Raw genomic sequence first — 57,671 nt, forward strand, 5'->3', positions numbered from 1 at the left:
TATAAAAGCAGGGAGGTTAAAATTAACAATATTTTTATCAGTGCCAATCCTCTCATTTAGAACCTTTCTCTATTTCTAGACTATTTATAATGCAATATTGATCACATTTTTGGTATTTAGTTAGATTATCTCTATGTCATCCAAAAAGAAAAATAGAATAAAAAAAACGCAGAAATTTTTTTTCTTCATTATTTTTTTATTAAATTTTTTTTTCAATTTCTGAATGATTTATACAGTTTTTCGGCATTGGAAAGCGTTTTTCAAGCTAGATACATAAAATAATCTAATCATTATTCATACCGAATATCTTTAGACAATTTGTTTACCTATACTGTTATTCTACATAAAGTAAAAAAATAGACGCTATATTCTAAGCACTTACGGTTTGACGAATTATCTTTTTTTAGATAAACTCTCTGGTGTTGTTTAGGTTTAAAAAATGACACATCTGTTAAATATTTCTTACTTAATGATGAGATATTACAAATATTTCAAAATATTGCAGTATATTTTAAAATATTTGATTTTTTTGATTTAAGACATATTATTATTTCTTTATTCAGGTAGATTAACCGTGACTGTAAAGTTATTTGCTTGTTATCGTTCAGTACTACTGAAAGTGATCATATCTATTTTGTCTGCGCTTCAAATAGGTAATACGATTGCTGGGGATAAGCAGTAAACAATAAGTCGCGTGAATAATGAAATTAATATTAAATCTATTATTATTAGATAATTAGATTACTGGTAATTCGGTATGGTACACTAATTATTGTTTTCATTTATCCGCCATTGTTTTCTGTTTTTCCCTCTCTTTTCAAATCCTTCGCAATAGTTCTTATTTTTTTCATTAATAGCTCAATAACTCAAATATTTCTCTATATGTTCGCTATACTCAAGGCAGTTATAAACTATTAGATATTTCTAGTTTAAAGACTACTAAATAATCAATTAGATGGTTTTTAGTAAAAATAAAAATAAAAGAGTGTCAAGGAGCTACTATGAAAAAAGCAATTATCATTTCTGTATCATTAGCTACGTTATTTCTTGCTGGTTGTACTGCTGATGGAAAAATTAACACTTCAAAATTAACGCCAGTTAACTGTGTGGGTGTCTTTGATAAAACGAATGAGCAACTGTCATTTACAGCTAAAGACGTTAACGACCGCTTTTATAGCCCAAGCAAGCCAATAGATAGTGTTGATGGTTGGATTGAAGCAAAAGATATCAGAGGACTATTGTGTCAGGATGTTATAACGGCTAATGAAGATTAATGACTAAGTAGCATTGGAAGTTAGATTGAGTGATTGTTTGAAGTGTTTTTTTAGCTATATCGAATAAATAATGAATGTACAAAAAAACCGATGGTCAAATGCCATCGGTTTTTTGTTTCTGTAATTTGCGAGCTTAAGCTAATTACATTCTATCGACCGTTTCAATCCCTAAAGTATCTAAACCTTGTTTTAAGGTTCTCGCGGTCAAACGCGCCAGTTTTAGACGGCTTTGGCGAGTGTTTTCATCTTCAGCAGATAAGATAGGGCAGTTTTCATAAAAACCAGAGAAGGTTTGTGCCAGATCGTAGAGATAAGCACACATCACATGAGGAGTTCCTTCACGAGCAACTTGCATGATGGTCTCATCAAATTGCACTAAACGTAATGCAAGTTGTTTTTCATGAGATTGTACTAATGTGATCGGCTGAGTTAATGTGTTTTCATCAATTTCAGCACGTTTAAAGATTGAAGCAACGCGAGTATAAGCATATTGCATATAAGGTGCGGTATTACCTTCAAAACTTAACATCAGATCCCAATCGAAGATGTAATCTGTTGTGCGGTTTTTAGATAAGTCAGCGTATTTCACAGCACCAATACCGACAACGCGAGCAACATTATTTAATTCGTCTTTATCCATATCTGGATTTTTTTCAGCAATTAATGTACGGGCTCTTTCTTGCGCTTCATCGAGTAAATCCGTTAAACGGATAGTACCGCCAGAACGTGTTTTAAATGGACGACCGTCTTTACCTAACATCATGCCGAACATATGGTGTTCAAGTGACATTGAATCAGGGATATAACCTGCTTTACGGACAATTGTCCATGCTTGCATTAAATGCTGATGTTGGCGAGAGTCGATATAATAGAGAACACGATCAGCATGTAGATTTTCGTGACGATATTTAGCACAAGCAATATCGGTTGTTGTATAAAGGTAGCCACCGTCTTTTTTCTGAACGATAACACCCATAGGTTCGCCTTCCTTGTTTTTATATTCATCAAGGAAAACAACCGTTGCACCTTCACTTTCTACAGCAAGGCCTTTTGCTTTTAGGTCAGCAACAATACCAGGTAACATTGGGTTATAAAGGCTTTCACCCATAATGTCATCTTCGGTTAATGTGACGTTAAGACGCTGATAAGTCACTTGGTTTTGTTGCATTGTGATATCAACAAGTTTGCGCCACATTGTACGGCAATACTCATCACCGCCTTGTAATTTCACAACATAATTACGCGCGCGCTCTGCAAAGACTTCATCTTCGTCATAGCATTTTTTTGCTTCACGATAGAATTCTTCGAGATCAGATAACGCCATATCTGCGGCATTTTCGTTTTGTTTTTTCTCTAAATACGCAATTAACATACCAAATTGCGTACCCCAATCACCGAGGTGATTAGCACGAATAACGTTATGACCTAAGAAAGATAATGTACGCGCACTTGCATCACCAATAATCGTAGAGCGTAAGTGGCCGACATGCATTTGTTTTGCAACGTTTGGAGAAGAATAATCAATAACAATAGTTTGAGGTGTAACAGATGTTACATTCAGATGTTCATCAACTAATGCGTCTTCTGCTTGCTTTGCAACCCATAGTGGCGATAAGAAGATATTGATAAAACCAGGGCCCGCGATTTCAACTTTATCTGCAATACCTGTAATATCAAGCTGTTCCAGAATTTTCTCTGCGAGTTGTCGGGGTGGGATCCCCATTTTTTTTGCTGCTCCCATGACACCATTTGCCTGATAGTCACCAAATTGCACTTTGGCTGACTGGCGGACAAGTGGTTCGCTATCAGCGGGTGCGCCAGCAGCACACATTGCCACACTGATTTTTTCTGAAAGAAAAGCCTGAATATTCACCGGGTTACCTTAAATTATTGAGAAAATAAAACCTGACGACAAAAGCCTGACAGGTTTATTATAAAGAATTAGGATTAACCTTGAATTTATAACATATTCCGGCTAGAACATGCTACCATCTGCACCTTATCTTTAAGGTTTTTTCTCTGTTTTTTCATTAAGGTTACTCAAAATGGCGTTATTTTCTTCAATCCCTCAATTAAATGATTTAACTCACGAGCTTCCACAGTTTGAAGAAAAAATGACACAGCTTGCCAATCAGTTAGGTTTAAATTTCACACTTTATCTTATTGACCATATTTCGTTACGTTGTCACGATTTAACATTGGCTGAACAATGGCGAAAAGGGCTTAGCCAATGTGGAAAGTGTATTTCTGATAATATTATTAACGGACGTCCAATTTATCTTTTTCAATTAGACACGCCATTAACGGTTTTAAATCAAGCTGTTTCCATTGTTGAATTACCATTCCCTACCCATAAAATATATAAGTACCAAGGTTGGGAGCATATTGAGCAAGTGATCCCTGTTGAGCCTTCTGATTTAGTTAATAACGTTATGTCATTTTTACCATCTCCTTTGCCGGAGGGTATTAGCTTGAAAATCAGTGAACCTAAAGGTGAAAAAGAACGCTTGCCCAATCCCACGGTGGCTATTTCTAATAGTAAAGTGACAGTGAAATATCATCCTTATTCGTTACTTGAAATTGTACAAAGTGAGTGTTGAACGACACTTTCAGAAAATAGTTTGCTTGTGTCAGCACAAAACTCTGATAGTGGAATTGAATGAATAGAGATATTCGACAACTATTGTTAGTAATCGCTGAGAAATGATATTTATTTTCTGATTACTTTCTGTATTAAGGATAAAGAGGGATGATATGGCTACGTTGGAGATTTGTTGTTTTGGCGCAGAGTGTGCGCTGGTGGCAGAACGAGCAGGTGCGGATAGAATTGAGCTATGCACTAGTCCATCAGAAGGTGGCATTACGCCAAGCTTTGGAATGCTAAGACAAGTCAGAGATCTGGTTCGTATTCCCGTTCATCCTATTATTCGCCCTCGAGGGGGGGACTTTTGTTACACACAAGCTGATTTCTCGGCAATGAAAAATGATATTAGCCTAATTCGTGATATGGGGTTTCCAGGCGCCGTTGTTGGCTTATTGAATGAAGAAGGACATATTGATTTGCCTAAAATGGAAATTCTAATGGAGCTTGCTGGCCCTTTAGCTATTACTTTCCATCGTGCTTTTGATATGTGTATTAATCCATTATTAGGGTTAGAACAACTGACACAGTTAGGTATTTCTCGTATTTTAACATCAGGCCAGCAGGCGAATGCGGAATTAGGTTTACCTTTATTACGAACATTAAATGAAAAAACACAAGGTCCGGTCATTATGGCAGGAGCTGGCGTAAGATTAAGTAATATCCAAAAATTCTTGGATGCAGGTTTAAAAGAAATACATAGTTCTGCGGGTAAGGTCGCGCCCTCAACCATGATTTATCGTAAAGCAGGTGTCACAATGAGCTCAGACAGTGAAGTTGATGAGTTTACCCATTATTGTGTGGATGAAGATACCGTTGAAGCAATGAAAGATATTATGAGTATTTATACGCCATTAGCTTCTTAGTTTTAATTAGCTTTAGTGACAGATTTTAAAACTGCGCCTTTTATAGCGCAGTTTTTTTATGCAATCTCATCTAATACTAAGGTATGTGTTATACCGCAACGTTCAACAAAGGCTTCATCATGGGAAACCAGTAATAATGTACCTTGATATTCAACGAGTAAATTTTCCAATAATTGTTTGGAGCCAATATCAAGGTGGTTATCTGGTTCATCAAGCAATAATACCGCAGGAGGAATAGGGCTGTGTGTTAAAGCTAATAACGTTGCTTTTAATTGTTCGCCACCACTTAGTTTTTCTAGAGGGAGTAATGACTTATCACCTCTGATCCTTAACATACCCAGTCGTGTTCGCCATTGCTCGATAGAAATAGCGGGTTGATATTGGTGCAGCGCCTGTGCAACAGGCAATGTTTTATCAAGCAAAGCAAGATGCTGATCAAGATAACAAAAGTCTTTATTAAGACGAAACTCACCAGAGAGTGGGCTAAATTGTTGGATCAGACATTTTAATAATGTCGATTTTCCACATCCATTTTTACCTTTAATATGCCAATGCTCATTACTGTAAGCTGAAAATGAAATAGGGCGCTGATAACCATACGGAAGCTGAAGATTATCCACAAATACATTTAAACGATACCCATCACTTTGGTAATTCAATACTATTTTTTGCTGATGAACATGCACTTTTTCTTCATCAACACCTTGTTTTTTAGATTGCATATCTTCTATTACACGCTGATGCCGTTTTGCCACTGCCGATTGGCGTTGCTCTGCTCTATTTTTTTGCATATCTAGCAGAAGTAGGCACTGAGAGCCACTTTGTCTGATTGATTCACCTTGGCGTTTACGTTGCGTTGCTTTTTGCAAGGTAGCTTGTTGTTGGCGTTTTTCATTTTTAATTTGGCTGTTTAGTCGATCACTTACGGCTTCCAACGATGCTATTTCTGCGCTTTTTTGTGTTTCATATAAAGCATAATTTCCACCATATTCAGATAAACCTTTTTCACTTAACTCTAAAGTAGTGTCGGCATAAGTGAGTAAGTTTCGATTATGACTAACAATAAGAGAGCCTGCTTTGTGCTGAGCCAACTGTTTTATTAGCCACTGTTGTCCTTGATAATCAAGATGATTATCTGGCTCATCTAAGAGTAGAAAACTCTCCTCGCATAAAAAAGCGCGACAAAGTGCTAAACGAGTTTGTTCTCCGCCACTTAAATTCGCAATAGGGGTATCTAATACGACAGGGAGTTGTGCTGAATCTAATAAATTCTGCCACGTAACAGGAAGCTGCCATTTGCCATCAAGTAACTCAATATCTTCTAATGTCGCAATACCTGCATCAACGCGTTGGAATGCATGATAAATTTCATGAATATCTAACGCTTGAGCAAGAGTATCACCTTGTAACCGGGTTAATTGATCAACGTGAACAAAAGGCATATTCCAATCAACTTGCCCAGATGAAGGCGTTATTTTTTGTGCCAATAATCTTAGTAGTATGGATTTTCCTTTACCATTATGACCGATTAATGCATTTTGCTGACAAGTCAACGAACGAGTTAATGGTGGAAAAAGGCGCTCTTGATTAAATTCGATAGTAAGTTGTGAGAAGTGACAGGCTATTGTCATAGTAATACCTCCTAAGCGAAATAGGTGGCAGACAGCCGAGATCTTTTTCTAGATGCGACGAAATAAATTATTGTCTGCCAGTAACAGAAAATGAATACCAAAAAGGTATTTGAGAAATTTTCTGGCAGAATTTAGTTCATCGTAGGGAAGTGCCTTTTTAAAAAGAGAAGTAATTGAATAGATAACGCGCGTATTTAAGCATGAATAAAGATGAACAACAAGCGCCGAATAAGATTATCTGCGTGTGGTTCTTATTTTACGAGCTTTTATTTTGAACATTATACGTTTATAAATTGATAATATATTAATGTAGGTAATGCAAGCTAAAGGTATACCATAAAATAGAGCGCCGTAAGCCATGCCAATATGTGGAACATTAAAATAATCGCTATGTTGAGGAATTAAATAAAGATAGTCAATTTTATTTAAATATTGGGGCGTTAATCCACCATAAGGGACTAAAAACTTAAAAATCATGACAGAAAAAAGGCATAGCATAAAATTTAAAACTAATAGTGCAGAATAGAATAAATTCTTCCCCATTTCTTCTTTAGTTTTTACTTGGTAACCATTGATAATTCGATTGGCAACAATCACAGCATAGAGCCAAATAATCAGGTTTTCATCACCCATAATCATACTATTGATAATAAGTGCAAATATTCCATAAAAGGGAATAAGGGCAAAAATAAGCTTAGTACGAGCAAATGCAGCCATAAAAACACCTGAGTGCACGAGAATAAACTCAAATAAAAATAAAACGGTTAGATTATAAATTGTTTGAACTGAGAAATGTTCAGGAAACCACCAAACGGTAATAATAAAAACGATATATAAAAGTTGTGTGGTGTAGTCAAATAATGAAAAAAAGAATTGTACCCCACGTTGTAATGGTGTTAGTGGGAGACATTTTGCTGGTGTGGTTTCTACAAAGGACGAAAAAATAGGATCATCATATTGCTGACGCTTATTTTTTTGTAAAAGAGCGTGTTGTTTTTTTTGTGTTATTTCCTTTTGGGTTGCAACTTTGCTTTTTGGTGTCTTTGCCATAATTTTCTTTAATCGTTCATCTGCAAATAAGAGGACGTATAAGATGTCTTTAATAAAAAAACAAGATGAATATTATGAAAGAAAGGGATATTTAATAACTTGATATCCCTTTAGATCACAATAAAAAATTAAGGCTTGGTGGCAATTAATATCGCACGCTTAGGTGCTGGATAACCTTCAACCGTTTTTGTTTTATCATCAGCATCTAAGAACGCATCTAATGAATCTGTTATCATCCAATCTGTTTTACGCTGTTCATCCAGAGAGGTTGTGTTTTCATCGACAATACGTACATCTTTAAAACCACATTTTTCTAGCCAAACCTTTAGCATTTTTGCTGATGGAATAAAGTATACGTTACGCATTTGTGCATAACGTTCACCTGGGATCAGACATTGAAATTCATCACCATCAACAACGAGGCTTTCTAATACTAATTCACCGCCCGAAACCAATTGATTTTTTAATTGCCATAAATGATCAAGCGGTGAACGACGATGATAAAGTACGCCCATTGAGAATACGGTATCAAAGGCTTTTAATTCTGGCATTTGTTCAATACCAACAGGAATTAAATGTGCACGTTGATCATTTCCTAATAATTTTCTGACAGCTTCAAATTGGCATAAGAAAAGTTGAGTAGGGTCGATCCCCACAACAAACTCAGCCCCTTCACCTAGCATTCGCCACATGTGATAACCACTACCACAACCTACATCCAACACTAAACGGCCTTCAAGAGGGGAAAGGTGAGGTAAAACACGCTCCCATTTCCAATCTGAACGCCACTCTGTATCAATATCGACCCCATAAAGAGAGAAAGGGCCTTTTCGCCATGGCATTAAGGATTTCAGAATATTATTTAAACCCAGTTGTTCGCCTGCACTTAATGTAGGTGTTTTATTGGCAATTACTCCATTTTTTAAATCAAGTTCTGTAGGGATTATTTCTGGCAAACCATCGAGCATTCTTTCCCATGAAGAAAAGTGACCGTGTAACGCGTTTGAGCGCCATTCTGATAATTGAGCCGGTAATGTATCTAACCAATGAAATAAGCGCTCATCTTGCGCAATAAGTTGATAGAACGAGCCAAAATTAATCATTAGTTATTGCCTTTAATCGCTAAAAGAGAGCCGAAATTAAAACATTGGAACCAAACTTCTGCATGAGGGAAACCCGCATTATGTAAGCGAGTTTTATGGGTTTCGACAGAATCTGTCAGCATAACATTTTCTAACATGCTACGTTTTTGGCTAATTTCTAATTCGCTGTAACCGTTAGCGCGTTTGAAATCATGGTGCATATTAAACAACAATTCACCAATTTCTTTATCTTCAAAACTGAATTTTTCAGAAAGTACTAACACACCACCAGGGTTAAGGCCTTGGTAAATGCGGTTTAATAATATTTGGCGATCGCTCGGTGCTAAGAATTGTAAGGTGAAGTTAAGCACTACCATTGAGGCATTAGTGATCTCAATATCAAGAATATCACCTTCGATAATATCGACGGGGGTATCTGCTTTATAGGCATCAATATGGCGTTGACAACGCTCTACCATAGCGGGTGAATTATCAACACCAATAATTTTGCAGCCTGTCACACTAATATTGCGGCGCATAGAAAGGGTTGCTGCACCTAAAGAACAGCCTAAATCATAGACTTGGCTATTGGGTGTAACAAAGCGACCTGCAAGCATACCAATCATAGAGATGATATTTGAATAACCAGGCACTGAGCGTTTTATCATATCAGGAAATACTTCAGCGACTTTTTCATCAAAGCGCCAGTCACCAAGGTTTGCAATAGGTGTCGCAAATAAGCTGTCTTGTTGTGATGATTTTGAATTCGACATAACTAAAATAGGTTTAAGGAATAAAAGAAGCAAGCATTCTACCAGAAGCGACGGTGCTCACAAAGTTGCATTATTTAGAAAGAAATTGGAAAAAATAAATAAACCTTTTTGATACCTTGCCGTTATTAGACACAACAGCAAGGATGTCGGTTTTGATCATGGATGATCATGTTATTCCCGCGAGGACTTAGTAATAAAAGGAAAAGATTTGTATCCAAGGAAGGAAATAAATATTAGCAATGATCATCAATACCATTGATAAATAAGTGGCAGCCATGCCTGAACGACGCCAACGAAGTTCACGGTGTTTTAATCCATAAGAGTGTAAAAAGCGACCTGCGATTAAAATTGAGCCACAGATGTGTACCATCCAAACAAAAGCACCATTCATTTCCATGACCAGTAATAAGATCATAGAAATAGGAATATATTCTACCGCATTGCCGTGAACACGGATGGCTGTTTGTAATTCATAAAAGCCACCATCACCATAAGCAACCCGATATTGTGTTCTGAGTTTTACAACATTGAGGGACAATTTAATCAATAATAGTGCGCCCAGTACGATATAAAGCGAGCTAACCATCTTTTCTCCATTGCCAAAGCCAAAAAACGGCGAATTTAATGATAAACCTCAAAGCGACTTCTGTCGCTATAAATAATTATTATTAATTAATTGTTTGGGGATTAGCAAATCCTTGAAAAGATGTATCATATAAACTAGGTCTATACTCTTATCTCTAGGAAGAATTTTCGTTATAATGTCTGCCTTTTTTTTGACACTACTCGAAAAAGACTATTGCCAAAATTTCCGCAGCAGAAAGCACAACAAGCTGAGTAAAAGGATATTGTATGCGTACTAATTATTGTGGGCAGTTGAATAGTGCCCATGTGGGCCAAAAAGTGACTCTTTGTGGTTGGGTTAACCGTCGCCGTGACTTAGGTGGGCTTATCTTTATTGATATGCGAGATCGCGAAGGTATTGTTCAAGTCTTCTTTGACCCAGAGCAGAAAGAGGCATTTTCTCAGGCATCAGAACTGCGTAATGAATTTTGTATTCAAGTCACAGGAACAGTACGCGCTCGCCCTGATAGCCAAGTTAACAAAAATATGGCAACAGGTGAAATTGAGTTAGCGGCAGAATCTCTGTCTATTTTTAACCGTTCAGAGCCATTACCGTTAGATAGCAATCAAACAAATACTGAAGAGCGTCGTTTAACTTATCGTTATTTAGACCTGCGTCGCCCTGAAATGTCTGATCGTTTAAAAACCCGTGCTAAAATCACAAGCTTCGTTCGCCGTTTTATGGATGGTGAAGGTTTCCTTGATGTTGAAACCCCGATGCTGACAAAAGCAACACCAGAAGGTGCGCGTGACTATTTAGTGCCAAGTCGTGTACATAAAGGTAAATTTTACGCATTACCACAATCACCACAGCTTTTTAAACAGCTGTTAATGATGTCTGGCTTTGATCGTTACTATCAAATCGTAAAATGTTTCCGTGATGAAGACTTGCGTGCTGACCGTCAGCCTGAATTTACACAAATCGATGTTGAAACCTCTTTCATGAGTGCAGATCAAGTGCGCGAAGTGATGGAGCGCATGATCCACGCATTATGGTTAGATATTCTTAATGTTGATTTAGGTGCATTCCCTGTTATGACCTTTGCTGAAGCAATGCGTCGTTATGGTTCAGACAAACCTGATTTACGTAACCCAATGGAACTCAAAGACATTGCTGATTTAGTCAAAGATGTTGAGTTCAGTGTATTTGCACAAGCCGCCAATGATGAAAAATGCCGTGTTATCGCATTGCGTGTGCCAGGTGGCGCATCATTAACTCGTAAAAATATCGATGAGTATACACAATTTGTTGGTATTTACGGTGCTAAAGGCCTTGCGTGGATGAAAGTCAACGAAAGTGCTAAAGGTATTGAAGGTGTACAAAGCCCAATTGCTAAATTCCTAACTAATGATGTTGTTAACGCTATTTTAAAAACAACGGCTGCAACTGATGGTGATTTAATCTTCTTTGGTGCAGGCCGTAAAGGCACTATGAGTGATGCAATGGGTGCTCTGCGTTTGAAAGTGGGTCGTGATCTTGAACTGACAGACTTAAATGCATGGAAACCATTATGGGTTATCGACTTCCCAATGTTTGAAGAAGATGAAGAAACGGGTAGTTTAAGTGCAATGCACCATCCATTTACTTCGCCGAAAGATCTCTCTCCAGCAGAATTAACAGCACACCCAGTAGGTGCGGTGGCAAATGCTTACGATATGGTTATCAACGGTTATGAAGTTGGTGGTGGCTCTGTGCGTATTCACCGTAATGAAATGCAACAAGCGGTATTTAGTATTTTAGGTATTTCGCCAGATGAGCAACAAGAGAAATTCGGTTTCTTATTAGATGCACTTAAATTTGGTACACCGCCACATGCAGGTTTAGCCTTTGGTTTAGACCGTTTAGTGATGCTGCTAACTGGAACTGATAATATCCGTGATGTTATTGCATTCCCTAAAACAACAGCAGCAGCGTGCTTAATGACTAATGCACCAAGTTTTGCTAATGCTGATTCTTTAAAAGAGCTAGCAATTGCGGTAACTCAAAAAGAAGTTAGCGAAGATAAAGAGTAAATAATGAAATATAAGCGCCCGATATCCGTTTTAGTTGTTATTTATGCAAAAGAGACCAAACGGGTGCTTATGCTTAAGCGTCGAGATGATCCGGATTTTTGGCAATCGGTGACGGGTAGTTTAGAAGAGAACGAAGCGCCTTTTCAAACTGCGTTACGTGAAGTGCAAGAAGAAGTTGGAATTGATATCATAAAAGAAAATCTTGAGCTGGTGGATTGTCATCGCTCAGTCCTTTTTGAAATTTTTTCACATTTTCGGCATCGTTATGCACCCGATGTGACAGATTGTCAGGAACATTGGTTTACGTTAGCACTGCCCGCAGAGCGAGAACTTGTGCTAACTGAACATTCCCAATATCAATGGCTCGACGCACCACTGGCGGCAAAATTAACAAAATCCACCAGTAATCAGCAAGCGATTGAAGAATTTGTTATTTAATGATTAGACCACGTTTGGAGATATTTTCATGGCAGGTCATAGTAAATGGGCCAATACAAAACACCGTAAAGCAGCACAAGATGCAAAACGCGGTAAAATTTTCACTAAAATCATCCGTGAATTAGTTACAGCAGCACGTTTAGGTGGTGGTGATCCTGCAACTAACCCACGTTTACGTGCGGCAGTTGATAAAGCATTATCAAACAACATGACTCGTGACACCTTAAACCGTGCGATTGCACGCGGTGTGGGTAATGATGAAAATGATAATATGGAAACTATCATCTATGAAGGCTATGGCCCTGCGGGTACTGCTGTGATGGTTGAATGCTTAAGTGATAATCGTAACCGTACTGTTTCCGATGTTCGCCATGCATTTACCAAAACAGGGGGTAACTTAGGAACGGATGGTTCAGTTTCTTATCTTTTCACCAAAAAAGGTGTAATTTCTTACGCACCAGGTGTTGATGAAGATGCTGTGATGGAAGCTGCATTAGAAGCAGGTGCGGATGACGTTGAAACTTATGATGATGGCGCTATAGATGTTTACACTACACCAGAATCATTTGGTGAAGTGAAAGATGCAATGGATGCGGCTGGTTTTGTCGCTGAAGCTGCAGAAGTTTCCATGATCCCATCAACAAAAGCAGAATTGGATATTGAAACAGCACCAAAACTAATGCGTCTTATTGATATGTTAGAAGATAGTGATGACGTGCAGGAAGTGTATCACAACGGTGATATCTCTGATGAAGTTGCAAAACAACTGGAAGATATCCTGTAATCGTTATAACGATTATCGAAAATAACAGTTTTGATTGCTGTTATTAAAAAGTGCGAAGAGAAGAGCAGAGCAGATTTTCTTGCTCTTTTCTCTCGCCATCGACCATATCGGCAACAGGAATTGATATGGCTATCATTCTAGGTATAGACCCCGGTTCGCGTGTTACAGGCTACGGTGTAATTCGACAACAAGGGCGACAACTTATCTATTTGGGAAGTGGTTGTATTCGTACACAAGTTCCCGACCTTCCTAATCGACTTAAACGTATTTATGCAGGTGTTAGCGAAATAATTACGCAATTTTCGCCTGATGTATTTGCGGTTGAACAAGTGTTTATGGCTAAAAATGCGGATTCTGCATTAAAACTAGGGCAAGCACGAGGTGTGGCGATACTGGCTGCAGTAAATAACGATTTACCTGTTTTTGAATATGCAGCTCGCCAAGTTAAACAAACGGTTGTGGGGACAGGCGCTGCCGAAAAAAGCCAAGTGCAACATATGGTGCGTTCAATATTAAAGTTATCTGCTGCACCACAATCAGATGCCGCTGATGCCTTGGCAATTGCTATTACACATTGCCACTTTAACCAAAATTTATTACGTGTGGGTGATCCTCGATTGGTTTTAACGCGAGGTCGATTAAGATAAGTTGTTATCTTGGTAAATGTCTTTGGTTTTTCACAGGCTGGATATACGTCCAGCTTTTTTTATGTTATAAACTTGGCGTAAATATATTTGCGGAGGCGTTAGGGTGATAGGTCGTATCAGAGGAATTATTCTTGAAAAACAGCCACCAGTGGTGCTGATCGAGGCAGGTAATGGTGTAGGTTATGAAATTAATATGCCAATGACCTGTTTTTATGAACTGCCTGATATTGGCCAAGAAGCCATTATCTATACGCAATTTATCGTGCGTGAAGATGCTCAATTACTCTATGGTTTTAACCAAAAACAAGAGCGCGCACTCTTTCGTGAATTAATTAAAGTCAATGGTGTGGGACCTAAACTCGCTTTAGCCATTTTATCTGGTATGTCTGCTCGCCAATTTGTGACCGCCATTGAAAATGAATCTATCACTTCATTAGTAAAATTACCGGGCGTAGGTAAGAAAACAGCAGAACGTTTAGTGGTTGAAATGAAAGACCGCTTTAAGGGTCTTAATGGTGATTTATTCGAAAATAGCGATATTGAATTACCAGAAAGTGCTTCGCCTAAAGCACCAAAAGTGGCTGATATTGAAGCTGAAGCTTCTGCTGCATTAATCGCATTGGGTTATAAACCACAAGAAGCAGCAAAAATGATCAGTAAAGTAGCAAAACTGGGTTCAGATAGTGAAACGCTTATCAAAGAAGCATTGCGCGCGGCTATTTAGGAGTAACACATTGTGATTGAAGCAGATCGCCTGATTTCAGCAGAAATTCAACAACCTGAAGAAGAAATAATAGATAGGGCTATTCGCCCTAAATCTCTTGCCGAATATGTTGGGCAACCACAAGTTCGTGAACAGATGGAGATTTTTATTCAGGCGGCTAAATTACGTCATGATGCACTCGACCATTTGCTTATTTTTGGCCCTCCCGGATTAGGTAAAACGACATTGGCAAATATCATTGCCAATGAAATGGGGGTTAATTTGCGTACAACATCAGGGCCTGTGCTTGAAAAAGCAGGAGATTTAGCCGCAATGCTAACTAACCTTGAGCCTCATGACGTACTGTTTATTGATGAAATTCATCGACTTTCTCCCGTGGTTGAGGAAATCCTTTATCCTGCAATGGAAGATTACCAACTCGATATTATGATTGGTGAAGGGCCTGCCGCACGTTCGATTAAAATTGATCTACCGCCATTTACTTTAGTGGGAGCAACCACAAGAGCTGGCTCTTTAACGTCACCTTTGCGTGATCGTTTTGGTATTGTGCAACGTCTTGAATTTTATAATGTTGACGATCTCCAACACATTGTCTCTCGTAGCGCTAACTTTATGGGACTAGAGATGACAGATGAAGGAGCCCGTCAAATTGCAATGCGTTCACGCGGTACACCACGTATTACTAATCGATTGTTACGCCGAGTACGAGACTTTGCACAGGTCAAAGGTAATGGAGCCATCGATGAGGATACCGCCTCTAAAGCACTTGATATGTTAAATGTAGATGCTGCGGGTTTTGACTATTTAGATCGTAAATTACTTTTTGCCATCATTGATAAATTTATGGGTGGTCCGGTGGGATTAGATAACCTTGCGGCCGCTATTGGTGAAGAGCGAGAAACCATTGAAGATGTGTTAGAGCCTTATTTAATACAGCAAGGGTTTATTCAGCGTACACCAAGAGGCCGTGTTGCCACTAATCATGCCTATCGTCATTTTAATCGAATTATGGAAGACTAATTTATTCATAATCAATCATTAAAAAATACCCCTCACTAAAAATTAATAGTGAGGGTTATTTTTTGCATAAAATCTTATTTTATATTTCAATTACTGTTTTGAAGGGACAAATAGACTCAAGATAAATAGACAACTCGCAGCTAAAACCACAGAAGGGCCAGCGGGAGTATCATATAAAGCAGAGAAGGTTAAACCGCCAGTAATTGCTAGCATACCAACAGCGATTGCAATCAGAGCCATTTGTTCTGGTGAACGAGCAAAACGACGGGCTGTTGCCGCAGGGATGATGAGTAAAGAGGTAATGATCAGCGCCCCTACAAATTTCATGGCTAAACCAATGGTTAGTGCGGTGATCATCATTAGCTTTAAACGTTCTTTCTGAATATTTACACCATCAACAAAAGCCATATCTTGATTAATGGTCATAGAAAGTAGTGGACGCCATGAACGGATAATCACAAATAAAACAATCACAACGCCAATAAAAATACTAATAACATCTTGATAGTTAACCGAGAGTAAATCACCAAATAGGTATGCCATTAAATCAACACGTACATTGGACATTAAACTAACAACCACAAGCCCTAAAGAAAGCGCACTGTGTGCCATGATCCCTAAAAGAGTATCAACAGAAAGTTGTGGTTTTAATTCTAACCACACTAACAAAACAGCTAAAAGAAGAGTGACTACAATAACGGCATAAAAAGGCTCGATATTAAATAGCAAACCAAAAGCAACACCAAGTAGTGAGGCATGAGCTAAGGTATCGCCAAAATAAGACATACGACGCCAAACGACAAAAGAGCCCAAAGGGCCCGCCGCCATTGCTAAGAGCATACCGGCAATCCAGCCCGGTAACAGCAACTCAATCATGACGACACTCCTTACTATGCTGGTGATGATGACGATAAATACCGAGTTGTTCAGCACCACGGCTTCCAAACATGGCAATAAATTCAGGATGAGAAGAAACCACGTCAGGTGTACCAGAACAGCAAATATGACCATTTAAACAGAGCACTTCGTCTGTTTTTGCCATCACAAGATGAAGATCATGAGAAACCATCAAAATAGCACAACCTAATTCATTACGAAGTTGATTAATCAAATCATAAAGTGCTAATTGGCCATTAACATCAACACCTTGAGTCGGCTCATCCAAGACTAAAAGTTGAGGTTGATTAAGCAAGGCTCTTGCTAACAACACGCGCTGAGATTCACCACCAGACAGTTTTTGCATTGGCTGATTGAGTAATTTAGCTGCATTAACACGCTCAAGGGCAGGGAGAATATCTTTATCTTGCACACCTGGTTTTAGCGTCATAAAGCGCTTAACTGTTAATGGCATTGTGGGATCAAGATAAAGTTTTTGAGGAACATAGCCAATACGTAACGTATTATGGCGTTCTACTTTTCCTGATGTTGGATTTAATAACCCAAGAACTAAACGGATAACCGTGGATTTACCTGCACCATTAGGGCCAAGTAAAGTAAGAATACGGCCTGCTTTTAAATCAAAAGAGATATCTTTTAAAATTTCTCTTTCACCAAAAGAAACAGAAACCGATTTTAAACAAATCAAGTCAGACATAAAATTAGCACTTGCAGAATCATTGAAACGTTATAATATAACATTTCCAATGACGATTCACGAGAATTCTTCCTATGTTACATAAAAACAACAAATTTGCGCATCGTTTTTTATTGAAATCATTTTTAGCGACTGTAATGATAAGTTCATTCAGCGCTTCTGTTCAGGCTGATGTGGTGGCTTCTATTCGACCTATCGGGTTTATTGCTGCAGCTATCGCTGACGGGGTGACCCCAACGGAAGTTTTATTACCGGATGGTGCATCTCCACATGATTACGCGTTAAAACCTTCTGATTTAAAAAAAATTACTTCCGCAGACCTAATGGTATGGATTGGGCCTGATATGGAAGTGTTTTTAGATAGGCCATTAAACAGACTTACAGACAATCATAAGTTGGCCTTAGCAGAAACTAACGAAATAAAGTCGCTTTTATTGAAAGATGATGATGACAATGTGCATAAACATGAGGAAAATCACGAACATCATTCTCACGGTGATTATAATATGCACATCTGGTTATCACCAGAGATTGCGTTGTCGTCTGCAAAACAGATCCATGAAAGGTTAATTGCACTTTATCCAGATAAAAAAGAACTTCTGGACGTAAACCTAGGTAAATTCAGCGAACAACTCAAGCAAACTGATAAAAATCTTGTTAATATTCTGTCGCCTGTTAGAAATAAGGGTTATTTTGTCTTTCATGATGCTTATGGCTACTTCGAAAAACATTATAATTTAAAGCCATTAGGTCATTTTACTATCAACCCTGAAATACAGCCAGGTGCACAGAAATTACATCAAATACGAACACAGTTGGTTGAGCAAAAAGCAACCTGCATTTTTGCTGAGCCACAATTTAGGCCGACAGTAATAGAAACAGTGGCGAAAGGCACTGGGGTTAAAATGGGTGTATTAGACCCCCTAGGAAGTGGGATTGCTCTAACTCAAGAGAGCTATGTAAAATTCCTTACCCAACTAGCTAACCAATATGCGAGCTGCCTGAATGAAACACAATAAGGAATTAAGAGCGTGCAGCAGAAGAAATCCATTGCACAGGTATATTTAAGTTTACCACTCCCACATAAAATCATGCTTGGTTCGTTAACTGCAGCAACATTGGCCGTCGCGATTTGGCGGCCAGTGGTTCTTCAAAATGAACAAAGTCGAGAAGTTCCTGTCAGTATTCAAATGCCTCTTGCTAATCAAGGCGAAAATACCGATGACATCATCACAGATAGTAGCGATCAGCTTACAGACGAAGGCTTGGTTGGTGCAGATGATGGTATTGATGCAAGTACAACAGTCGCACAAGTTCCTCATACTTATATTGTGTCTAGTGGCGATTCGTTAAGCTCAATACTGACTCAGTTTGGTATTGATTCTGCTGATATTGCGACTATCTCTAATCAAAATAAAGATCTCAGAAATCTCAAAATTGGGCAACCAATTAGCTGGGAACTTGATGATAGTGGGTTACTTCAAGAATTAAGCTGGGGTGTTTCTCGTCGCGAAACTCGCGTTTATACTCGTACAGAAGCGGGTTTTAAAGAAACAAAAGAATTCCAGAAAGGGGAATGGAAAAATAGCGTAACGACTGGTGTTATTCGAGGCAGTTTTTCTGTTAGTGCAACAAACGCAGGTTTAACTAACGCTGAAGCACGCGCTGTTACTAAAGCATTACAATGGCAAGTAGACTTTAAAAAATTACAAAGTGGTGACCAATTTGCGGCACTGTTTTCTCGTGAAGTGCTTGATGGGCGCACTGAGCAAAGTGAGCTAATTGGTGTCCGTTTACGTAGTGCCGGTAAAGATTATTATGCGTTCCTTGCTGAAGATGGCCGTTTTTACGATAGCCAAGCAGGTGGATTAGAACGCGGGTTTATGCGTTTCCCAACGGTCAAACAGTTTAGAGTGTCTTCTCAATTTAATCCTCGTCGTATTAACCCAGTTACAGGACGTTTAGCGGCTCATAAAGGTGTCGATTTTGCTATGCCAGTGGGTACACCAGTATTAGCAACAGGGGATGGTGAAGTGATTGTGGCAAAATATAGTGGTGCCGCAGGTAACTTTATCGCTATTCGCCATGGTAGCCAATACACCACGCGTTATATGCATTTGCGTCAATTATTAGTAAAACCAGGGCAACGTGTTAAACGTGGCGATAGAATTGCGTTATCAGGTAATACAGGGCGTTCTACAGGACCTCATTTACACTATGAACTGTGGATCAACCAACAAGCAGTTAATCCATTAACGGCAACATTACCTCGAGCTGATGGTTTAACAGGCAAAGATAAGCAAGAATACCTAGCTAAAGTCAAAGAGATTAAGCCTCAATTAGTGCTAGCCGATTGACAATAAACACGATTTTAAAGACATAAAAGCGGATGATTGATATCATCCGTTTTTGTTTTAACGTTTTTTACGCCTATTAGGGGTGTCAGTTCAGAGAGTTATCTGATGAATAAAGAAAAAGATACAGATAGCAAAGCGGGTTATGTGCCTACTTTTCACCGTGCATATTTACATCCTCGTCACTGGGGAACTTGGATAGGTGCTGGTGTTTTAAGTGCATTGGCTTATATGCCAGTTAAATGGCGTGATCCATTTCTTGCTTCTATTGGTCGTTTTGTTGGGCGTAAAGCGAAAAGCGCAAGACGTCGTGCAGATATCAATTTGAGATACTGTTTTCCAAAATGGGATAAAACACAACGTGAAACAGTTCTTGATAGTATGTTTGAAACGGCTCCTCAATCCTTTGTAATGTTAGCAGAGCTTTGTTTAAGAGGGCCTGAGCACATATTAAAACGAACAAGCTGGCAAGGCTTGGAGATCATCGAACGTTTTAAAGAGCAAGGCCGTAATGTCATTTTTATGGTGCCACATGGTTGGGCAGTTGATATCCCTGCAATGTTATTAGCAGCCAAAGGCCAGCAAATGGCGGCTATGTTCCACCACCAAAAAGATCCCGTGGCTGATTATTTATGGAATAAAGCACGCCACCATTTTGATGGACGATTACATTCGCGCGAAGCTGGCATTAAGCCATTTATTTCTTCTGTTCGACAAGGCTTTTGGGGATATTATTTGCCTGATCAAGATCATGGCGCAGAGCATAGCCAATTTGTGGATTTTTTTGGTACATATAAAGCAACATTACCTGCGATTGGGCGTTTAATGAAAGTATGCCGAGCCGCTATTGTGCCTTTGTTCCCAGTCTATTGTCATAAAACACATCAACTTCACATTATTATTCGTGAGCCGATGGATGATATTGAAGATAAAGATGATGCGTACATTGCACGTAGAATGAATGAAGAGTTAGAAGCACTAGTGGCACCAACCCCTGAACAATATACTTGGATCTTAAAATTACTGAAGACACGTAAAGAGGGCGAAATAGAGCCTTACTCGCGTGAAAATATATTGGATTAGTCAGTTAATAAGTAAATATAAAAAACGGGCACTTAATTAAGTGCCCGTTTTGTTATTAAGATTTACAACTGGGTATTATTCAACCGTCAAAATACGGCATGTATTAGTGCTACCGATTGTACCCATAAGGTCACCTTGAGTGACTAGCACTAAATCGCCAGAAACTAAGAAACCTTTATCACGCAAACGAGAAATTGCTTCGTTAGCGGCAGCAATACCATCAGTGTGAGTACTACAGTAAACAGGCGTAACACCACGATAAAGTGCTGTTTGATTTAGTGTTTTCTCATGGCGAGACATTGAGAAAATAGGTAAACCGGTGCTAATACGAGACATCATGCGTGCAGTACGGCCTGATTCTGTCATCGCAATAATCGCATTAACGCCTTTCATGTGGTTAGCGGCATACATAGTGGACATCGCAATTGCTTCTTCCACGGTATCAAACACCATATCTAAGCGATGCTTAGAAACATTAGCCGCAGGCATTTTTTCAGCCCCTAAACAGACTTGTGCCATTGAAGCGACTGTTTCTGCTGGATATTGTCCTGCTGCAGTTTCTGCCGAAAGCATAACGGCATCAGTGCCATCTAACACCGCATTAGCAACGTCCATAACTTCTGCCCGAGTTGGCATTGGGTTTGTTATCATTGACTCCATCATTTGAGTAGCTGTGATAACAACACGATTAAGCTGACGAGCACGGCGAATTAATTTTTTCTGCACACCAACAAGTTCAGGATCGCCAATTTCAACGCCTAAATCACCACGAGCTACCATCACAACATCGGATGCCATAATGATTTCATCGATAATTTCATCATTAGCTACCGCTTCAGCTCGCTCTACTTTAGATACGATTTGACATTCACAACCTGCATCACGGGCTAAACGCCGAGCGAGGTTAAGATCTTCACCTGTTCTTGGAAATGAAACAGCAAGATAATCGACACCAATTTTAGCTGCCGTAATAATATCTTGTTTATCTTTTTCTGTTAATGCATCTGCAGAAAGACCGCCACCGAGCTTGTTAATTCCTTTATTATTAGATAAAGGGCCACCCACAGTGACTTCAGTAAAGACTTTTAGTCCATCAACTTTGAGAACTTTTAACTGAACGCGACCATCATCGAGTAGCAAAATATCACCAGGAACCACATCGGCAGGTAGGCCTTTATAGTCAATGCCGACTTGATTTTGATTGCCTTCACCTTTTTCAAGGGCGGCATCAAGCAAGAATTTATCACCGACATTCAGGAAAACTTTTCCGTCTTTAAATGTAGAAACACGGATTTTAGGGCCTTGTAAATCTCCAAGAATAGCAACATGGCGACCCAATCTTGCTGCAATTTCACGCGTACGATTAGCGCGAGCAAGATGATCTTCCGCAGAACCATGAGAGAAATTTAATCGAACAACATTTGCACCAGCAATAATAATTTTTTCTAAGTTATTATCACGATCTGTTGCTGGGCCTAAGGTGGTAACAATTTTTGTTCTTCTGAGCCGTCTGGACATGTATTACTCCGTTGACCTTGAACGAAAAGGTGTTGGCTATTGGATAAAACAGAAATTAGACAATATTTTATCCAATATGTTAAGTGAAACGCATCAAGCTAATTGCAACATACACTACTGTTTTCATCATATGCGAGAGTTAGCTCGCAGATATGCTACCAGTTTTCAAAAAGTTATCTAGTCAGGGGCACAATAGGAAGTGTGACAATACTAACAGAATAATTAAAAACGGTTACTTATCAAACCGTGAATCACGTAAAGCTTCTTTGACGCGCTTCAAGTTATCTCTGAATTTTGGTCCTCGACGTAAAATAAATCCTGTCGCGAGAACATCAATAATAGTGAGTTGTGCAAGGCGGGAGATCATTGGCATGTAGATATCAGTATCTTCAGGCACATCAAGTAAAATAGGAAGGGTGGCTTCAGAGGCTAAAAGTGAGCCGGGTGTCGTAATAGCAATCACTGCAGCATCGTTTTCACGTGCAATTTTAGCTATTTCAACGAGATTTTTAGTCCGCCCCGTATGGGAGATAACCACGACAACATCACCATCAGCGCTATTGATACAACTCATACGCTGCATAACAACGTCATCAAAGTAAGTAACAGGAATATTAAAACGAGAAAACTTGTTCATGGCATCATGAGCCACGGCCGCTGATGCGCCTAAGCCAAAAAAAGAGATTTTTTTAGCTTGTGTCAAAATATCAACTGCACGATTGATTGCGGCGATATCAATATTATTTTTAACGTTCTCAAGTCCCGCCATGGCGGATTCAAAAATTTTATTGGTATAAGAAGAGACTGTATCAGAATCATCAATATTACGATTTACATAAGGCGTGCCGTTAGCAATGCTCTGTGCTAATTGTAATTTAAAATCAGGAAATCCCTTGGTTGCCATGCGACGGCAAAAGCGATTAACCGTGGGTTCGCTGACATCAGCGGTTTTAGCCATTAAGGCAATACTAGAATGAATAACAGTTTGTGGTGCAGTTAAAACAGCTTCTGCAACTTTTTTTTCTGATTTACTCAAGATGTCCAGATTAGACTGAACCCTTTCCAATATATTCATTAAATATACAGATCCTTGGCTTTGCCAATTTCAATAAAAGGAGAAATCTATAACGGTTTTATGAAAATATACTACGCAAAGAACAAGGCTTGCAGTGCAAACCATCGGTAAACAGGGCTTTTTTCGTTAAAGTATGACGTGTGTCTAACTTTCAAAGCTGAAAATCAGAAACAAAACTGTTGTAAAGTTACAAGAAAGGATAAAACACTAGACATAAAATGAAGCGTTACAATATGTGTGGTAAGTTAGAGACTAAATGTGCGAGCGTATTTACTGAATACACCCAAAAGAGTACATTAATACAAAATTCTGTAACAAAATTACAAAATCTCATCATGAGGAGACGTACTATGGCAGCGATATCGACTGCTCAGGCCTGTGATCTGGTTATCTTCGGTACGAAAGGGGATCTAGCACGCCGCAAGCTTATTCCATCATTATATCAATTGGAAAAAGCAGGATATATTCACCCTGACTCTCGCATTATTGGTGTAGGTCGTGCTGATTGGGATGCCGAGGCATATAAAAATGTTGCCCACGAAGCATTAAAAACTTTTTTAAAAGAAGAAATTAATCCTGAAATTTGGCAGCGTTTAAGTGATCGCTTAGATTTTTGTAATCTTGATGTCAATGAAACAGACCATTTCATTGAGCTATCAAAGCACCTCAAACAAGACAAATTACCCGCTATTTACTACTTTGCAATGCCACCAAGTACCTTTAGTGCAATGTGTAAAGGTTTAGGCCATGCAAAACTTAATAAAGAGCCAAACCGTGTTGTGATGGAAAAACCATTGGGCACAGACTTAGCGTCTTCTGTTTCTATCAATGATAGTGTGGCGAAATACTTTAAAGAGAGCCAAATTTATCGTATCGACCACTATTTAGGTAAAGAAACAGTTTTAAATCTATTAGCACTGCGCTTTGCAAACTCACTGTTTGTTAACAATTGGGACAATAAAACGATTGATCATGTCCAAATAACTGTTGCAGAAGAAGTGGGTATTGAAGGGCGTTGGGGATATTTCGATCAAGCGGGTCAAATGCGTGACATGGTACAAAATCACCTGTTGCAGATCTTAACGATGATAGCAATGTCACCACCAGCTGATTTAACCGCTGATAGTATTCGTCAAGAAAAAGTGAAAGTCTTACGTTCATTGCGTCGTATTGATAACACTAATATTCGCGAAAAAACGGTTCGTGGGCAATATACGGGTGGTTTTGTACAAGGTAAGAAAGTGCCAGGCTATCTTGATGAAGAAGGTGCAAATAAAACCAGTCATACAGAAACTTTTGTCGCTATCCGTGCTGATATTGATAACTGGCGCTGGGCAGGGGTTCCGTTTTATCTAAGAACAGGTAAACGCCTACCAAGTAAATGTTCAGAAGTTGTGGTTTATTTTAAAAAACCGGCACTCAATATTTTTAGTGAAACTTATCAAGAGTTACCACAAAATAAACTGACTATTCGTTTACAACCAGATGAAGGTATTGATATTGAGGTGCTGAATAAGGCACCTGGTCTTGATCATAAACATCGCTTACAAACTACGAAACTGGACTTGAGTTTCTCTGAAACATTCAATCAAACACATTTAGCAGATGCTTACGAACGTTTATTGTTAGAAGCAATGCGTGGTATTCAAGCATTGTTCGTACGCCGAGATGAAGTAGAAGAAGCGTGGAAATGGGTTGATTCAATTATTAATGCATGGGAATGCGACAATGAACTGCCTAAGCCTTACCAAGCGGGTACATGGGGACCTGTTGCATCTGTTGCAATGATCACTCGTGATGGTCGTTCATGGAATGAAATTGAATGATTGATTTTGATTTTCCATTCTAACGAAAAATACCCAGCTATGCTGGGTGTTTTTTATCAGCTAAATACCTTTAAGCATAATTACAGCAATTTAGATGAATAAAACTACTGAAGGATCGTAAAATCACTGATTAACTATGCAATTTGATTTTGGTCAGAAACTAAAACTTAAATAAAACCAATCAATTAACAAAAATATTTTGCGAAAAGGCATTGCTTTAAATAATTCGGCGTGATAGAAATATCATGTAACATTTAACCATCTTATATGAGGGTTCGGAGTATATCGTGCGGATGGTCTGTGCGATGAAAGAATAAATAATCATGACTAGCGCCAAAAGCGTCAAAGTTAAACGTTCTACCTATAAGTTATTCCTTTCTGCTATTTTATCCAGCGAACACTACTGGTGTGGCGCATTATAGAAATCTCTCATCTTAATTCCTGACGCAATCAGGAAATGACGTTGCCTTAACGTTCGGCTTTTATTGCCGCCAGAAAGACTATCTACATATTCTTTATCTTCCTGCGCAAGAAACGTTTCGGCGTATTTCAAATGTGTATGAGAGATGAAAAAATGATTTATTGGATATTTTTAGCATTAGCTATCGTTTGTGAAGTTATCGGTACTTTATCAATGAAGTACGCCAGTGTAAGCGGTGGCTACACCGGTATGATAGTGATGTGGTTAATGATTGCCACTTCCTATATCTTTTTAGCCATAGCCGTTAAGAAAGTGGCATTAGGTGTAGCATATGCACTATGGGAAGGTATTGGAATTGTCATTATTACGACATTCAGCGTTCTGTGGTTTGGTGAATCGCTGTCACCATTAAAGTTAGGTGGTCTAGCGATGTTAATTGCAGGGATCACGCTTATCAAATCCGGTACTAAAAAATCGGCTGTTGCTAAGAAAACAACCGATTCGGTAAAAAGTATCGCGGGTAAAGCCAAGCACGTTGCGAGTGCCGTAAAAGGAGCGAATAAGCCAATTCCTGCCAATATCAAGGAGGCTTAATTATGCTAGCTCAATTTGAATGGTGGCATGGTGCGTTCCTAATACTTGCCGTAGTGCTTGAGATTATTGCCAATATATTTTTAAAAATGTCTAACGGCTTTAGCCGAATGGGATTAGGAATCTTATCACTGTTTTGTGTGTTAGGTGCGTTTAGTGCACTAGCAATGGCAGTCAAAGGGATAGAGCTTTCAGTTGCTTATGCACTTTGGGGAGCATTCGGTATTATTGCAACTATCGCTGCCGGTTGGATCTTATTTAATCAGAGGCTCAATTATAAAGGATGGGGTGGAATTATATTATTACTGGTTGGTATGGTAATGATTAAATTTGCTTAAATCTACTTAACATAATAAGTGAGATTTTGATAAAGATAGTAATCTGATTATCACAGCACAAAGTAAGTTATATAAAAAAGCTGAGTTCTTTCTGAATTCAGCTTTTTTTATGCTCAAGAAAAGGTTGATCTATTGGGTGTAGTTAATATTGATGTTTTAGAGAGTCGTTAAATAAAGTGAAATTAAAAATATTTAATATAAAATAAACTTAACTATTTTACACTTACAATTTAGCTATTTAAGATTATCGGAATATGACCATGAAACTAAAATATATTGCTTTATGCTTTCCTCTCTTGTTAACGGCGTGTGGAGAAAAAACAGAGCCTATTGGTTGCTCTTCAGAATTAACACAAGTTTCTCTTATTGAAGCATTGAAAAAAACAGCACTAGAAGAAGTTTCTCATCAAACGAGCCGTTATTCTGATGTAACTAATCAATTAAAACGAACAACATTAGAAGAAATGAGTTTTAACGTGTCTGAAATAATGACTAAATCTAATGATCCAAACAGTACGATGAAATCTTGTTCAGCAATGGTTTCAATGACATTACCAGCAAATAATTATGAAACATTGCACGACTATTATCGGATGGAATTTAATCGTAATCTTGATAAGACACTTGAAGACTTTTCATTAGAACAAAATGCTAATACTTTCTCAGCAAGGATTGATTATACCACTCAACCAACGGATGATAATAAAACGGTTTTTGTGAATATTTCAGCTAAAAACAGTATTTCAAATGGTGCCGCTTTTGTTTCTGCTCTTTCTATAATAAAACCAATTAGAGAACAACAAAGAATATTGCAACAACAGCAAGAGCAAGAATTACAAAAGAGACAAGAAGAACTTCGCCAACAGCAAGAATTGACGCGTCAACAACAACTATTAGACCAACAAGCAGAGCAAGGATCACTACGTCAACAGGCGTTAGAGCAACAAGAAGTTCGTCGTCAAAGACAGGCTTTGCAAGAAACACCAGTACTTTCACTTTCTCAAGCAAAACAAGATTTTCTTACAGCAGATGCTGAATTAAATAATAGATGGCAAAGTTTAAGTAGTGAACAAAGAAAAGCTTTATTGTTAGGCCAACGTCAGTGGATAAAAAATAAAGATCTTATTTGTGGGAAAGTAACATCTGAAGGCAGTGATGAAAAATTAGCAAAAATATACAGTTGTCATGCAGAGACAATAAAAAATAGGATACCTGAGTTAAAATAACATTATAAAAATACGTTAAATCAAAGAAAATAAGCACCTATAAAAGTAGGTGCTTAATAAATGTATTTACATTGCTGCAATAATTTTAATTTCGACTTTATATTCAGGGTGCATTAATTGTGCTTGCACAGTACAGCGTACAGGCGCGCTACCTTTAGCAACCCAAGCATCCCATGCTTTATTCATTCCTTCAAAATCGGCTTTATCAGCTAAAAATATTGTCGCATCAAGAATTTTAGTTTTATCAGAACCTACGCGTTGTAATAAAACATCGATTGCCGCTAATGTATCTGCTGTCTGTTCAATAATATCGCCCGATAGATTCTCTGGTACAGCGGTGTAATAAATAGTGTCATTATGAATAACCGCTTCAGACCAGCGATCTTCGGGATCGATACGTTTAATTGTCATTGAGTTCTCCTTTGTATTAACGGCATAGGTGGTACTTTTGATTATCCACTGGCATAATTTACGTCTTATTTTATAAAAAGAGTATGCCTGTGTCAGACGATTTTGCAGAAAACGGGATTTTAACCCGAACTATTCCTGGATTTCATCCCCGTGAAGCTCAACGACAAATGGCGAAATCAATAACAGATATTATTGATAAGCAGGGTGTACTTATTGCGGAGGCTGGTACGGGAACGGGGAAAACCTATGCTTACCTCGTACCTGCTTTGCGTTCAGGTAAAAAAACCATTATTTCAACAGGCTCTAAAGCCTTACAAGATCAACTCTATAGCCGGGATTTACCGACAATCATTGAAGCAATTAATTATGATGGCAACACGGCCTTATTAAAAGGGCGTTCAAATTATTTGTGTTTAGAGCGGCTCGATCAACAAATGCTCAGTGGTGGTGATCTAGAAGCCGAAGTATTATCTGACGTGATGTATGTGCGCCAATGGTCAACACAGACAGAAGATGGTGATGTTAGCCGTTGTCATAGTGTTGCAGAAGATAGTCGAGTTTGGCCTCTAGTCACGAGCACTAACGATAACTGTTTAGGAAGTGATTGTCCTCGCTATAAAGAGTGCTATGTTCTAAGCGCACGTAAAAAAGCAATGGATGCAGATATTGTCGTCGTTAATCACCATTTATTTATGGCGGATACTGTCGTTAAAGATACTGGTTTTGGTGAATTAATTCCGGAAGCTGAAATTATGATCTTTGATGAGGCTCATCAAATTCCGGATATTGCCAGCCACTATTTTGGTCAACAACTTACTAGTAGGCAGCTTTTTGATCTCGCTAGAGATATGACCGTTGCTTATCGCACTGAAGTGCGTGATCAAGTTCAATTGCAAAAAAGCGCCGATCGATTAACTCAAATGGTAATGGATTTTCGCTTAGTATTAGGTGAAACAGGCTATCGAGGTAATTTACGAGAACTGCTACAGGGTGGTGAAACAAAACGTTTTCTTACGTTACTGGATGATGCGCTAGAACTAAGTTATGACGTTATGAAGCTATCGTTAGGGCGAAGTCAATTACTTGATAGTGCTTTTGAACGAGCCACTGTTTATCGCAATCGCTTAAAACGTCTGATTGATACCACAATTCCGGGCTATAGTTACTGGTTTGAAAGTTATGGGCGTCATTTCTTACTGGCTATTACGCCACTTTCTGTTGCAGATAAATTTCGTGAATTAATTAAATCACATAAAAGCAGTTGGGTATTTACCTCGGCAACACTCTCTGTAAATGAACAAATGTCTTATTATACAGATAGGCTAGGTTTAGAAAATGCAACAACATTGATTTTAAATAGCCCCTTTGATTATCAACATCAAACATTATTGTGTGTACCGCGTTATTTGCCACCCTTAAATCAGCCTTATACGGCGAAACGTTTAGCCGCCATGCTAACGCCAGTTATTTTAAAGAATCAAGGACGCTGTTTTTTCCTTTGTACTTCACATGCCATGATGCGTGGACTTGCCGAAGAGTTTAAAGCCAGTTTGCCATTACCTGTATTGATGCAAGGGGAAATGAGTAAAACACAATTACTGCAAAAATTTGTCTCATCAGGAAATGCACTTTTGGTTGCAACTCAAAGCTTTTGGGAAGGGGTTGATGTGCGCGGTGATACATTGTCTTGTGTGATTATTGATAAATTACCTTTTACGGCACCAGATGATCCTCTATTAAGAGCACGTATTGAAGATTGTGAATTACGGGGTGGTGATGCATTCAGGGATGTGCAAATTCCGGATGCTGTAATTAGTTTAAAACAAGGTGTTGGACGATTAATTCGTGATGTACACGATTATGGCGCAATTATAGTGTGTGATGATAGATTGGTTTCTCGTGCATACGGAGAGGTTTTTTTAAGCAGTTTACCCCCTTCACCACGAACACGTTCTCTTGAAAAAACCATGAGTTTTTTGAGCCAACGCGCACAGCAGAATGAAAAACAAGAAATATTGGGTTCATAATAGCGACCGCACAGAATGTGTGTTTATTCTGTCGAACACTATTATGATATTATTCTTTCTCTTTTAATTATCGAATTTGCCGGAGTTATGGCGTGTCACTGCGAATTTTAGCAATAGATACTGCAACAGAATCTTGTTCAGTTGCAGTTTGGAATGAAGGCGTTGTTGCTTCACGTTTTGAGATCTCACCTCGTGAACATACACAAAAGATTTTACCTATGGTCAAAAGCGCCTTAGAAGAAGCGAACTTAACATTGCAATCATTAGATGCCCTTGCTTTTGGGCGTGGTCCAGGCAGTTTTACTGGGGTTCGTATTGGTGTTGGTGTTGCACAAGGTATCGCGTTGGGTGCTGAATTACCCATGATTGGTATATCATCACTTGCCACCATGGCAGAAGGTGTATTTAGAACAACAGGGATCAAGCAGGTTTTAGTCGCAATAGATGCACGTATGGGTGAAATTTATTGTGCTCAATATCAACGTAACGACGAAGGGATTTGGTTAGGTGAAGAAACAGAAGCTGTGATGAAACCTGAACACTTTGTTGAAGCCTTACAATCAACCACGGGTACTTGGGCAATGGCGGGTACGGGTTGGCAAGCCTATACTGAATTAAAAGAGACATTGCCTTTTACCGTTGTTGAAACTGATATTACATTGCCGGCGGCACAAGATATGCTACCGCTTGCAGTTACTGCTTGGCATGAAGGAAAAGCCACAAGAGTAGAAGAGGCTGAACCTGTTTATTTGCGTAACGAAGTTACGTGGAAAAAACTACCTGGTCGTGAATAGATTATGAATATCTATTAGAAATTACAGAGTAAAGCTATAATAATATTATAGAGTAACGTCAATAATGACTTGCAATGAGGTGGTTTATGAAAAGACAATTAAACTACCGTTTGGTAAGCAAAACACTATTTTTGTCTGGTGCTTTGTTTCTAACGGGATGTGTCTCAATACCTGAATCAATAAAAGGAACATCAGCAACGCCTGTCACTGATTTAAATGGTATTTTTGTAGCACCTGAACTTTATGTAGGTCAAGAAGGTCGTTTTGGCGGACGTGTGATTGATGTTAAAAATCTTCAATCATCCACACAGCTAGAAATTGCCGTTATGCCACTTTCTCAATATGATGCAGCACCTGAATTACAACAGCCGTCTATTGGGCGTCTCTATGCAAATGTCATGCATTTCTTAGATCCTACAGATTATAAAAACCAGTATGTAACGGTAGTTGGAACGATTAAAGGCGTTGAAACAGGAAAAGTTGGGGAAGCGAGCTATCCATTTTTACGTATGGATGTAACAGGAATGAAACGTTGGACACTGACACAGCAAGTGATTATGCCAGCACCTGTTATGACATGGGGATATTATGGTGATGGCCCATATTGGGGTTATCATCATGGATATGGTGGTTATGGTGGATATCCATATGGAACTGGTCAGGTTGTGCCCGTTTTAGAATAAAAAATGGGTTTGTAATCGCATGACAATATAATATTTCATCTCCAATTGGGTGAAACGGTGTATAATTGATATCTATAATATATTAGGTAACTATCTAATAGCGTTATTAAAGTTGAATAAAAATAAAAGAGAGGGCGGTTTTGACCGCCTTCTTTTTTGTTAATCTAAAAATAAAATATTTAGTGACACACTTCTCATCTTCACAACAGAAAATTGTTTGTGCTGGTAGGATGAGTTAATACTTTGTTAAAAATGAAACATAATATTAACCCAAGAAGTGCGATTAATCAGGAGTACTACTTTGGAAAAAGTCTGGCTTAAACGTTATCCGGCAGATGTTCCGGCTGAAATTGACCCGGACCGTTTCGCATCCCTTGCTGAGATGCTTGAAAACGCTGTCGCAAATTACGCAGATCAACCCGCCTTTATCAATATGGGCGAGGTCATGACTTATCGCAAACTTGAAGAGCGTAGCCGTGCTTTTGCAGCATACCTGCAAAATGGCTTAGGATTGAAAAAAGGTGATCGTGTTGCCTTAATGATGCCTAATTTATTGCAATATCCTATCGCACTTTTCGGTATTCTTCGTGCAGGCATGGTTGTCGTAAACGTAAACCCACTTTACACACCAAGAGAACTTGAACATCAGTTAAATGACAGTGGTGCAAGCGCCATTGTTATTGTCTCCAATTTTGCGCATACACTCGAAAAAATTGTGTTTAATACCAGCATTAAGCACGTTATTTTAACCCGAATGGGTGATCAATTATCTCGCCCTAAAGCAACACTCGTTGATTTTGTTGTTAAGTACATCAAACGATTAGTACCTAAATATAATTTGCCTGATGCCATTTCATTTCGAAGAGCAATGCATTTCGGTTATCGAATGCAATATATCAAACCTGAAATTACCGGTAACGATTTAGCATTCTTACAATATACAGGTGGAACAACGGGTATTGCTAAAGGCGCCATGCTAACGCATCGCAATATGTTGGCAAATCTTGAACAAGCCAAAGCGGCTTATGTTCCTGCTCTAAATGTGGGTAAAGAACTAGTGGTCACCGCATTACCGCTGTATCACGTCTTTGCTTTAACCGTTAATTGCCTGCTGTTTATTGAAGTTGGGGGTAAAAACTTACTTATCACTAACCCTCGTGATGTGAAAGGGACAATTAAAGAGTTATCACGTTACCCTGTCACGGCTATTACAGGTGTAAACACGTTATTTAACGCTTGGTTGCAAAATCCTGAATTTCGTCAACTTGATTTTTCCAAACTAAATCTTTCTGTTGGTGGTGGTATGCCTGTACAAAGCAGTGTCGCCAAAGAGTGGGAAGAGTTAACAGGCAAACATTTATTAGAAGGTTATGGCCTGACAGAATGTTCTCCTCTGGTCACTGGTAATCCTTATAATCTGAAAAAATACAGTGGTAGTATTGGATTACCTGTACCCTCAACTGACGTTAAGTTTATGGATGATGAAGGTAACGAAGTTGACCGAACTGTAGGCGGTGAAATGTGGGTTCGTGGACCTCAGGTCATGAAAGGATATTGGAACCGCCCTGATGCCACTGACGAGGTTTTACACGATGGTTGGGTTGCAACGGGTGATATTGCGACAATGGATGACGAAGGCTTTATTCGTATTATTGACCGTAAAAAAGATATGATCTTAGTCTCAGGATTTAACGTTTATCCTAATGAAGTTGAAGAAGTGGTTACGGGCCATCCTAAAGTATTAGAATCAGCGGCAATTGGTGTACCGAGTAAAAATTCAGGTGAGACAGTTAAGATTTTTATAGTGAAAAAAGACCCTACATTGACGGAAGATGAGATAAAAACACACTGTCGTCGCTACTTAACTGGGTATAAAGTACCTAAAATTATTGAGTTTCGTGATGAATTACCAAAATCCAATGTCGGTAAAATTTTACGCAGAGAGTTAAGAAATGAAGAAAAACAGTTGAAAACCTCAACTGAATCTTGATACAACACTCAATAACCTTTTTCAATTTCGCCGGTTTATACCGGCGTTTTTGTCATTACATAAAAAGTCATTAGACATAAAAACAAGAGAAACCTGTTTTGAATTATCAATTGATTACGACAGACACTGCATTAGAAACCGCTTGTAAAGCCGCATCACAAGCTTCACAAATCGCATTAGATACAGAGTTTGTCCGCATACGTACCTATTACCCGCATCTTGGTTTGATTCAGATGTATGATGGTAAACAGATCTCTCTTATTGATCCCCTAGCAATAACAAATTGGACTCCTTTCGTTGAATTATTAACTGCTCCAAACATCATGAAATATCTCCATGCGGGGAGTGAAGATCTCGAAGTATTTTCTCACCAGTTTGGTTGTGTTCCCAAACCAATGATTGATACTCAAGTGGTTGCTGCATTTTTGGGCTATCCGATTTCTTGTGGCTTTGCAACGTTAGTCGAGAAATATGAAGATATCGCATTAGATAAAAGCGAATCTCGCACTGATTGGTTGGCTCGTCCCTTAACGGAAAAGCAATGTCAATATGCCAGTGGTGATGTTTTCTATTTATTACCATTAGCCAAAAAACTTATTGCAGAAGCTGAAGAAGCCGGATACATGGAGGCGATTGTAGATGAATGTGAAATGATAGCTCAACGTCGACAAGAAACGGTTTCTCCTGAGTTCGCTTATCGTGATATTGGCAATGCATGGCAATTAAAAGGCCAGCAATTAGCCTGTTTAAAAATGTTAGCCGAGTGGCGTTTAAACCAAGCTAAAGCGCGTGATATGGCACTCAATTTTGTGGTAAGAGAAGAACACTTATGGGCTGTTGCTCGCTATCTTCCTACATCACTCGCTGAATTAGATGCATTATCGCTTTCAGGTCAGGAAATTCGTTGTCATGGACGCCGCTTATTAGATTTTGTTGCTAAGGCTAAAGAGATCAAAGATGAAGATTGTCCTGAGCCTATTGGCAATATCATTGAACAACCAAATTATAAAAAAGCTTTTAAAGCGATAAAATCCGTTATTCAAGAAATGAGTGAAAGTAAGCGCTATAACCCAGAATTATTGGCTTCAAGAAGACAAATTAATCAGTTATTAAGTATTCATTGGAAAATAAAAGAAGGGCAGCCTGAGCTTATTTCGCGCTGGCGTAAAGATTTATTAGAAGAAAAAATAACGGAAATTCTGGCGCAATACCCTTAATTTTGTTGATAGACGATTTTCTAACTGCTGAAGATAAAATTGCTGATAAATCGCATCAATAATCTCTGTGAAAGAAAAATCAATAGGAGTCTCTTAAGAGGCTCTTATTTTTTTCATGCAAAAAATATCGCCTATAAGAATAGGTGATAGTAATAAATGCATTAAATATAGAAACAGTAAAAGTAAATGTTATTGCGAAATAAAATGGCTCCTGTGACTTATCACCAATGATTAAAATAGCAACGAGATATAGCGCTATTTGCGCATTCAGGTGAATTCAAATTGTATATAATTAAACACAGAGCCAATCAAATTAATTATAGTTCATGGTTGGCTCTGTGAATAATGACTTATAAAAAGCGTAAAATATGATTTACTTTGTTGGTTCTTCGCTTTCAGGTAAGGTCACATTTAGCTCTAATACAGAGATATCATCACCTTTTTGTTCAAATTGAACAGAAAGCATCTCTGGATCTATCTGCACATATTTACAGATAACACCTAATAAATCTCTTTTCATATCAGGTAAATAAGCTGGCTCGCTATCACCACGGCGACGTTCAGCGACGATAATTTGCAAACGCTCCTTGGCAATATTAGCTGTCGGCTTTTTACGCGACAGGAAAAAATCTAGTAAAGCCATCTTTTACCCCCCAAAAAGGCGTTTCAGAAAGCCTTTTTTCTCTTCTTCAATAAAACGGAATGGATGTTCTTCACCTAACAAACGATTTACTGTATCCGAATAGGCTTTACCCGCATCAGACTCGCTATCTAAAATAACTGGTTCACCTTGGTTAGATGAACGTAAAACAGATTGATCTTCGGGAATAACACCCAAAAGTGGAATGCATAGAATTTCAAGAACATCTTCCATGCTTAACATATCGCCACGGCTCACTCGGCCTGGATTATAACGTGTTAATAACAGATGTTCTTTAATTGGATCTTCACCGCGCTCAGCACGACGTGATTTAGAGGCGAGAATGCCTAAAATACGGTCGGAGTCACGCACAGATGAAACTTCTGGGTTTGTTGTGATGATTGCTTCATCTGCAAAATAAAGGGCCATTAATGCGCCACTTTCAATACCAGCAGGAGAGTCACAAATAATAAAATCAAACCCCATTTCATCGAGTTCATCTAATACTTGTTCTACACCATCACGAGTGAGCGCGTCTTTATCTCTTGTTTGTGAAGCAGGGAGTATAAATAGGTTCTCTGTACGCTTATCTTTAATCAATGCTTGATTTAAAGAAGCATCACCCTGAATAACATTAACAAAATCATAAACAACTCTACGTTCACAACCCATAATAAGGTCTAAATTACGTAACCCAATATCAAAGTCGATAACAACCGTCTTATGACCTTTTTGAGCGAGGCCGGTAGAAATGGCCGCGCTGGAAGTTGTTTTACCAACCCCACCTTTACCTGACGTAACAACAATAATGCGTGCCATGGAGTGATTCCTTGTCGATGCTCTAAATTAAGTTCTCGATTGTTAATTCATTCTCTTGCAAACTCAGTTGTACTGATTTACCAACAAAGTCTGTAGGAATTTGATCGCTTAGCCAATATTGACCAGCAATGGAAACAAGTTCAGCAGACAGATGCGTACAAAAAATATGACTCTCTTGATCACCCGATGCGCCAGCCAGTACACGTCCACGCAATATACCGTAAACATGCACATTCCCATCAGCAATTAATTCAGCGCCTGCACTTACATTACTAATAACCACTAAATCGCTATTTTGAGCATAAATGCGCTGCCCTGAACGTACAGGGGTATGGATGATTTTTGTTTTTTGACGCACAACTGACTGTGCTTCATTCGTTTTATCGTTATTTGCCTGAGTTGTTGGCTTAGCTATTTTACCTTCATTTAAGATAGGTAACTGTGCGGCAATTATCGCTTCTTTCTGTTGAGCGTTTGAACTACCACTAATTCCCACGACACGTAAGCCAGCATCTTCTACAATTCGCCTCAGTTTTTTAAAATCAATATTATCATCTACTAATGCAGAGACATTGATAACCACAGGCGCGTTTTTCAGAAATTGAGGCGCTTGTGCAATTTTTTCTGAAATTGCCTGACGAATAACTTTCGGTGTTCCATCATTTAAATGAAGTACCGAAAGGGTAAAATTACTGCCTTTTAACTCAATGGGCGTGTTTGACATCTATCTGACTCAGTAAATTTTTTATAATCTGGCACAAAAAACCAGAGACGATATTACGAAAGTATATAAGCATGTTATATTTACTAAAATATTCAGGCAAGTCGCTTATTTTAATAATTAGAGTTTAATGAAAATGATTTGTGCAATTTACCGTAGTACCAAGCGTGATCAAACTTATTTATACATCGAAAAAAAGGATGATTTTTCTCGAATCCCGGACGAATTATTACAAAGTTTTGGCGAACCTCAGTTTGCAATGTTGCTTAATCTCGCGGATAGACAGCGTTTAGCGCATGCTGACATTGAAAAAGTCAAAAAAGCATTAGTTGAGCAGGGTTTTTACTTACAAGTTCCACCACCTGTCGAAAGTATGTTAAATACTTATTTAGATGAATTAAAAAAATCAGAAAAAACTGAATAAATCATCGAGATAAAAGGAGCATAAATGTTCAAATATTCGTTCATCGCTGTGATTGTTTCTGGTTTAATGCTGTCAGCCTGTACTAATAGCCAACAAAAATTGGCGGAAAGACAAATTATCGCACCAGAGGCAACGGCAGTTGAAACACAAAAAACACCTCGATGGAAACAAGTGAATATTGCATCATTAGAACAGGCCTTTCCTAAAGATGCTCGCACAGCTGCACAATTTCCTGCTTATGTTGAAGCACTGAAATTGAAAGCGGCTCAATTAGGATATAAACAAGAAACAATAGATTTTGCTTTTTCAGAGGCACATTTTATTGAACGAGTGATTAAATCTGATCGAAATCAACCAGAAAAGAAAATTACACTCGATGTTTATCTACCGCGCATTGTCACCAATGGTCGTCTAAATCAAGGCGCTAATCTTTATCAAGAAAATCAATCAACCTTAGAGTTAATTAGCAAAAAATATGGAGTGCCTGCAAACTATATTGTTGCGTTATGGGGGCTTGAAAGTGGCTTTGGTAAAGTGCAAGGCAAAGAAGATGTCGTTTCTGCGCTAGCTACATTAGCGTTTGAAGGTCGTCGAGAAGAGCTATTTACACGCCAACTTATGGCAGCACTTGAAATTATCGAGGAAGGACACTTACCGCAAGGACAGCGCTTGAAAGGCTCTTGGGCGGGAGCAATGGGACAAACTCAGTTTATGCCATCTTCTTTCCTTACTTATGCTGCAGATGGCAATGGTGACGGAAAAATAGATATCTGGAATACGCGTGAAGATGCATTTGCTTCGGCTGCTAATTATTTAGCGACTGAAGGCTGGAAAAGTGGACTTCCTTGGGGGGAACAGGTTACTTTATCAGTAGATTTTAACCAGCAACTTGAAGGTATTAAGGCCGAGCAACAAAAAACGGTTGCTCAATGGAAAGCATTAGGCGTTCAATTACCTGCTAATAGCCAATTAAGTGACGATATGCAGGTATGGTTAATAATTCCAGATGATGATTTACACAGAAGTTATTTAGTGACACAAAACTTCCGCACAATTATGCATTGGAATAGTTCTTACTTCTTTGCCCTTAGCATTGTCACAATTGCTGATGGCGTTGCTAATAAAATAAACTCACTGCCCAACGCGAGTTAGCCCTATTTGCAGTGAAATAAAACACAGCAATTTACCTAAAAGGAACACATTATGTATCAACATCGGGATTGGGAAGGTGCGTTACTTGATTTCCCTGTCAATAAAGTAATTTGCGTGGGTAGTAACTATGCAAATCACATTAAAGAGATGGGTTCAATTCGTTCAGAAGAACCAGTGATCTTTATCAAGCCAGAAACCGCTATGTGCGATCTTCGTCAACCTATTGCAATTCCTAAGGATATGGGTGCTGTTCATCACGAAATCGAATTAGCTGTACTTATCGGTCAGCCACTCAAACAAGCCAATGAAGATCGAGTTGATCGCGCAATTGCGGGTTTCGGTATTGGTCTTGATCTCACGTTACGTGATTTACAAGGTAAATTGAAAAAAGCAGGACAACCATGGGAAAAAAGTAAAGCGTTTGACGGCTCTGCACCACTGTCAGGTTTTATTCCCGTTAATTCTTTTGGTGATCCACAAAATGTCGATTTAATGTTACGTGTTAATGATGAGATTCGTCAGCAGGGTAACAGTCGTGATATGCTTACCCCTGTTTTACCCCTTATCAGCTATATGTCTCGCTTTTTTACCCTACGTCCTGGTGATGTGATTTTAACGGGAACACCTGAAGGTGTCGGCCCTCTAGAATCGGGTGATATGTTGGTATTAAGTGTTAACGAGCATCAGCTGACAACGCGGGTTATTTAATTCGTATCAGATGAGCAATAAGGTAATAACGTAGAGATGACAAAGGCTTTTTGGCAGACTAAAACATTAGATGAAATGAGTGATGATGAGTGGGAATCACTTTGTGACGGGTGTGGGCAATGTTGTTTACACAAGTTAATGGATGATGATACCGACGAAATATATTTTACCAATGTCGCTTGTAATCAACTTAATATTAAGACCTGCCAATGCAGTAATTACGAAGATCGTTTCCGTTATGAGCCAGATTGTATCAAGCTTACTCGGTATAATTTACCAACATTTGAGTGGTTACCACTGACATGTGCGTATCGTCTTCTTGCTGAAGGCAAAACATTACAAAGTTGGCACCCACTTATTGCAGGAAATAAAGCAAAAATGCACCAAGGTAATATATCTGTAAGGTATATTGCAGTGCCAGAAACGGAAGTTGAAGATTGGGAAGATCATATTCTTAATCGTCCGAAAGGGCGTGGTTAATTAAAAACTAACAACGTTGCGGAATTCAATTATTAAAAGCCCTTTTCGGGGCTTTTTTCCATTTAAAGACGGATTATTTTTTCTCCGAATATAGCAGCTTGCCCGCCAACGCTAACACTAAGAATTTCTTGAGCGTGTGAATTAATCGTCACTTCAAGCAACGATGAGCATCCCATCGCACGGCCTTGTTCTAAAAGAAAATGAGTTTCATTAGGAAAAACGTAATTGACCAAATAGCAGCCTAATGCTCCACTAGAACTGCCTGTTGCAGATTCTTCATTGATACCATACAAAGGTGCAAAATTTCGGCAATGAGCTGTAATGGCGATGTCTTGACTTAATTCAAATACGTGAAAACCGATGGTATCAAATTCACGACTTAGATCCGCAATCACATCAAAATTGGGTTGTAAAGTATCTAGTGAGCCTGGTTGCACAGGCACAATGATATCGTGTAAACCTGTTGAAATGATCGTAATGGGTAAGCCAGTTTTTTCAATAACATCACGGTGTATACCCAATGCTGTTGCGACAACATCAATATTAGGGCCTTGACGCATAACAGGACGTGTTTGCTCCATAACAATACTTTGTGAGCTTACTGCGACACTTAGAATACCTGCTTTTGTTTTTTGCGTGTAATTACCCGACTCAATGAAATTAAGCGAAGCTAGAGTAAAGAAAACGGCTAATGTCGCATGCCCACAAAAATCAACTTCTCCTTCTGGAGTAAAAAAATCAACCTTAAAGTCGGTCTCTTTGCCTGTATAGACAAATGCGGTTTCAGAAAAGCCGACTAGGCGGGCAATTTCTATTTTTTGTTTATCACTTAGATTAGGGGGGTTAAGTACGACACCTGCGGGATTACCTCCAGAATTATTGCGGGTAAATGCGTTTACAAGATATACCTTTATTTTGTGCTCGGTAGTGAGGATAGCGCTGTTTTTCATCTGGATTTTCTCGTGTTATAACTCAATTCAATTTAAATTTTTATATAAAGTCTAATATGGATAATTGTTGGTAAGCTTTAGATTTATATAGTAAAAAATGATGATAGTTCCTTTTTATTAGATGTGAATAATAGTACATATGAAAAAATAAATCGCTAGGAGCTTCCCACGGATTAGAAGTATCAATAATTCAAGAACAACAAGCAAACTGTGATATAAATAATTTCCTCTTTATTGATGATAATAAAGAGAAAATTATTCCATATAAAAATATATTTAGAAAACTTGTTGACTAAATAAGAATTATATCCCATGATTATTCTCATGGTGGAAATTTAGTCTTCACCAAACCTAATAAGTTTTAAACCTCGCTTAATGCGGGGTTTTTTGCTTTTTGGGACAGTGAAAATAAATATTCATCATAAACGGTGTTTGGGATATTTGATCTTTAGAATTCTTACGCGCCGTTTTTTTATTTCTTAGCAAAATTCTGGGCTGTAAATTGTGATTAAAAATAACCTCATTAATACGATGGGGTTTTTGTATTGCAGTTTATAGTTGGAATACATCATCGAGAGAAAATAGGATTTTTCTCTTTTAACAAAAAGCTCGCTTCGGCGAGTTTTTTTGTTTCTTTATTTAAAAAGGAATTTTATATGAAACGTATTACACCTATTATTTTATCATTTTTTATGATCTCCACCAGTTATGCAAATACCGATATAACTGTTGAACCTAATACTAATATTGGATCTTCATTGTTAACTTCGGCGCGTGATATTTCCATGCGTTCAATGAATGATGAAAATTGTGGTATTGGTTGTCCATTAGGCGGAAGCGAAACCACTATTCAGCGAGATGTTTATACACTAAATAATAATAGCGAAACCAAGTTTGCGGATTGGGTTGCTTATTTAGTAACTAAAGACAGCATAGGTAGTGGTAAAGCACGTAATTGGAAAAAAGATCCGGCTTTAGGCAATGATGAGACCTTATCGCCAGCGGATTACAAAAATGCCAATGCCACATTAAAAGTTGACCGTGGTCATCAGGCGCCTTTAGCTTCATTGGCTGCGTTACCTGGTTGGAATGCACTTAATTATCTTTCTAATATCACACCACAAAAAGCAGATTTAAACCAAGGTGCGTGGGTACGATTAGAAGATCAAGAGCGTAATTTGGCCAAAGCAGGCCACAAAGTCTTTACAGTGACAGGCCCTATCTATGAAAGAGATATGGGTAAATTGCCAAGTACAGATAAAGATCACACAATTCCAAGTGCTTATTTTAAAGTGGTTTTTCTAAATGATTCTCCAGAAAATTCCTCTTATGCGGCGTTTATTATGGATCAACAAACACCGAAAAAAGCAGATTTTTGTGAATTCCAAGTAACAGCGGCAGAAGTGGAAGCACGTACAGGTTTAACACTTTGGAGTGAGTTACCTGAAAACGCTCAAGATGTGAAAACTCAAGCAGGTGAGTTAGTTAAAAAAATGGGGTGTACGGTATTAAAGTAATTATTTAAACCTGCATACTAGTAATAAAAGGTCACTTTATTTAGTGACCTTTTTCAATATAAATTAACTATTTTCTAAATTAATTAGCTGATGACGTTGATTAAAGAATTTTTTATAGGTTAAGTAACATGCAATTATGGTCGAAATGCTGGCTGTTGCCATCAACATAAACGTCACCATAATTTGATATTTCACGGCTTGTAATGGATCAACCCCTGCAAAAATAAGGCCTGACATCATACCTGGTAAGCTTACAATACCAACTGTTTTTGCTGCATCAACCGTTGGGATTAATGAAGATTTAATACTGTCTCTGATAATACTCATTGAGGCTAATTTAGGGGTAGCTCCAAGGCTTAACATCTCTTGTAATTGCTGTTGCTGATTTTGAAAACGTTGCCCTAAATTATTATAACAAAGACCAGTTGCTATCATTGCGTTACCTGCAATCATTCCGGTAATAGGAATGATTTGAATAGGAGTAAAAGCAATCGAACTGGTGAGTAATAAAATAGTTAGGGTTAATAATGCCCCTGTGGTAATAGCAGCAAAAGAGATAAGAAAAATATCTTTAACATATTTACTGCGTTTTTGGGCGTTATGTGCCGCGTTATAACAGATAAATAGCACCATTAAAAAGGTGAGAATAAAATGGTCTACATGGAATATATAGGTCAATACATAGCCAACAATTAAGAGTTGGACAATGGCCCTTGCGGTACTCCAAATAATATCCTTTTCTAATGATAATTTTTCTTTGTGGCTAATAAAGATTGCCACAAGTACTAATAACAGCGAGAAAATAAGTGACTCATTACTTATCGTATGTTCGTTCATAATAGTATGTTCGCTCATCGCTAAAGGGTAACTGATAAAAAAATAAACAAATTAATCATTATTATGAGAAGATAATAAGATCACATCATCGGCATGTTTTATTTCATTTTGATCGTGAGTGACCCATAAAACAGCGAGTTTTTGATCTTTAACATAATGATGAATAACCTCATTCACTTTTGTTTTGTTATCTTCATCTAATGCACTGGTTATCTCATCAAGTAATAAGATTTTTGGCATAAATTGTAAGTTTCTTATCAGCGAAATACGTTGCCTTTCTCCACCTGACAGCTCGTTTATTCCTTTTTCCTTAATAGAAATAGGCAAACAAAAATAATCTAAATCGTGTGCAATTTTCTTATCATCAACGGAGACTTTTCGTAAAAAATAAGGAAATTTAAGATTATCGTAAACCGTTTCACCAAATAACATGGGTGTTTGTGTACAGTAAGATACTTGTTGACGATATTCTTCAGGAGAGAGGGTTAAATAATCTTTCTGCTCAAAGAAAATAGAACCGCTGGTGGGAGAGAGCAGAGAAGCGATAATCTTAAGCAAGGTGCTTTTACCACAACCAGAAGGACCGGTGATAAGTTTAAATTCGCTAGGGTGAAGTTCAAAATTGATATTATCAAGAATTTTTTTGTTATTGACTTGATAACCTATTTTATCAAGTCGTAAAAGTGTGCTTTCCATTCTTATTCCAAACTTAGAAGAGAGAATAATTATCATTATACAGAATTAACGATAAAAAGATCCTGCGTTAAATCAGTTATAAGTAATTCTATTACAGGTAAAGTATAGAAGAATAAGAATAAGGCTAATAAAAAAGATCAATTTATTTTACGATCCTCAAATACCACTGTTGGATATCATTGATTATTTCATCTGTTAAACGCTCACCTTGTTCATTATAAAATCCATGATCTAACTTATCGTACTTAATGAAATTTATATTAGGTTGATTAATACTCTGATTCAGTAGGTGGAAAGCCTCGACGTTCACATTAGTATCATTGAGCGTTTGGATAATAAGAACAGGAGTTTGAGTATTATTTTTAATAACATTAAGTAAATCAATTGCAAAAAACTGTTTCCACCATAAAGGACTATGTTCACCAATATTTTGGTCATCATCAATTTGGTTATTTTTTATTGCATCAGCAAATTGTTGAAAGCCTTTTACCGCATCTTCAACGTGTTCTTTTGGTGTGGTATAACGGATGTTATAAAGAACATCATCAAGAAAAAATCGTCCACCGCCATTTAAAGCGACAGCCGCGTTAATATCGTTACGTTTAGCTACCACTAAATGCACCATCGTCGCACCTTCACTTCCGCCGATTAAAACAATATTCGGATAATGAGGGGATAATTCATCTAAAACTGCATCATAATCTTGCATTCTTTGGTTGGGGTTATCATGAAGTGTATACTCTTTAGGGCAATCAGCCCGTTCTTCTCCGCTTTGAAAATAAGATAATTGAGCAGTAATACCATATTTTTCCACCATCAAAACATCGCTATTGGGTAACCATTGCCCAAATATTTCTTGAATAAATGCATTATTTTTGATGCTGTTACAATCAGAACCTTGCATTAATACAAGTAAAGTTTGATTGTTTTCCGCTCGTTTATCTAAATAATAGTTAATTTCACTGTCCTCTGTACGCAAAAGGGTATGGGTAGAGATTTCTGCATAACTGGTAAAAGAAGGTAACAAAAAAGCAGATAATAAAAAGAGAAGTGAAATATGCATGATATATAGATCCACTTGTGTAGAGAGAGCAGAAGGAAAAATAATATTTATTTTTTGAGGGACAACTCATTAATTTAGTCAATTATTTAGTAGAAACAAGAGTTGAAAAAGCCATTACATAGCTCATCACTATAAAATTAATATACTCTTAATAAGAATAGCCTGAACGAGTCAGGCTATTTGAGAATAAATCAGTGAATTGGCACGTAATAATCAATTTCTAAAGTACGGGGTATTTCCATTAAATCAACGTCAGTTTCTATACTGACATATCGTTCAATATCAGCGCCTAACCGGCGACATAAGCCTAATGCGGGTAATGTATAAAAATAAATCTTCATCGCAAATTGCTTATATTCTTCTAACGTTCCTTTAAATTGAAATCGAACATAACGCCCACCTTCAATCACTCTTTTTCTAAATCCACTGGTTTTTGTAAAGTGATCTAAACTATTTAAGCCAATCTCATAGTCAATTTGGATTTTATTTTTACGTAATGTATTGGGCTGATAAGAAATAAGCACTGTACTTTCTGTAAAGTTTTTATCTGTATAAAGTAAAAAATCATTCCAAAATTGATGACGAATATCTTCATGTAATTTACCAATATCTTCTATAGAGCAAAAATATTGATATTGCATGCCATAAACATAGCTATCTGGTAAATCCATAATTTTAGGAATGGGCAGATCAACAACATCAAAATTAATTGGCGGCTGAAAATTATTACCACAAAGATTATCCAGTTTACGGTATTCAGTCGGCGTAACGCCAAATGTAGCTTTAAAGCGGCGAGTAAAAGATTGTTGAGAATCAAACTGATAGCGTAATGCCACAGTAAGGATAGGTAATTTTGTCAACCGCAATTCTGTTGCCGCCTTGGTTAAACGCCGTCCACGAATATAGGAAGCCAGTGTTAAACCCGTTGCTTGTTTAAATACACGCTGCAAGTGCCATTTTGTATAGCCAGATTTAATCGCCACATCATCAAGTAGCAACGGTTTTTCCAGATTTACCTCAATCCAGAGAAGAAGTTCTTTGATAATTTCTATATTAAATGTGGATAAGGTATTCGAGGGGATAAGCCCATTGTACTGAGATGACATGATAATTTCCTGAAAATATTTTGTTCAGTTTACACGAAACTGATACCCATATATTATTACATACTTATGGTATGTTTTAAGGGTTTTATCATGAAAATAAAATCACGGCAACAAGAGAATTCAGAGCAAACACGCACGGCGTTACGTGAAGCGGCACAAGAACTATTTATAAATCAAAACTATTGTGATGTTTCCATTGATGAAATATCACGTCATGCAAGAGTGACGAAAGGGGCGTTTTATCATCATTTTAGTAATAAGAAAGCACTGTTAAAAGAGTGCTATCTTTTTCAAGTTGATAACGTTATGAAGCAACTGGTTAAAATTCCTACTTATGATGATAAATGGCAAGAACTTGAGGCCATTTTTAGTTTTTGTGTTGATCATATCTACCAACATAAAGACAAGCTTATTCCGCTACAAGAGATTATTTCAGTTTTGGGTTGGAAGGAATGGGATGAAATTGATGCACAAATTCTTATTCCTCGAATCAAATTCTGCGTAGAAACACTCTATTCTAAGCAAGAAATTTGCACTTACTCTCCTGATATTGTCGTTAATTTAATCTATGGTTTTCTCACTCATATTGCGATTAACTTAAAAAATGAAGCCACATTACAAGAAAATGCCTGCAAGGATTTTAAGAGGATTTTTTTTGATTTTTTGATGGGAATAAAACAAGCTTCAGCAAATGTGAAAAATAATCAATAGCACAAAAAATATAATGATTTGATGTACATTGGAACAAGATTATAAAACTTAAGGATACGCATGTTATGACAATAGATGTACCTAAAAGCCATTTCACTGCAACAGGTATTGTATTTAATGAACAAGGGCAGTTTCTTTTCCATTTACATCCTAAGATAGGATATTGGCTACCACCAGGAGGCCATATCGAAGAAAATGAAGAACCACAAAATGCTGCATTAAGAGAAATAGAAGAAGAAACGGGCTTATTGTGTGAATGCTTGTGTTACCAGCCGGAATTTAACCTTGGTTTAAATCTTGATTTAAATAATGGTGATGTTATTGAGCTTGTTAAACCCCTCGCTATTTTAAAAGAACCTATTCATGATAAAAAACAAGGATTTCATTATCACATTGATATGATTTATCTTTGTAAACCGCTAAAAAACAGTCAATTGACAAATAAATCTTTCCAATGGCTTTCTTTGGATGAACTAAAAAAAAGAGATGCACCATTGAATGTGATAAGACTTATTGAACTAACAGAAACGTTATTAATAAAAAAGATCATTTAAATTTCTTAATAAAGCGAAATGTAACTCAATAAAGAGACAAATAAGATGGTTTTAGGAAACTATCTTATTTTTATTGGAAATAAACTATTTTTAATATTGGGTTTAAATAAATAATGTAATTAAATAAATTAATGTTAATAGGTAGGAATACCTATAAAGAGACAGTGTAAGAATAAATAAAACAAAGTGCAAAAACTAAAAAATATTTAATAAATTATCTTTTTCTGAGTAAAATCAGCATCATTGCGGGATATTATAGAGTTAATTTATCTCTGGCTGGATAAAACAATCGTTTATTTAGTAAATGAAAAATGCTTTTCACTAGACTCTAAAGTTTTCTCTCATTATTACCGACATTATAAACAAAGGCAGATCTTATGTGCCTTTATATTCTAATGAATAAATTTTAGCCTTACTTTATTACACCAGGGAATATACTCTTTGTCAGAGAAAGGGTGCATTCTGATATCTTACAAATGTACAGGTAAAAAACTCTGTATATTTTGATGGAATATGACCATGTTTAAAAATATCAGTATAGAAAAGACCGTTAAGGTCATGCTGGCCATTTTATTTGCGTTGATTATGAGCATTATTTATTTTAGTTATGATGCTTCCACTCGATCTTATAATAATTTCGTTTCATCAAATAGCCTAAGTCAGCAAATGTTGCTAATGGGTAAAGCTCGATATCAAATGGCTGTGATCAGGGCAAATATTAATGGGTTAGATGGGCAATTAAGAGTTAATGAAAAACCATCTGCAAAATATTTTCATCAAACAGCCGAGTATATTGAAATTACCCGTGAAGAGATCCACCGTTGGGCAGATGCTGAAAAGCTAACGATGGAAGGGCGTGAAATAGCAGACGATATGACAAAACGTTTTGATGAACTGCTCGATATTTTTACGGGGGCGTTAGAGCGATTGCGCCGAGGTGAGCTGACAACACATTCTGCTAGCGTAAAAATGGATGAGCTAAACGATATCACCATGCAATATTATGCTGTAGCTAATGGTATCGAAAATAGCTATATCGATATTGCAAAAGTATCACAAGAACGCTTGATGATAGTATCGATTACAACTGGCGTTATCGTTATTCTATTATTTATCTTTATATTACGTTGGTTCTCTCATACCTTTATTGGCAATATCAAAATACTTATCGATATTTTTAGCAAGATGAGCCAAGGTGATTTAAGTATGCGAGTGGAAAATCATGGGAATAATGAATTTGGTCAATTGTTCAATGAAATGAATAAGATGAAAAATTCACTCAGCCATATGATCTCTTCCGTCAAAAATGCTGTTAACACCATTAGTGTGAGTGCAAGCGAAATTGCGACAGGAAACACGGATTTATCTTCTCGTACTGAAGAGCAAGCAAGTGCATTACAAGAAACGGTTGCAAGTATGGAGCAAATTAAAACAACGGTTGAAAAAAATGCGGATAACTCACGAGAAGCCAGTAAATTAGCTCTTACAGCGACAAGCTCTGCTCAAAATGGCGAGAGTGTTATGGATAGCGTGGTAGAAACCATGTCTTCAATCTCTGAAAGTGCGAAGAAAATAGCAGATATCAATGACATCATTAATAGTATTGCAAACCAAACCAATATTTTATCTTTAAACGCTGCCGTTGAAGCAGCTAGAGCCGGTGAGCAAGGTCGTGGATTTACCGTTGTTGCGTCAGAGGTGCGTAATTTAGCAAGCCGTAGTGCAGAAGCCGCTAAAGAAATTAATGAACTCATCACTCATTCTGTTAATAAAGTTCATGTAGGCTCTCAGCAAGTGGCTCAAGCGGGTCGTTCGATGTCAGAGATCGTGACGACAATTAATCAAGTAAATGATTTTATGCAACAGATTGCCCTTGCTTCTAATGAGCAAAGTATGGGGATCAATCAAATTGCGTTAGCAGTAAGTGAGATGGATACTGTAACGCAGCAAAATGCAGCATTAGTTGAAGAGTCAGCAGCAATTACAGCCAATATGGATGATGAAGCTCATCAATTAGCTAACTTGGTTTCACAATTTAAAGTCGATGAAGATAACGAAAAATTATCTCGCTTTGGTGTTACAAAATCAGCTGAGATTCTCGATGCCCAAGAGAAGTAAACGCGACATTTATCACTGATAAAAAAGCCCCCTTGGCAAAATTATGTCAAGCGGGCTTTTGCTTTTTTATTACTTTAATCTAAATGCTGAGTATTACGCTTTAATTTGGTTTATACAGGTATTGCCTGAAGCAACTTCTTTAATATTATGTAATGTTGTCTCACTAATACTGATCAGTGCTTCTTCAGTTAAGAATGCTTGATGCCCAGTAAATAACACATTATGACAAGAAGAAAGGCGACGGAAAATATCGTCTTGAATAACGTCATTGGATTTATCTTCAAAGAAAAGATCGCGTTCATTCTCATAAACATCCATACCCAAGGCACCAATTTTGCCTTGTTTTAAAGCATTAATCGCTGCAGCAGAGTCAATTAATGCACCACGGCTGGTGTTAATAATCATCACACCGTCTTTCATTTGTGCAAAAGCAGCTTCATTTAATAAATGATGGTTATCTGCGGTTAACGGGCAATGTAATGAAATCACATGAGAGTTTGCGTAAATTGTAGCTAAATCGACATATTCAGCACCCAAATCAAGTACGGCTTGATTTGGGTAAGGATCATAGGCCAGTAATTTCATACCAAAACCTTTTAATATGCGTAATGTTGCTAATCCAATTTTGCCAGTACCAATAATACCCGCAGTGCGGTTATGCATATTAAAACCGGTTAGACCTTCTAATGAGAAGTTTGCATCGCGAGTACGCTGATATGCTCTGTGTATACGGCGATTTAAGGAGAGCATCATACCAACAGCATGTTCTGCAATAGCCTCTGGTGAATAGGCTGGAACACGGACAACCGTGATACCCAATTCAGCAGCTGCTTCTAAGTCAACGTTATTAAAGCCCGCACAGCGTAAAGCAAGTATGCGAATATTAAGGCTAGCTAGTTCCTGCAAAACCGCGCGATTTGCATCGTCATTGACGAAAATACAAACAGCATCTGCGCCAACGGCATTTTTTGCGGTTTGTTCTGTCAAATTAAAATCGAAATATTCAATATCATAATGATATCCATTATGTTGATTGACCCATTCCATGTGCTTACGATCATAATGTTTAGTACTATAGGAAACGATTTTCATCCAGTCTTCTCTACTCTCGATTAAAATTTTTGTTCAGAGGCTGGAAAAACAAGAATTATCCTGCCCCAATATGAAAGAAATTAATACTATCATTATAAACAATTTAGCGAGGTAAGTGGATGATTCAGGTTTGTTTAAAAGGAATATGATGTGTTGTTAAGAAAAACAATCAAATGGACAGGGACGATACTGGTAGGTGTAGGCCTAATCGGCACTGCGTTGTGGGCGTCTATCCCTCGTTGGTTGCCTGTTATTGCTAAATCTTACCTACCTGAAGGTGTCTCACTTTCATTATCCCAGCCTCAATTACAGCGAGCAGGTATTTCTATTGAGAATATCGCATTAACGACAGCCAGTTGTACTTTAGCAAGTATTGACAACTTTGTTTTTTCTTATCGAAAAGAACAGATTGATAAACTGCAATTTAATAGCCAGCAGCTCACTATTGATGAACATTGTTTTTCAACGATGCCACCTAATAAACAGGAAGAAACGGCAACAGTGCCTGTTGAGATAAATTCATTATTAACATCGATACCGTACTTAGCCGTCAATATAGAAAATGTACTTTTAAAAGAAAATACTCGCTATCAAGGTGCGCTACAGCTAAAGACACAACAAGGTGGCCGATTAGTGACGTACCAAGGAGAAAATGCTCAACTTGGTATTTTTATTAGAGACAATAAATGGCTAGATATAAAGCAATTTAAAGTAAATTTACCTGATAACAATAATATTGAACTTGCTGCTGAAATAGCATTACCCCTTGATATTGCCTCATTACCTGAAAAAGGTATGATTGATGCGACTTTATTAACCTCCCATTATGCTTATCCCTTAGTTCTTATTCTTGAATGGGTGGGACAATCAGGCACTATTTCACTTGCGGAACAAGGGGGAGGCCATGCATTAGCTTTATTACCTTGGCATGTTACTCCCGAAAATATAAAGATTGAACAAGGTCGTTGGGAATGGTTTGGACTAGATCAACCATTACGTGGTGGCGTTAATATTAATATTGCCCAATGGCAAAAAGGCCTGTCTGATTTAAGATTAACTGCACGATTAAATGTAATGACAGAAGGTAATGCAGGAAAAGGAAATTTAGTCATTTCGATCCCTGAAACAGCCGTAAATTTGCTAGATGCACATATTCCTATTCAAATTACTGGTGTGGTTAATAAACAATTAATGCAAGCCAGTACGCAATTACCTGTTTATGTAACGGGAACATTAGCTGATCCTACTATTGAATTTCAATCTGGTTCATTACTTCGCTTTAAAGGCCCATTAACTGAAACGCTCACTATAAAAGATGCTCGCTTACCATTAGCAGGAACAACATTTTCATCAAAAGGTTTTAACGGACATTTAAATGCGATTGTTGTCGCACAAGACAGTATTTGGGGCGACTATCGTATTCATTTTCAAGGTAAAGCAATTGATTTTTTACCTGATAATGGAATGTGGCAATGGCGTTATTGGGGGGAAGGAAATTTATTGCCTTTAAAAGCTCGTTGGGATATTGCAGGTACAGGGTATTGGACTGATAAATTGGTCAGTTTTGAAAAACTTCATACAGGGTTTGATGTTTTAAAATACCAAAATACAACGATGACGGCACCTCGATTATCTTTAGAGAGCCCATTCCGTTGGGTAAGAGATGAGAAAAAACCAACATTTGGTGGAAAATTAAAATTAACCAGTCAACGTATAGACTTTCCCGCTGGTGGCTTTCTAGATAGAACCGATTTTATTGCCACAATCAGTGGTAAATCACCCTTCAATTTTAATATGAAAGGTGAATTAAGTGCCAAACCCAATATAGGACCAATTGCAATAAATACACGTTGGGATGGCGCAAGATTAAGAGGGCAAATGCGTTGGCCTTCACAACCTATTAATGTTTTTCAATCGCTCTTACCTGAAGACTTAGGGATCACTCTTGATAAAGGTGAACTCTATACCCAAGCAGACTTTTCTATTGCACCAGAACAAGGATTAATTGCCGGTGGTCATCTTGTTGTTAAGCAAGGGGGAATGTGGCTTAAAGATGGTATTTTAGAAGGTTTAGATTTTATTTTGCCTTGGCGTTTAAATGGCGACGAGTGGCAATTAGGTGTTAAACAGCCTGTCCAGCTACGTATAAAGCGTGTTAATAATCTTTTTGATATGACGGATATTACGGCTGATCTTCAAGGTTTTTACCCTGCAACAGAAAATAAACCGTTAGTTTTATCTAATGTGAATGTAGCCATGCTTGATGGAACCATTTCATTGGAAAAACTCAAAATTCCACAACATGATGCGGCGATTATTTCTCTTGATAACATTCAATTAAGTCATCTTTTTACTTTGTTAAAAGTGACGCAGTTTGCGGCATCAGGTAAAGTTAGTGGTGAATTTCCATTCTTTATTAATAATAATCAATGGATTATTAAAGATGGATGGCTTGCTAATTCATCTTACTTGACGTTAAGACTCGATAAAGATTTTGTTGATTCAATTGACGATAATAATATGTCAGCAGGCATTGCTATGGCATGGTTACGTTATTTAGAAATCAGCCGTTCTTGGACTCGCGTTAATTTAAGTAATTTAGGTGAGTTAATATTAGAGGCTGAAATTCAAGGAACGAATCCTCTAGAAGATAAACGCCGGCAAGTTAATCTCAATTATCGGCACGAAGAAAATGTCTTTCAATTATGGCGAAGTTTACGATTTGGCTCACAATTGGAAGAGTGGTTAGAAAAAAGCTTATCAGATTTAGGGAGTGAGTCAGAGTGAAACCCTTATTTTTAAAAAAACTATTTTTATTAACGGCTTTAATGATGGGAATATCGGTGTTAACAGGATGTATTCGATTAGAAGTCGCTACGCCCGATAAGCCGATTAATATTAATATGAATGTTAAAATTGAACATGAGATTAATGTAAAAATAGACCGGCAAGTTGAAGATCTCTTAAAAAATAACAGCGCCATTTTTTAAAGGATAAATGATGAATTATAAAAAATATCTCCTAAGCTTTGGTCTAATGATAGTTTTAACTAGTGCAAATGCTATAGCATTAACGCTTGATGAAGCAAGATCGCAAGGATTGGTAGGAGAAACCTTTAGTGGTTATATTGAGCTTGTGCAAACTAATAACAAGCAGGCTCAACAACTTGCAGATGAAATAAATCAAGCAAGAAAAGTAAAATATGCTGAAATTGCTAAAACTAACCAAGTAACACCTGATTCTGTTGCTCGACTTGCAGGTGAAAAATTAGTCGCAAGAGCTAATGAAGGTGAGTTTGTAAAGGGTATTAATGGAAAATGGGTAAAAAAATAGTTAAATCTTAAATAGAGACTTAACCTTATTTAATTTTTAAAGCACGATATATTATAAATATCTATCGTGCTTTTTATTGTTAATTTTAATGACTAATCATTAAAATTAACAATATCGTTATTGATCATGACAATGAAATTAATATTTGAGCGTATATAACCGGGGGCAGGAGGCATACTATCTTTTTTAACATAGTTAACTGAAAAGTAGAATTCAGCCTCTCCATCAATCAATTCTTCAGAAAATTCGCTCGTTTTATTAAGATTAATAGGTCTTTCTTCCTCATTGTACAATAATTGAAATGCAATATTATTGCTTGCATCGGGAGCACTAATCATATTTTTCAAGTAACCTGTAGTATTATCAATACTTGTATTTTCAATTTTTAAGCGAATATCCCCATTGCTTTTAGAACAATCATTTATGACAATAATAATAATATGGTTGTCAATATCTGCTAATGTTCCTGCTGCATGTGACGAAAAATCATTTTTATTAACAGAAAGTCTATCGCTAATATTTTCATAGATATAATCAATATTACAACTTGAGGAAATTTCATGATCACCACGTCTAGCTGTTGATGGCAATGAAAAAGATGAAAGTAGTAATATAATAATTAAATAGATAATAGTTTTCATGATTTCTCTTAATAAATTAAATTTAAAGACAGGTAATTTCTTTTTTTATCAGATTTTTTTTCTTTTCATCAAAACTTAAATTATAATTAAACTGACACTGTTTATCTTTACCCCATTTTACTTTTATTAATCCATTATCAGGAATGCCAGAAAGAAAAATAATATTTTTTTCTGTTACAAATCCCTGAGAAATAATATTATCCTTTTTATCTAGTACGGTAACTTTTGAGGCAAAAGGAAGGGGCTTTTTTGATTTAAAAATAATACGGTAGCCTGTTTTCATTGGAAAAGTAACTTTAGATATTGCACCTAATGTAGGAATAATGCTTTTACTATAATATTCTGTTTCAACGGATTGGGGGAGTGTTGCCACATTTAGTTTGATTTTGTTTATTCGATAAGGCGTAATGTTATTCAAAATTAAGTTGCCAAAGTTATCTGTTTCTAAATTAGGTGAGAATGATGTTTTAATACCAGTAATACCTTGTGTATTAACTAATGCAAAGGTTTTTCCTAAACGGGGGGTCAGAGTAATACCTTCTGAATGAAGCACCAATGCACCATTAACTAAAAAGTTAAGATTGTAATTATTCTCTGACTTATTTCCAGAAAAACTATAAGATTGATAATTATTTTGATATCTTGTGTTAGCAGAAAATTGATTATATTTTCTTTTAGGGTGATGTGTATGTTGATAGTTTATCGAATATCCTAAATTATTATTGAGTAATGTACCACCTATATTTGTACTGTTTGTATAACGCTTATTATTAATTTGATAATTTGTTTGATTATTAATCCATTGATAATGTTCGCTGTCCCCTATAGGAATATGAAAATTAAATGAAAAATAATGATCTGGAAAATGCTTTTCTTTTTTGAAATCATACTTTAAATGATAATTCACTCTATTAAATGAGGATGAAAAAGATGCTCCAATTTCAAATTCTTTCGATGAATTATGGTATTTTTTATCGTAATAATACAAAGAGATAAAGCCTAACTCATTAATATTCTGAGATAAAGATAATGAATAATTTTTTTTAATGCGATTTTTTGATAATGAATTATCTAGATATTGATAAAAAGACATCCCAGAAGTAAAGTAAGTTTGTGTAATAGGAATGTTTTTCTGATAACGAAACTGATATTTAATTTTATCATTGTTATTTTTTTCATAACTTATATCTGTCGCCAAGCCACCTAAAAAACCTAAATCTAGAGATAATCCAGATAAATATTTTTGTTGATTATCCTGCTTTTTTATTGCGCTGTAAGAAGTGATTTTTTGACTCAATCCATATGAAAATTCGCTCAAAATAAAAAGAGCACTTTTATTATTAGGATGGTTAGGTAATGTACCTGAGATGATATTATATTGATAACTCCCTTTATTTAATTGATTAGGTAATGATGTAAAATAGTGTGTTGAAACCTTTACTCTTCCATCTGTTTCTTTGATCTCTAAAATAAGTTTTTCACTACCTATAGAAGGTAATGAATTTAGAAGAAAAGGGCCGGGAGGAACTGTCGTTTCATAGATGATCTTATCACCCTGTTTTATGATAACTTGAGCTTGTGTATCAGCAGTTCCTTCAATAATAGGGCTGTTAGCATAAAGATTTCTATTTGAAATTAAATTATTGGATATTAATTGAAAGCCAATAATTTTATCATTTGATAATATTCGTGTTGTAGGTGAAAATTTGCCAGTATAAAAAAGAGAAGAAAAAGAATTAATTTGTCGATAGGTGTAAATTGATGAAAGCTTAGATTGATAGTTATCTTTTGTCCAATTAAACTCATTTTGACTACGTATACGCCAAGCCCCCATGTTAATTCCTGAGTGTAATTTAAGTTTTTGTTCAAATGTTTTTTTTTGATGATATTTAACCCAATAGGAATATTGAGTGAATAATGCGGTAATTCCATTATCCCAATCTTGTTCATTGATGACATAGTCCGTTTTTCTTATTAATGCTTTTTGTGGAATGATTAAGTTTAATTTTTGATTGGAAAATTGATATTTAAAATCAATCGAATAATCGATTAAAGGAATCATTTCCTGATTTTCTTTTTTGATTTTATAAAAGTCAGTATCAATACCAAGAGAGGTTAAATCATTGATAGAAATACAAGGAATTAACTTGTTATCTATATTTTTAAAATAAAGGAGCCTTACCATTTTTTTTCTGTTATTAACATAAATAATAGAGTGATAAAATCCTTCTGGTTTTTTATCTTCAAGAAGGAGTTTAATGGTATCATCACTAATATTAGAAAATGAATTAGAATAAAGAGAGAGGGAATTATTTTGAGCGAAAGTATCTTTGTAATAAATAGACATTAAAATAAAGAAAGTGATCTCTTTTTTTTTAAACTTAATCTTCATTAATTATGGCCTTATCTGTTGCATTTATTTCCACACCAAACTGATCTATTGTTTTCCATTTTATCAATCCATCTTTTTTAATTTTATTTTTTGTGTTCCATTTTTTAAATGGTGGTATTGTTTTACTTTTATTAACCAATAATACATCATTGCAACTGATATTAAGCAAAGTAATAAAGTAGGGTGTGGGATTGTTTATAATAAGCTCGTTACTTTTTTTTTTTAAAAACTCGATTTTATTATAGGCATCTTTTGCATTTTTTTCTATTGATGTCGGTCTGTATATTAAGTTATAGACAGAGTTCATTGATATATGTAATAAATTTTCATTTTCATTTGAATCAGATAGTACTGGTATTCTTTTAATGTTTATTCTATATAGCGTTTCTCTATCTTTTTTTTCTATTTCATCTATTTTAAAAATTTTCAAGGAGTAGTTTTCATCTTTCTCTATTTTAAATAGTGGGGGAGTGATCATAAAAGGTAGTTCATCATCATTATTCTCATCATAGTATGAAATCCAGCTTTGTATAAAGTAGTCACTATTTGTATTATTTTTTATTTCGATAATTTCTTGATTGTTGCTTTCGATAAAAATAAATTTATCCTTATTTATTTCTATTGACGTGTAACCATAAATAGGAAGAATGCTAAATATAGATAATATAGTCAGTTTTGTTTTTTTAATCATTTTATATTTAAGTATAGTAATTTAATATTATTTTTAAGTTGGAAGTGTTAAAACAAAGCTGGATAACCAGCTTTGTTAATTTTTAAGACATTAATCTACAGCGACATCACTATAAATAACGTCAAATGATAAGCTAGATCTTACTAAGCCGGGTGTTGCATCTAATCCATTTGGTTTCATATAATTGACTTCAAATGAAAAATCAGCGGTTTTAGCATTTTTATCAATATTTAAATTAAATGCTTTAGGTCTTTCATTACTTAATTGAATAATGTTTTTTTCTGAATCAAAAATGGCAAGATCAACATTAC

General features: G+C 37.0%; 56 protein-coding genes (1 of these 56 cut by a window edge). 32 read left to right on the forward strand and 24 right to left on the reverse strand.

The genetic code is table 11. The annotated features are described in order from the left end of the window. Positions 1–1,001 precede the first annotated feature (1,001 nt). On the forward strand, positions 1,002–1,274 hold the full coding sequence (locus tag ABN217_RS02350) for a hypothetical protein (RefSeq protein ID WP_072068221.1): 273 nt from the start codon (positions 1,002–1,004) through the stop codon (positions 1,272–1,274). A 142-nt stretch (positions 1,275–1,416) separates the two neighbouring features. Here the strand turns inward: ABN217_RS02350 and argS are convergent, their stop codons facing one another. Then, the gene (gene argS / locus ABN217_RS02355) at positions 1,417–3,147 is read right to left on the reverse strand and encodes an arginine--tRNA ligase (protein ID WP_196554173.1); all 1,731 of its coding nucleotides are present in this window, start codon (positions 3,145–3,147) and stop codon (positions 1,417–1,419) included. Positions 3,148–3,319: 172 nt separating this feature from the next. Between argS and ABN217_RS02360 the strand changes: the two genes are divergently transcribed. Beyond that, positions 3,320–3,874, forward strand: coding sequence for a VOC family protein (locus ABN217_RS02360; RefSeq protein ID WP_196554174.1), 555 nt, complete (start codon positions 3,320–3,322; stop codon positions 3,872–3,874). A gap of 154 nt (positions 3,875–4,028) precedes the next feature. Continuing rightward, the gene (cutC, locus tag ABN217_RS02365) at positions 4,029–4,781 is read left to right on the forward strand and encodes a copper homeostasis protein CutC (RefSeq protein ID WP_196554175.1); all 753 of its coding nucleotides are present in this window, start codon (positions 4,029–4,031) and stop codon (positions 4,779–4,781) included. 56 nt (positions 4,782–4,837) lie between these two features. On the opposite strand, the gene ABN217_RS02370 is transcribed toward cutC, so the two are convergent. The 5 genes from ABN217_RS02370 to ABN217_RS02390 all read right to left on the reverse strand — a co-directional run bounded on the left by ABN217_RS02370 (position 4,838) and on the right by ABN217_RS02390 (position 9,903). Next, entirely contained in the window at positions 4,838–6,412 is a 1,575-nt protein-coding gene (locus ABN217_RS02370; RefSeq protein ID WP_349459018.1) for an ATP-binding cassette domain-containing protein, read from the reverse strand. Between the two features lie 234 nt (positions 6,413–6,646). Continuing rightward, positions 6,647–7,462, reverse strand: a complete 816-nt coding sequence (locus ABN217_RS02375) for a hypothetical protein (protein WP_349459019.1) — start codon at positions 7,460–7,462, stop codon at positions 6,647–6,649. A gap of 128 nt (positions 7,463–7,590) precedes the next feature. Continuing rightward, the gene (gene cmoB / locus ABN217_RS02380) at positions 7,591–8,565 is read right to left on the reverse strand and encodes a tRNA 5-methoxyuridine(34)/uridine 5-oxyacetic acid(34) synthase CmoB (protein ID WP_115349832.1); all 975 of its coding nucleotides are present in this window, start codon (positions 8,563–8,565) and stop codon (positions 7,591–7,593) included. Continuing rightward, positions 8,565–9,317, reverse strand: coding sequence for a carboxy-S-adenosyl-L-methionine synthase CmoA (cmoA, locus tag ABN217_RS02385; RefSeq protein WP_349459020.1), 753 nt, complete (start codon positions 9,315–9,317; stop codon positions 8,565–8,567). The genes cmoB and cmoA overlap by 1 nt, the downstream gene beginning before the upstream one ends. A gap of 187 nt (positions 9,318–9,504) precedes the next feature. After that, on the reverse strand, positions 9,505–9,903 hold the full coding sequence (locus tag ABN217_RS02390; protein WP_023582071.1) for an MAPEG family protein: 399 nt from the start codon (positions 9,901–9,903) through the stop codon (positions 9,505–9,507). A 266-nt stretch (positions 9,904–10,169) separates the two neighbouring features. On the opposite strand from ABN217_RS02390, the gene aspS reads away from it, so the two are divergent. The 6 genes from aspS (at position 10,170) to ruvB (ending at position 15,567) form a co-directional block, all read left to right on the forward strand. After that, positions 10,170–11,954, forward strand: a complete 1,785-nt coding sequence (aspS, locus tag ABN217_RS02395) for an aspartate--tRNA ligase (RefSeq protein WP_349459021.1) — start codon at positions 10,170–10,172, stop codon at positions 11,952–11,954. Positions 11,955–11,957: 3 nt separating this feature from the next. Beyond that, positions 11,958–12,392, forward strand: a complete 435-nt coding sequence (nudB, locus tag ABN217_RS02400) for a dihydroneopterin triphosphate diphosphatase (RefSeq protein ID WP_349459022.1) — start codon at positions 11,958–11,960, stop codon at positions 12,390–12,392. 28 nt (positions 12,393–12,420) lie between these two features. After that, positions 12,421–13,176: a YebC/PmpR family DNA-binding transcriptional regulator gene (locus ABN217_RS02405; RefSeq protein ID WP_072068212.1), complete on the forward strand. Its 756-nt coding sequence runs from the start codon at positions 12,421–12,423 to the stop codon at positions 13,174–13,176. 125 nt (positions 13,177–13,301) lie between these two features. Continuing rightward, positions 13,302–13,823 (forward strand): crossover junction endodeoxyribonuclease RuvC, encoded by a 522-nt coding sequence (gene ruvC / locus ABN217_RS02410; RefSeq protein ID WP_006536599.1) that lies wholly within the window; start codon positions 13,302–13,304, stop codon positions 13,821–13,823. A 103-nt stretch (positions 13,824–13,926) separates the two neighbouring features. After that, positions 13,927–14,547, forward strand: coding sequence for a Holliday junction branch migration protein RuvA (gene ruvA / locus ABN217_RS02415; RefSeq protein WP_115349830.1), 621 nt, complete (start codon positions 13,927–13,929; stop codon positions 14,545–14,547). 12 nt (positions 14,548–14,559) lie between these two features. Then, positions 14,560–15,567 carry a Holliday junction branch migration DNA helicase RuvB gene (gene ruvB, locus ABN217_RS02420; protein WP_340893085.1) on the forward strand — a complete coding sequence of 336 codons (1,008 nt, stop codon included), beginning with the start codon at positions 14,560–14,562 and terminating at the stop codon, positions 15,565–15,567. Between the two features lie 90 nt (positions 15,568–15,657). Here ruvB and znuB read toward each other — a convergent pair whose 3' ends face one another. Both znuB and znuC read right to left on the reverse strand, forming a co-directional pair. Further along, on the reverse strand, positions 15,658–16,443 hold the full coding sequence (gene znuB, locus ABN217_RS02425) for a zinc ABC transporter permease subunit ZnuB (protein ID WP_196554182.1): 786 nt from the start codon (positions 16,441–16,443) through the stop codon (positions 15,658–15,660). Continuing rightward, the gene (znuC, locus tag ABN217_RS02430; RefSeq protein ID WP_115349826.1) at positions 16,436–17,161 is read right to left on the reverse strand and encodes a zinc ABC transporter ATP-binding protein ZnuC; all 726 of its coding nucleotides are present in this window, start codon (positions 17,159–17,161) and stop codon (positions 16,436–16,438) included. Before znuC ends, znuB begins: the two co-directional genes overlap by 8 nt. Before the next feature lie 74 nt (positions 17,162–17,235). Between znuC and znuA the strand changes: the two genes are divergently transcribed. The 3 genes from znuA (at position 17,236) to lpxM (ending at position 20,598) form a co-directional block, all read left to right on the forward strand. After that, a complete protein-coding gene (znuA, locus tag ABN217_RS02435; protein ID WP_072068207.1) occupies positions 17,236–18,180 on the forward strand; it encodes a zinc ABC transporter substrate-binding protein ZnuA in 945 nt (314 codons plus the stop codon). A 12-nt stretch (positions 18,181–18,192) separates the two neighbouring features. Beyond that, positions 18,193–19,518 carry a murein DD-endopeptidase MepM gene (mepM, locus tag ABN217_RS02440; protein ID WP_349439051.1) on the forward strand — a complete coding sequence of 442 codons (1,326 nt, stop codon included), beginning with the start codon at positions 18,193–18,195 and terminating at the stop codon, positions 19,516–19,518. Positions 19,519–19,623: 105 nt separating this feature from the next. Next, positions 19,624–20,598 (forward strand): lauroyl-Kdo(2)-lipid IV(A) myristoyltransferase, encoded by a 975-nt coding sequence (gene lpxM / locus ABN217_RS02445; RefSeq protein ID WP_196554183.1) that lies wholly within the window; start codon positions 19,624–19,626, stop codon positions 20,596–20,598. 75 nt (positions 20,599–20,673) lie between these two features. Here the strand turns inward: lpxM and pyk are convergent, their stop codons facing one another. Further along, the gene (gene pyk / locus ABN217_RS02450) at positions 20,674–22,116 is read right to left on the reverse strand and encodes a pyruvate kinase (protein WP_072068204.1); all 1,443 of its coding nucleotides are present in this window, start codon (positions 22,114–22,116) and stop codon (positions 20,674–20,676) included. A 232-nt stretch (positions 22,117–22,348) separates the two neighbouring features. Further along, positions 22,349–23,191 (reverse strand): MurR/RpiR family transcriptional regulator, encoded by an 843-nt coding sequence (locus ABN217_RS02455; RefSeq protein ID WP_196554184.1) that lies wholly within the window; start codon positions 23,189–23,191, stop codon positions 22,349–22,351. Positions 23,192–23,541: 350 nt separating this feature from the next. Here ABN217_RS02455 and zwf point away from each other — a divergent pair, with 350 nt between their 5' ends. The 4 genes from zwf to ABN217_RS02475 all read left to right on the forward strand — a co-directional run bounded on the left by zwf (position 23,542) and on the right by ABN217_RS02475 (position 27,593). Continuing rightward, positions 23,542–25,017, forward strand: a complete 1,476-nt coding sequence (zwf, locus tag ABN217_RS02460) for a glucose-6-phosphate dehydrogenase (protein WP_072068202.1) — start codon at positions 23,542–23,544, stop codon at positions 25,015–25,017. A gap of 574 nt (positions 25,018–25,591) precedes the next feature. Next, positions 25,592–26,032 (forward strand): multidrug/spermidine efflux SMR transporter subunit MdtJ, encoded by a 441-nt coding sequence (mdtJ, locus tag ABN217_RS02465; RefSeq protein ID WP_072068468.1) that lies wholly within the window; start codon positions 25,592–25,594, stop codon positions 26,030–26,032. A gap of 2 nt (positions 26,033–26,034) precedes the next feature. Continuing rightward, entirely contained in the window at positions 26,035–26,367 is a 333-nt protein-coding gene (gene mdtI, locus ABN217_RS02470; protein ID WP_196554185.1) for a multidrug/spermidine efflux SMR transporter subunit MdtI, read from the forward strand. 260 nt (positions 26,368–26,627) lie between these two features. Continuing rightward, positions 26,628–27,593: a lysozyme inhibitor LprI family protein gene (locus tag ABN217_RS02475; protein WP_196554186.1), complete on the forward strand. Its 966-nt coding sequence runs from the start codon at positions 26,628–26,630 to the stop codon at positions 27,591–27,593. 66 nt (positions 27,594–27,659) lie between these two features. On the opposite strand, the gene ABN217_RS02480 is transcribed toward ABN217_RS02475, so the two are convergent. Then, positions 27,660–28,004, reverse strand: coding sequence for a RidA family protein (locus ABN217_RS02480; RefSeq protein ID WP_098942664.1), 345 nt, complete (start codon positions 28,002–28,004; stop codon positions 27,660–27,662). A gap of 83 nt (positions 28,005–28,087) precedes the next feature. Here ABN217_RS02480 and yoaA point away from each other — a divergent pair, with 83 nt between their 5' ends. The 5 genes from yoaA to rnd all read left to right on the forward strand — a co-directional run bounded on the left by yoaA (position 28,088) and on the right by rnd (position 34,715). Beyond that, on the forward strand, positions 28,088–30,031 hold the full coding sequence (yoaA, locus tag ABN217_RS02485; protein ID WP_082151759.1) for a DNA repair helicase YoaA: 1,944 nt from the start codon (positions 28,088–28,090) through the stop codon (positions 30,029–30,031). A 92-nt stretch (positions 30,032–30,123) separates the two neighbouring features. Next, positions 30,124–30,825 (forward strand): tRNA (adenosine(37)-N6)-threonylcarbamoyltransferase complex dimerization subunit type 1 TsaB, encoded by a 702-nt coding sequence (gene tsaB / locus ABN217_RS02490; protein ID WP_349439046.1) that lies wholly within the window; start codon positions 30,124–30,126, stop codon positions 30,823–30,825. A gap of 86 nt (positions 30,826–30,911) precedes the next feature. After that, the gene (locus tag ABN217_RS02495) at positions 30,912–31,508 is read left to right on the forward strand and encodes a Slp family lipoprotein (protein WP_072068197.1); all 597 of its coding nucleotides are present in this window, start codon (positions 30,912–30,914) and stop codon (positions 31,506–31,508) included. Positions 31,509–31,809: 301 nt separating this feature from the next. After that, a complete protein-coding gene (gene fadD / locus ABN217_RS02500) occupies positions 31,810–33,498 on the forward strand; it encodes a long-chain-fatty-acid--CoA ligase FadD (protein WP_115349821.1) in 1,689 nt (562 codons plus the stop codon). Positions 33,499–33,596: 98 nt separating this feature from the next. Next, positions 33,597–34,715 carry a ribonuclease D gene (gene rnd / locus ABN217_RS02505; protein WP_340893074.1) on the forward strand — a complete coding sequence of 373 codons (1,119 nt, stop codon included), beginning with the start codon at positions 33,597–33,599 and terminating at the stop codon, positions 34,713–34,715. A gap of 373 nt (positions 34,716–35,088) precedes the next feature. Here rnd and minE read toward each other — a convergent pair whose 3' ends face one another. The 3 genes from minE to minC are packed head-to-tail and all read right to left on the reverse strand — an operon-like array spanning position 35,089 to position 36,898. Continuing rightward, positions 35,089–35,358, reverse strand: coding sequence for a cell division topological specificity factor MinE (gene minE / locus ABN217_RS02510; protein ID WP_072068194.1), 270 nt, complete (start codon positions 35,356–35,358; stop codon positions 35,089–35,091). Positions 35,359–35,361: 3 nt separating this feature from the next. Continuing rightward, a complete protein-coding gene (gene minD / locus ABN217_RS02515) occupies positions 35,362–36,174 on the reverse strand; it encodes a septum site-determining protein MinD (protein ID WP_099075461.1) in 813 nt (270 codons plus the stop codon). A gap of 22 nt (positions 36,175–36,196) precedes the next feature. After that, the gene (minC, locus tag ABN217_RS02520) at positions 36,197–36,898 is read right to left on the reverse strand and encodes a septum site-determining protein MinC (protein WP_196554189.1); all 702 of its coding nucleotides are present in this window, start codon (positions 36,896–36,898) and stop codon (positions 36,197–36,199) included. 133 nt (positions 36,899–37,031) lie between these two features. Here minC and ABN217_RS02525 point away from each other — a divergent pair, with 133 nt between their 5' ends. From ABN217_RS02525 to ycgN, 4 genes are read left to right on the forward strand one after another with little or no spacing between them, the layout of a single operon-like run. Continuing rightward, the gene (locus ABN217_RS02525) at positions 37,032–37,319 is read left to right on the forward strand and encodes a YcgL domain-containing protein (protein ID WP_072068467.1); all 288 of its coding nucleotides are present in this window, start codon (positions 37,032–37,034) and stop codon (positions 37,317–37,319) included. A 24-nt stretch (positions 37,320–37,343) separates the two neighbouring features. Further along, a complete protein-coding gene (locus ABN217_RS02530) occupies positions 37,344–38,471 on the forward strand; it encodes a lytic murein transglycosylase (protein WP_349459023.1) in 1,128 nt (375 codons plus the stop codon). 51 nt (positions 38,472–38,522) lie between these two features. Then, positions 38,523–39,179, forward strand: a complete 657-nt coding sequence (locus ABN217_RS02535) for a fumarylacetoacetate hydrolase family protein (protein WP_196554191.1) — start codon at positions 38,523–38,525, stop codon at positions 39,177–39,179. Positions 39,180–39,215: 36 nt separating this feature from the next. Continuing rightward, positions 39,216–39,659: a cysteine cluster protein YcgN gene (gene ycgN, locus ABN217_RS02540; RefSeq protein ID WP_109408109.1), complete on the forward strand. Its 444-nt coding sequence runs from the start codon at positions 39,216–39,218 to the stop codon at positions 39,657–39,659. A 62-nt stretch (positions 39,660–39,721) separates the two neighbouring features. Here the strand turns inward: ycgN and ABN217_RS02545 are convergent, their stop codons facing one another. Next, complete coding sequence (locus ABN217_RS02545) at positions 39,722–40,609, reverse strand: PhzF family phenazine biosynthesis protein (protein WP_197269145.1); 888 nt, start codon at positions 40,607–40,609, stop codon at positions 39,722–39,724. A 692-nt stretch (positions 40,610–41,301) separates the two neighbouring features. Here ABN217_RS02545 and ABN217_RS02550 point away from each other — a divergent pair. Next, on the forward strand, positions 41,302–42,126 hold the full coding sequence (locus ABN217_RS02550; protein ID WP_371032478.1) for a DNA/RNA non-specific endonuclease: 825 nt from the start codon (positions 41,302–41,304) through the stop codon (positions 42,124–42,126). A gap of 63 nt (positions 42,127–42,189) precedes the next feature. Here the strand turns inward: ABN217_RS02550 and fetB are convergent, their stop codons facing one another. The 4 genes from fetB to ABN217_RS02570 form a co-directional block, all read right to left on the reverse strand. Beyond that, a complete protein-coding gene (gene fetB, locus ABN217_RS02555; protein ID WP_197269146.1) occupies positions 42,190–42,963 on the reverse strand; it encodes an iron efflux ABC transporter permease subunit FetB in 774 nt (257 codons plus the stop codon). A gap of 51 nt (positions 42,964–43,014) precedes the next feature. Further along, on the reverse strand, positions 43,015–43,659 hold the full coding sequence (gene fetA / locus ABN217_RS02560) for an iron efflux ABC transporter ATP-binding subunit FetA (protein ID WP_072068187.1): 645 nt from the start codon (positions 43,657–43,659) through the stop codon (positions 43,015–43,017). A gap of 142 nt (positions 43,660–43,801) precedes the next feature. Next, the gene (locus ABN217_RS02565) at positions 43,802–44,722 is read right to left on the reverse strand and encodes an acyl-CoA thioester hydrolase/BAAT C-terminal domain-containing protein (protein WP_197269147.1); all 921 of its coding nucleotides are present in this window, start codon (positions 44,720–44,722) and stop codon (positions 43,802–43,804) included. Between the two features lie 191 nt (positions 44,723–44,913). After that, positions 44,914–45,828, reverse strand: a complete 915-nt coding sequence (locus tag ABN217_RS02570; RefSeq protein WP_196554195.1) for a helix-turn-helix domain-containing protein — start codon at positions 45,826–45,828, stop codon at positions 44,914–44,916. A 90-nt stretch (positions 45,829–45,918) separates the two neighbouring features. On the opposite strand from ABN217_RS02570, the gene ABN217_RS02575 reads away from it, so the two are divergent. The 3 genes from ABN217_RS02575 (at position 45,919) to ABN217_RS02585 (ending at position 49,211) form a co-directional block, all read left to right on the forward strand. Then, positions 45,919–46,539, forward strand: a complete 621-nt coding sequence (locus ABN217_RS02575; protein WP_115349815.1) for a TetR family transcriptional regulator — start codon at positions 45,919–45,921, stop codon at positions 46,537–46,539. A 65-nt stretch (positions 46,540–46,604) separates the two neighbouring features. Next, positions 46,605–47,093, forward strand: coding sequence for an NUDIX hydrolase (locus tag ABN217_RS02580; RefSeq protein WP_115349814.1), 489 nt, complete (start codon positions 46,605–46,607; stop codon positions 47,091–47,093). 519 nt (positions 47,094–47,612) lie between these two features. Next, positions 47,613–49,211 (forward strand): methyl-accepting chemotaxis protein, encoded by a 1,599-nt coding sequence (locus ABN217_RS02585; protein ID WP_196554196.1) that lies wholly within the window; start codon positions 47,613–47,615, stop codon positions 49,209–49,211. A 93-nt stretch (positions 49,212–49,304) separates the two neighbouring features. Here ABN217_RS02585 and ABN217_RS02590 read toward each other — a convergent pair whose 3' ends face one another. Further along, positions 49,305–50,303 (reverse strand): 2-hydroxyacid dehydrogenase, encoded by a 999-nt coding sequence (locus ABN217_RS02590; protein WP_196554197.1) that lies wholly within the window; start codon positions 50,301–50,303, stop codon positions 49,305–49,307. 150 nt (positions 50,304–50,453) lie between these two features. Between ABN217_RS02590 and ABN217_RS02595 the strand changes: the two genes are divergently transcribed. Genes ABN217_RS02595 through ABN217_RS02605 form a run of 3 tightly spaced genes read left to right on the forward strand, consistent with a single transcriptional unit; the run spans position 50,454 to position 53,636 of the window. Next, positions 50,454–53,090, forward strand: coding sequence for a YdbH family protein (locus ABN217_RS02595; protein WP_197269148.1), 2,637 nt, complete (start codon positions 50,454–50,456; stop codon positions 53,088–53,090). Further along, positions 53,087–53,293 (forward strand): YnbE family lipoprotein, encoded by a 207-nt coding sequence (locus ABN217_RS02600; protein ID WP_197269149.1) that lies wholly within the window; start codon positions 53,087–53,089, stop codon positions 53,291–53,293. The genes ABN217_RS02595 and ABN217_RS02600 overlap by 4 nt, the downstream gene beginning before the upstream one ends. Positions 53,294–53,303: 10 nt before the next feature. Next, positions 53,304–53,636, forward strand: a complete 333-nt coding sequence (locus ABN217_RS02605; RefSeq protein WP_197269150.1) for a YdbL family probable chaperone protein — start codon at positions 53,304–53,306, stop codon at positions 53,634–53,636. A 92-nt stretch (positions 53,637–53,728) separates the two neighbouring features. Here the strand turns inward: ABN217_RS02605 and ABN217_RS02610 are convergent, their stop codons facing one another. From ABN217_RS02610 to ABN217_RS02625, 4 genes are all read right to left on the reverse strand, one after another. Further along, entirely contained in the window at positions 53,729–54,277 is a 549-nt protein-coding gene (locus ABN217_RS02610) for a fimbrial protein (protein ID WP_197269151.1), read from the reverse strand. Between the two features lie 22 nt (positions 54,278–54,299). After that, positions 54,300–56,669 carry a fimbria/pilus outer membrane usher protein gene (locus tag ABN217_RS02615; RefSeq protein WP_349459024.1) on the reverse strand — a complete coding sequence of 790 codons (2,370 nt, stop codon included), beginning with the start codon at positions 56,667–56,669 and terminating at the stop codon, positions 54,300–54,302. Beyond that, positions 56,659–57,360 carry a fimbrial biogenesis chaperone gene (locus ABN217_RS02620; protein ID WP_349459025.1) on the reverse strand — a complete coding sequence of 234 codons (702 nt, stop codon included), beginning with the start codon at positions 57,358–57,360 and terminating at the stop codon, positions 56,659–56,661. The genes ABN217_RS02615 and ABN217_RS02620 overlap by 11 nt, the downstream gene beginning before the upstream one ends. Positions 57,361–57,450: 90 nt before the next feature. Then, positions 57,451–57,671, reverse strand: the 3' portion of a protein-coding gene (locus ABN217_RS02625) for a fimbrial protein (RefSeq protein ID WP_196554204.1). Its footprint extends 328 nt past the window's final position; the window shows 221 of its 549 coding nt (coding positions 329–549); its start codon lies off the right edge, out of view — the gene reads right to left on this strand; its stop codon occupies positions 57,451–57,453.

The organism is Proteus sp. fly-1067 (assembly GCF_040139345.1).
In the GTDB taxonomy this organism is placed as follows: Bacteria; Pseudomonadota; Gammaproteobacteria; order Enterobacterales; family Enterobacteriaceae; genus Proteus; species Proteus vulgaris_B.

Bases quoted from the DNA above. Each gene is read 5' to 3' on its own strand.
- ABN217_RS02350 (WP_072068221.1), top strand. From the start codon at position 1,002: ATGAAAAAAGCAATTATCATTTCTGTATCATTAGCTACGTTATTTCTT.
- ABN217_RS02360 (WP_196554174.1), top strand. From the start codon at position 3,320: ATGGCGTTATTTTCTTCAATCCCTCAATTAAATGATTTAACTCACGAG.
- cutC (WP_196554175.1), top strand. From the start codon at position 4,029: ATGGCTACGTTGGAGATTTGTTGTTTTGGCGCAGAGTGTGCGCTGGTG.
- ABN217_RS02370 (WP_349459018.1), bottom strand. From the start codon at position 6,412: ATGACAATAGCCTGTCACTTCTCACAACTTACTATCGAATTTAATCAA.
- ABN217_RS02375 (WP_349459019.1), bottom strand. From the start codon at position 7,462: ATGGCAAAGACACCAAAAAGCAAAGTTGCAACCCAAAAGGAAATAACA.
- cmoB (WP_115349832.1), bottom strand. From the start codon at position 8,565: ATGATTAATTTTGGCTCGTTCTATCAACTTATTGCGCAAGATGAGCGC.
- cmoA (WP_349459020.1), bottom strand. From the start codon at position 9,317: ATGTCGAATTCAAAATCATCACAACAAGACAGCTTATTTGCGACACCT.
- ABN217_RS02390 (WP_023582071.1), bottom strand. From the start codon at position 9,903: ATGGTTAGCTCGCTTTATATCGTACTGGGCGCACTATTATTGATTAAA.
- aspS (WP_349459021.1), top strand. From the start codon at position 10,170: ATGCGTACTAATTATTGTGGGCAGTTGAATAGTGCCCATGTGGGCCAA.
- nudB (WP_349459022.1), top strand. From the start codon at position 11,958: ATGAAATATAAGCGCCCGATATCCGTTTTAGTTGTTATTTATGCAAAA.
- ABN217_RS02405 (WP_072068212.1), top strand. From the start codon at position 12,421: ATGGCAGGTCATAGTAAATGGGCCAATACAAAACACCGTAAAGCAGCA.
- ruvC (WP_006536599.1), top strand. From the start codon at position 13,302: ATGGCTATCATTCTAGGTATAGACCCCGGTTCGCGTGTTACAGGCTAC.
- znuB (WP_196554182.1), bottom strand. From the start codon at position 16,443: ATGATTGAGTTGCTGTTACCGGGCTGGATTGCCGGTATGCTCTTAGCA.
- znuC (WP_115349826.1), bottom strand. From the start codon at position 17,161: ATGTCTGACTTGATTTGTTTAAAATCGGTTTCTGTTTCTTTTGGTGAA.
- znuA (WP_072068207.1), top strand. From the start codon at position 17,236: ATGTTACATAAAAACAACAAATTTGCGCATCGTTTTTTATTGAAATCA.
- lpxM (WP_196554183.1), top strand. From the start codon at position 19,624: ATGAATAAAGAAAAAGATACAGATAGCAAAGCGGGTTATGTGCCTACT.
- pyk (WP_072068204.1), bottom strand. From the start codon at position 22,116: ATGTCCAGACGGCTCAGAAGAACAAAAATTGTTACCACCTTAGGCCCA.
- ABN217_RS02455 (WP_196554184.1), bottom strand. From the start codon at position 23,191: ATGAATATATTGGAAAGGGTTCAGTCTAATCTGGACATCTTGAGTAAA.
- zwf (WP_072068202.1), top strand. From the start codon at position 23,542: ATGGCAGCGATATCGACTGCTCAGGCCTGTGATCTGGTTATCTTCGGT.
- mdtJ (WP_072068468.1), top strand. From the start codon at position 25,592: ATGATTTATTGGATATTTTTAGCATTAGCTATCGTTTGTGAAGTTATC.
- mdtI (WP_196554185.1), top strand. From the start codon at position 26,035: ATGCTAGCTCAATTTGAATGGTGGCATGGTGCGTTCCTAATACTTGCC.
- ABN217_RS02475 (WP_196554186.1), top strand. From the start codon at position 26,628: ATGAAACTAAAATATATTGCTTTATGCTTTCCTCTCTTGTTAACGGCG.
- ABN217_RS02480 (WP_098942664.1), bottom strand. From the start codon at position 28,004: ATGACAATTAAACGTATCGATCCCGAAGATCGCTGGTCTGAAGCGGTT.
- yoaA (WP_082151759.1), top strand. From the start codon at position 28,088: ATGCCTGTGTCAGACGATTTTGCAGAAAACGGGATTTTAACCCGAACT.
- ABN217_RS02495 (WP_072068197.1), top strand. From the start codon at position 30,912: ATGAAAAGACAATTAAACTACCGTTTGGTAAGCAAAACACTATTTTTG.
- minE (WP_072068194.1), bottom strand. From the start codon at position 35,358: ATGGCTTTACTAGATTTTTTCCTGTCGCGTAAAAAGCCGACAGCTAAT.
- minD (WP_099075461.1), bottom strand. From the start codon at position 36,174: ATGGCACGCATTATTGTTGTTACGTCAGGTAAAGGTGGGGTTGGTAAA.
- minC (WP_196554189.1), bottom strand. From the start codon at position 36,898: ATGTCAAACACGCCCATTGAGTTAAAAGGCAGTAATTTTACCCTTTCG.
- ABN217_RS02525 (WP_072068467.1), top strand. From the start codon at position 37,032: ATGATTTGTGCAATTTACCGTAGTACCAAGCGTGATCAAACTTATTTA.
- ABN217_RS02530 (WP_349459023.1), top strand. From the start codon at position 37,344: ATGTTCAAATATTCGTTCATCGCTGTGATTGTTTCTGGTTTAATGCTG.
- ABN217_RS02535 (WP_196554191.1), top strand. From the start codon at position 38,523: ATGTATCAACATCGGGATTGGGAAGGTGCGTTACTTGATTTCCCTGTC.
- ycgN (WP_109408109.1), top strand. From the start codon at position 39,216: ATGACAAAGGCTTTTTGGCAGACTAAAACATTAGATGAAATGAGTGAT.
- ABN217_RS02545 (WP_197269145.1), bottom strand. From the start codon at position 40,609: ATGAAAAACAGCGCTATCCTCACTACCGAGCACAAAATAAAGGTATAT.
- ABN217_RS02550 (WP_371032478.1), top strand. From the start codon at position 41,302: ATGATCTCCACCAGTTATGCAAATACCGATATAACTGTTGAACCTAAT.
- fetB (WP_197269146.1), bottom strand. From the start codon at position 42,963: ATGAACGAACATACGATAAGTAATGAGTCACTTATTTTCTCGCTGTTA.
- fetA (WP_072068187.1), bottom strand. From the start codon at position 43,659: ATGGAAAGCACACTTTTACGACTTGATAAAATAGGTTATCAAGTCAAT.
- ABN217_RS02565 (WP_197269147.1), bottom strand. From the start codon at position 44,722: ATGCATATTTCACTTCTCTTTTTATTATCTGCTTTTTTGTTACCTTCT.
- ABN217_RS02570 (WP_196554195.1), bottom strand. From the start codon at position 45,828: ATGTCATCTCAGTACAATGGGCTTATCCCCTCGAATACCTTATCCACA.
- ABN217_RS02575 (WP_115349815.1), top strand. From the start codon at position 45,919: ATGAAAATAAAATCACGGCAACAAGAGAATTCAGAGCAAACACGCACG.
- ABN217_RS02580 (WP_115349814.1), top strand. From the start codon at position 46,605: ATGACAATAGATGTACCTAAAAGCCATTTCACTGCAACAGGTATTGTA.
- ABN217_RS02585 (WP_196554196.1), top strand. From the start codon at position 47,613: ATGTTTAAAAATATCAGTATAGAAAAGACCGTTAAGGTCATGCTGGCC.
- ABN217_RS02590 (WP_196554197.1), bottom strand. From the start codon at position 50,303: ATGAAAATCGTTTCCTATAGTACTAAACATTATGATCGTAAGCACATG.
- ABN217_RS02605 (WP_197269150.1), top strand. From the start codon at position 53,304: ATGAATTATAAAAAATATCTCCTAAGCTTTGGTCTAATGATAGTTTTA.
- ABN217_RS02610 (WP_197269151.1), bottom strand. From the start codon at position 54,277: ATGAAAACTATTATCTATTTAATTATTATATTACTACTTTCATCTTTT.
- ABN217_RS02615 (WP_349459024.1), bottom strand. From the start codon at position 56,669: ATGAAGATTAAGTTTAAAAAAAAAGAGATCACTTTCTTTATTTTAATG.
- ABN217_RS02620 (WP_349459025.1), bottom strand. From the start codon at position 57,360: ATGATTAAAAAAACAAAACTGACTATATTATCTATATTTAGCATTCTT.